Source organism: Marinomonas sp. TI.3.20, assembly GCF_038155025.1.
In the GTDB taxonomy this organism is placed as follows: domain Bacteria; phylum Pseudomonadota; class Gammaproteobacteria; order Pseudomonadales; family Marinomonadaceae; genus Marinomonas; species Marinomonas flavescens.
Genome location: NZ_JBAKAS010000005.1, coordinates 1 through 57671 on the forward strand (window position 1 = coordinate 1; position 57671 = coordinate 57671).

Below are 57671 nucleotides of genomic sequence, written 5' to 3' on the forward strand. Positions count from 1 at the left end.
AGGTCATACGCGACAATATTGCATAGCCCATCAATGGCTTTACGCATATCGGTTGGCCCACAAATGAGGGTCACATTAAGTTGATCAGAAGCCGTAAACATGAGTCTTTTATTCCAATTTAAAAAATGAAAGACTTTATGGTTTTTGGAAGAGACTGCTATGTGGGGTTTAGCCGACGCTCACGAGAGTATGATCAAAGAAAAACATGCGAGTCTCTCATGCACTAGTCGAGCGCAAGCCGACTATTGCATGAGAGTACTCAGAGCTTTGTACAACTTTGCTCAATTCGAATATAAAAACGCCCGAGACAAACCAATCTTTCTCTACAACCCAGTCCAAATACTTAGCCATAAAAGGCAATGGAATCACGTACCACGCAAACAAACACGCCTAACAAGGTCTGAAATTCCTAAATTATTGAGCGGCTTGAACACTATTCGTAAAACCGCAGATACATTTTTATTTGCTGTATGTGACTTCGTTGAAGTAGCGTTATTCACAGGATTAAGAAAATCTGAACTACTGAACTTGCAATGGGAACAAGTAAACCTAGAAGAGAGAACTTTTCGAATTTTAGAAACGAAAAATGGTGATGCTTTAGAACTGCCAATGGCAGATCATTTACATTCTATTTTTGAGAGGCGCAAGGAAATGACCAGTAATGGGTATGTTTTTCAAGCTGAAAACGACTATGGATATGTTCGAGAGCCCAAAAAATCAATACAGAAAATTATAGATGAAACAGGAATTAACTTTACACTTCATGACCTTAGAAGAACATTTACAAGCTCGGCTGAACTCTTACGAGTCGGAACCTATACAATTAAACGCTTACTCAACCACAAAACAGGTAGAAATGATGTAACAGCAGGATATACAATTCTTACAGCAGAAGAATTAAGGCCATTTTGCTATGATATCGAGAATAAGCTGCTTACATAAAAGCTCATATAATTTATGTAAAAAGAAACTCTCTGATTTTTCTTTTTAACTCGCCCACACCATCCAGAAAGCTATCATCTAGGTAATTGTATATTTTTTCAGGGCTAATAAGCTGTCGGCCGTTATCATTTTTTGTTAGTTTCCAAAAAAGATTTTTTGCACGTTTCGCTCGCTTTTTACCATCAATGGAGTCCACTTTAGGTAGTCTTTCATCTAGACTTTCGTACCACTCTAGAACTTGAACTTCAATATTCGAAAATGGCAAGAAATTAATATTATCAAAATCAGCATGATATTCTTCATCAACTTGATCTCCATCCAGAACAATAATAACATCACTTCCTTTAGCTAAAAAGCTACTATTTAGATTTCTTCTAGCTAGATCTACAACTTGTGAAGCACCACCTATATAAATAATTTTATACTTATAAAAAACTGAACCAAAGTCACTTATTAAATATTCCAAATAATGAGCAAGCCTTTCATCTTCCGTAAGAATATATTTATCAAACCCATTAAAACCATACATTACGCTTTTTATAAAATTGTATGATCTATTTTCAATAGAAAAACCACTACCATCCTGATAACTTTCAATATAAAAAAGTTCATCTGATTCTAAAGTCTTCATTAAAGCTAAAGAGTGTGTGGTAAAAAATATATTAACCCCATAATGCTTACAATACACTCTTAAAGATCTTATCAAATTAACCTGAGCACTAGCATCTAGAGAAATATCAATCTCATCTATGAATATAACCTTTTTACCACGCTTAATATTTCTGTATAAATTAATTAAGAAATATTCTCCCGAACTAAAATAGTCTTCCCTTATATAATATCGACTCACATCATCCTTTAAAATAAAACAGCAATCTTTTCCTTTTATTTTAACATTCTTCAGGCCATCAAACCTATTATCACAATAAATCTCATTAAGAAACTCTATTAGATCAGCTGCTTCAGAGTATTCCCCTAAAGCAATTTTACTGCGTAATTCCTCATCAAGATTAGAAAGACGTTGAAACTGATCAAACCTTTCACCATGGGGTATAGACAGCTCAACAAGAAATAATCCCTTAAGTTCATCTGATATATCCTGCTTTGTATCAATGGAGCCCAATCTTTTATTGTAGGAGAATTTTATAACATAATCTTCAACTCTATACTCAATATAGCTATCATCTTGAAAAATATATGGCGCGGCAGTTTCAATAAACGTATTATTTAAATATAAATTTCTAACAGATCTAAACAATGTCGTTTTCCCAACACTATTTTTTCCTGATAAGCACATTATTTTATTTTCAGACAAGTCAAATTTCAGCTCTAGAGACTTTATATGCTGAATGTTTTTCAATTTTATTTCAAAATTCAATTTACTTCACCGACTTTCTTAAGAACATATCAACTAGTGTTGTCCCATATTTTCTTCTAAGTTTTGATAAATATTTTTTATCCATAGAATTTATAGCAATTATTCGACCTGATAAAGATGACATACCTATATCTCTAAAAGTTCTATTTTCAACATCTTTATCTTTCAAATTGACTTTATTTTTCACATAGTCGTCAAATTTAGATAGATCACTCAAATAAAAATTCAACATAACTTCTATTTCATTTTTATCTTTATTTGAGATTGTAATAACGCCATTAGGAAGAATATTAAAGCCAAGAATTTTAACATTTTTATTTTTACTTTGGATTTTTGTTTTCTTTCTATTAAGAATAAAACTATCACCCAAACTCGATGTAAAAATATGCTGAATATCATTTTCTAAAGAAGAAAAACCAATTTTATCATTGGAGGAAATAATTATATCATCTGAATATCTGGAGTAAAAAAAACCATTTCTCTTGCAATAATCATCCAGTAAATTATCAAAATCAAAAAGGCAGGCATTACTTAACATTGGTGATGTAGGAAAACCTTCCGGAATAACACCATCAACAACAAGCAAGTCAAGAAGCAGATCACTATAGTTTTTTATATCCGAAATTGGAACAAAATCAAGATTTTTTTCAAGTAGGGACTTTATTAAAGACACATCAAAACTACTAAAAAAATCTTTTACATCTGTTTGAAAGAAGAATTTGTTTTTAGCATGTTTCTCTACAGCATCTCGGATTGAAACTCCTTTTCTATACGAAAAAACAACTTCTTTATTTAATTCAAAATACGCCAGAATACTAGAGTTTATAAATCTATGGATTTTTTTAAGTTTAACGCTAGGTGAATACCGAACTCTATTACCTTTATTAATTTTAGAATACTCTTGATTAATTTCTATATTCAAAAAATCATCAAAGAGCAATTTACCATGAAAAGTAGATATGAAAACTTCCTCTAATGTTCTTGAATTGATTGCGTGATTCACAATTTAAGCCTTCATCTTATTATCAAACAGCTAACGACCTGTTTCAGGAAAACATTAAGAATAAAATTCTTATATAAAAGATACTACCTTAGCATTATAAATTTTCAATCGAAGTAGTGTAGAAAAGAGAGCGGATCGGACGTGATAAGTGCTACCGATCATGGTGTGAAAACGAAGATAGCTGTTACTATCCTATCACCCTTTCCTTAAAAAAGCAGAAAAGTAATGATAGGGGTAACATAAATCATAGCCGGTAGTGACCTTGCATATTGACTGGAGATACTCCTAGTCGCTAAGGTATACGTAGATAATAGTACTGAGATTAAAAAAAATCAATATTAAAGAACTATTTCTGACTCTGCTTCACCTAATTTTATTGCCCATTTCCTATGCCGCTCGGTTAAAAACTCTAGTGCTAATGACTCACTACTGCTCCTACAAATCTCTCCTGCGAGCATCTTAATTTTCTCACTTCGCTCCATTGAAGGCTTTGTATCCAATAGTCCAGCACATTCAGTTTCATCTATATAAAGATAAGACTCATCCTTATGCCGACTCATGGAAACATAAGCAATCGATCTATCCATTGCCGAAGTGTAATAAACAAATGTATTACCATCTACTGTTGTACCCTGCGAGCTGTATGCTGTCAGCGCATATGCATGACACAAGTTCGTCCCTTTTTCATCCGCATATTCTGAAGATAAAAAGCTCACTGTACGGCCATCATCCGCTCTTATTGAAAACTCTACATCTGCGCTTTCAACAATTCGAATAGACTCTATAGTTCCTAACGTACCATTAGATACACCAAGTTTTCTATAATCATTACGACAAAATTTAATTCGGTCGCCCTTAGAAAATTCCGTTTTAAACGACTTATCAGCCACACTACACGAAAGTGGAATATTTTCTTGTCCTACGCGCCCCTCTGATATGTGAATATCTCTAATTGCTTTACTGATCTCTTGAACATCTGTCCACCGCTGCGCAATGACAAGAGAGGCTTTTTCAGGGTTGGCTTTTTGATACTTATGCCAGCTATCCACTAACGCTTTTTTAGTATTCTCTGCATTTTCATGAAAATGAAGGCACCCTTTCTCATCAAGCGTTTTAAGAGCCTCTTCTGCTTTTCCGTCTCTTAGATCTGCCACAACCCCACGAGCCCATGCTGTTCGTTGCCTGCGTATGTTTTCAATACGCTGAGTACCGATTACTTCTGGATTTGATAGATAGCGCAGTGACCCGCCTCTATTGATCGCATCTAATTGTTTATCTTCACCAGTAAGTATCAATTTACACTGGGCCTGATGAGCACAATGCGTTAGCTTTTGTAGATCAGTACTCGGTAATTGACCAGCTTCATCAACAACTAAAACTCCCGTAGATGATAGAGGGTTAGTGCCATTCGTGATTTTATTAATCAGTGAGGCGACGGTTACTGATTGAATACCTGTTTCTTCTTGAAGGTTATCTGCCGCCTTTTTTGCAATACTGGCACCTAAAACTTTGTAGCCCTTCTGATTATAGGCATGTCTTGCTGCTAACATTAAAGTCGTTTTTCCAGCACCAGCAGAGCCTTGCACAATGGAAATATCAGGCCCGTTTAGAGCACTGTATACAGCTTCTATTTGCTCATCGTCAAAAGGAAAACCAAGCTCCGACTCAGCCTTTTTCAACGCTCTTTGAATTTCAGGCTCAGATAAATTCTTAGTGAAACGACTCGATAAATCACGAGCAGTTTGTACCATCATGCGCTCACAGTTTAAAACTGATTGGGTAGTGTATTGTGGATCAAACGGGTTTTCTGCACTCAACTCTACAACCTCCCGATCTCTGATCAACCGCTTAACGTTTTGCTCACACTCAGCAGCGTTACTTCCGCTCTCAACAGATTGAATAGCTGTTTGATAAAACAGGTCTTGAGGACGAAAAACAGCCTTTTTATCTGTAATTGAATACAGAATTTGATCGTCTTCTGGCAATTCAGCATCGCAAAGAATTTCAGCCTGCATAGACTGTAGAGTCTCAGTATGAAAGCCCATACTATCCATTTCACTTTGCCAACTTTTTAATAATGCTTGATGATCAACTAACCCCTTATCTTTTCGGGTATCCAGTTTTATTAGATCTCCCGCTTTGCTAGCACTACTATCGACTCCCTGTTTTTTTAGCTCCTCACGAATAGATTCTGATCTTTTTGAAAAATGCTCACATAGCTTTTTATCAACACCAGACACATGAAAGGAGTCTTCATCTCGTTCAACCTGAAAACCTAGCTGTTTCATCTGTGCTGCTAATTCAGCTCGATATAACGCACCAGCCGCTTTTTGCCATTGATAAATTTTGCGGGACTCAACACTTCCCCATGAATCATCCTCCCGTGGAGCAACATTACAGATTACAGCATGAGTATGTAATTGAGGGTCTTGTTCCCGCGATGTACAGTGGTTAAAAGTGGCTGCGACTAAACCAGCTGTACGCTCTAACGTTTCACCTGCCTTTCCTCGCCTCGTGAAAGCAGCATAATGCTCTAATGCATCAATACCGCGCTTGGCTGCTATTATTTGGGCTTCCTGTACTTTAGTTCTTAACTCATCATCAGCTCTAGCCCATATGATCGAAACAGATTTAGGAGCGCTAAAAGTACAATCCCAGCCTAAGCGTCTTTTTTCTGAATAAGCATTTTGAACAAGAGAAGCGCCCTCAGGCGCTCCTCCATTTATCAAAGCTTCAATATCAGCTTTTTCAACTGTATTACCATATAACCCTAAATTTCGAGAACCTAGTCCATGCCATTTACCAGGGGGCTCTCCAGCGCCCAGATAATAATCTTCAGCAGCTAAATTAGTGTAATAAGACACTGTTCGTACAGGTGATATCGTTAACACTATGAGCGCCCTCCAAACAGTTTATTTTCAGGCTTGCTCTCTTTTTTTGGACGTTCAGTTAACCATTTTGCAGGAACGTGCTCCTCCGCAATAGTTTTTTTCTTATAAAGCGGCCATTGCAAACGAAATACACCTTCCCAACTAGGCACCATAAGATAGCCTATAACGCCTTTTTTGGTTGGCATTTCAATGTGAGTTAAATCATATTCACTAACAACAGGTTCACTAGACCGCTGCCATGTTTTTTCGGCACCAATCTGTGATGGCCGCTCAACAATGCGATCACCGAACATATTGGAAACATATTCAGATTCTCCTCCTGCACTACCTACGCGCATAGCAAACACAACAGAAAATAAATTTAAAATCGTATCAGCATCATTTTGATAATTTTTCTTGATCTGTGAAATTGATTGAGTTCCAAAAACAGCTCGTCCACCACGTGATCGAGCCAATTCCAGCCACATTTTAATACTCGGGTTTGGTGGAAGGTTTGCCATTTCATCAATGAACAACCAAGTATCCCGAACATTTTTCATTGATTGGGATAGAAAGTGCTTTGTCATCAATGACAGTAACGCGTTGCATAATGGAGCTCCAATTGATTTATACCGAGGATCAGACTGCACAATGAGCGTATTTCGTACTTTTTTATGATTGTTATTCACCCACTCTCGAATAGAAAATTTCGGTTTATCTGAACCCCGCCATGCAACGGCTAAAGTCTCAACCCAACTTAACTCAGAGATCAAATTCACATAGAATCCCTGTGTAGTTTTAGACCCATCTATTACAAATGACGCTGCAATTGGGTAGTAACGCTGTAATAGAGATAACATTTCAGGTTGAGATAGCTGAATACGTTTATTGATACTATCCCACCCCCAAGGCTCTCCTTCTTCCATGAGACTAACTAACATTCCAGTAAAAATAAGCCTAGCTCCTTTTAGCCACATCGGATCATGCGAATTACCATCTGGTATTAGATTACCAGCGACCATTTCAGCATCATGTTCATTTCGAATGTCGTTTGCGATATCCCATATAAATGACCGATCATCCCAAGGCGCGATCAATATCGCTTTTTTATTAAAGAAAAAAGTTGTAAATTCCTTTTTTTCATCATAAATAAAAACCTTATCATTTCTATTTATAGCCTGATCTATCATTGGCAGAATAACTGTAGTTTTACCTCCCCCCGGAGCACCTAAAGTTAAAATATTTGATTGCTCCTCTTTTTTTGTGAGGGCCGTATTTGGATAAATGGTAATCCCCCTACTTTTCTTCCCTGCTTGTTTAAGAGATTTTTTTGCCTTTTTCTTTGCAACAGAGATAGCTCTTTTCCCTATATAAAGCTTAGCACCCTCAATATGTCTACTAAGGTCACGACCACCTTCTTCCCAAGCTACTTTTTTTGTTATCTTCCATGAAATAAAAAAAGAAAATATGAATGGAATAATCAAATGCATATAGAAATGTATTACTAAATTCTCTCTTTCTACCCATCGCCAATAATTACTCCATTCGTAGCCAGAGCCACCTAATGTCATCTTTTTAAATAAGCTAAAAAAGTATTTTGAGTATTCAGAAATCCCTCCCCACCATGTCCCCCAATTCCATGTAAGCCAAATACTGCCACAAAATAAAAATATAAAGACAATTCCAAACAACAGAAAAATCGAGTTCCAATCCTGAATCTTTTCGTGTGGTGTAGTTCTCATCATTGATTGCCTCCTACTACTCGCTGTCTTGCAATCTCACGTTCATGGTCTGATAAGTTTGCTACGGCACAAACAATAGAAAATATTCTGCTCGTTACTTTTCGCTCTAGATCTATGAAGCGTTGATCAAGAGAAATTTGCTCATAATGAGAAGCAACGATGGTTCTAATATGCTCCGCTACAGACTCATTTTTTTGTTCAGCATCGTGTACGATACGGTTATAATCTGACGTTGAAAAACGTACAGTGATTGCTCTGTTTACACTTTTTTTAGACATAAAAATTCCTCAGCTGTGATTTCACTGAAATCCGCTTTGATCAATTGAATTTATTAAACTTTTAATAATGGAATTGAGAAATCAATTCTCTAACTGAAATCAGCTACACCCTAGTAGTCCTAGCCCTCAGCACAGATTTCAAAGAGCCATGCGATGCATCGAAAGGTGCGTTGGGGTCTGATAGAAAACCTGTTAATTTAGTCATTAACCAACTCTCCCGAATTTGATACTGTACGACTCTCAAGAAAAGCCTCTAAATCAGTAATTCGATACATCACACGACTGCCAACTTTAACGTAACGAAGGTTATAACGACCTGTACTCGCCCAAACACTCAAAGTCTGAGAGCTTACCCCCAGCCGCTGTGCGGCTTGTGCGCGATTGATTAATATTGACCCACTTTTATCTTGTTGCATGTAACCTCCTAAACGTTTGTCTTTATTGACGTTTATAGACTAACGATGTTATTTCTACTGCGCTCACGCACTAACTAAAAAGTGGTTACAAAAGGATGAAAATGGAAAATTCACTAATTCCAAATCGAAAGTTTCAAGAACAGTTTCGGAATGACTTAATGTCAATAAAGAATGAGTTTGGGCCTAAATTAACAACACTGGTAAAAAGTCATTTTGAGATTTTAAAAAATGAAATAGATAAAAAAAGCATATCTTTTTCTAACAATCTGTTTGGTAGAAAATCAATACTAAAGATCCTCGAAGAGATTTCAGAAAATATAGCCGAAGAGCTTTTAAAAGAAGAAAAAAATAGCTTACGAAAAATAATTAAGGACAATCTATCGTTGCCAATAAAAACTGATAACAACGGTCGATCCTCTATAGATGGTTATGCAATTGAATTGTATATAACAAAAGCTAGATACCTTTGCTTCCTTATTGATCATTCTCCTTATCTACAACATCTAAGTGCTTTCAAATGGAATCTTTCATTTTCCGCAGAGCTATTTTCAATAATAATTACACGTACAACTAGAAAAGCTAAGGTATGCCCTCTTTGTTTTAGAGATATATCTGAAGGTAACAAAGATGTTAAAGGTAGGTCTCGAGACAGAAAATACTGCCATATACATAAGACGAACGATGAAGATGCGAATGCTAAGAACATCTTAGGAAAAGAAATTTTCAATAATCTCAGTCAAGATAGCAAAAACAGGCACAAGGAGTATTCCTATATAAAGCAAACAAGTGGTGACTACTTGCAGTTGACGCCTAATACCCAAAAAAATCGACTACACGAACAGTTAAAATCAAGCTCATACCATGGAGCAATAGTGAGCTTTGGAGATAGCCCTACATTTGCTGAAGACATGGAATACTTTCGTTCTAAACCAATTAGTATTGATAGCATACCAAATAATCTAGAAGAAATAGAAAGTGCTCTAATTGAAGTTCAGCCTACAATAGGAAAGATCTTTGCAGACCCTGATTATGTAAAGTTTATTGAATCTGCAACAGAGCTGGATTGGAAAAAATTTGGGAGCTTCGTCTGTAAGACGTTAGCCCAAAACTTTCCTAAGACATTTTCAACGTTTAAAGCTCCAATACCTACAACTAATTCACTCACAGAATTTACGCATCTTCTTCAAGGCAAGAACTATCTAGATAACGAAGCAAATTCATGTTCTCACTTTTTTTTATTCATTTCTGCACTCAATATTTCAGAAGATTTACTTATTGAGGGTGAGAAAATCAATATAGCAAAACAGCAACGGGCATCTAAAGTACAAAAAATATTAGAACTCTACGATCAAGGCTTAAACGTTAGTGATATCAAAAAGAACTTAGATAGCTTCGGACAAAATACTGGTAGACCATTTATAACTAAGATCATCAACGCTCACACAAAAAAAGGTTTGTAGCACCTGTGTAGCACGAGCAATAAAAAAGCCCCGATAAGTCAGCTTTCACTAACCTATTGAGGCTTATTTTATATGGTGGGCCTGCCCCGACTTGAACGGGGGACCTGCCGATTATGAGTCGGACGCTCTAACCAACTGAGCTACAGGCCCTAAAAACGATTCGTATTATAGCTATATGCTTAACTAATGCAAAGATAGAGAGGCAATTTTTATGTATTAATTCAATCAAATGCAAAAAATATTGATTCATTACTATGATATCGCCTGTACTTGGCGATTTATCATTCCTGGTGCGATCCCCATTACTTTTTTAAAAGCACGTCGAAACGCCGCTTCACTCTGGTAGCCAAGTTCATGACATAGGATGGCAATATTTTCATCGCCTTGTTTGATACGCTGCGCCGCTAACCGCATTCGCCATGACGTCAAATAGGCCATGGGGGTCATACCCATCGTCGTTTTAAACAAACCACTGAAAGCCGAACGAGACATCCCTGCTTTCTCCGCAAGACTGGCGACTTGCCACGCTTCATGTGGGCGTTCATGAATGGCGACTATCGCTCGCGCTAATTTACTATCACTTAATCCTGCAAATAATCCAAATTGAATTTTTTTGGTTTGCATAAAAAGTCTCAACAATTGCACTAAATAGGCTTCCGCTAACCGCTCTACAACAATCTGCGATCCACAACGAGGTTGCATGACCTCTGTAAGTAATAACGAATTTAATGGCGATAGCTGTTGAGCCGCTTCATCCTCCCATTCTACTTTCACCCATTGCCATTCAACATCAAGTAGTGGGTTTAGTGCTTTCGTACCAAAATCGAATTCGCAGATTAACAGCTTGTTATCCACATTTTTGTTAGCGCTCTCTGTCTTAGATAACTGCACTTCAAGATCTAATCCTGAAGCCAACCAAATACCATCGCCAGTGTTTAATGCTGTCCGGTTGTTGTCTTTTGTTTTTAGGATTAACTCGCCACTTATCACGTACAACCAATAACTAGAATCAACAGAAAGAGACAAGCTACCTCGTGGCTCCAAAAAAAAGCAACTACTGACAGAAGTGGCCTTTGGACGAAAGGCGCTCAGCACAGAAGAAAGTCGATCCATTATTTCTTAACCTTATAAAATACGATCTGCAATAAAATTAGCATTAATAAGCACCTATCGTATCAGGTTTTATCCTATTATGCCTTCATGGTAAAAATAACCAACTATGAGGACGCAGAAATGACCGTATTAAAACCTAGAGTTGCTACGCCTGAATTGGCACTTAACACGCTAACAGGCTCTTGGTCTTTGGCTGAGCAAACACCTGAGAATTTTACAATGGTGGTGGTTTACCGTGGCCTTCACTGCCCTCTTTGCAAAAATTATTTGAGAGAGTTAAGTCGTTTAGCGGATGATTTTGCGGCAAAAGGCGTCAGTGTTATTGCCCTTAGTAGCGACACGCAAGAGCGCGCTCAGCAAGCTTCTACTGAATGGGAAATAGAAAACCTGACTATGGGTTACGGCCTGACCGTTGAGCAATCTCAAGCATGGGGATTACATCGCAGTGCTGGTCGCGGTTTAACCAGTATTGGTGTTGAAGAACCGGCTGAATTTACTGAGCCAGGATTTTTCTTAATTCGTCCAGATGGCACTTTATATTGGAGCAATATCAGCACTATGCCATTTGCTCGACCACACTTTAAAGAAGTGCTTGGCGCTATCGATTTTGCGGTAAGTAAAGACTACCCTGCACGAGGTGAATTAGTTTAATTCAATAATATTGAATTAACTATTCCAGAAAACATAAAGCAAAACTCTATTCGAGTTTTGCTTTTTTTTAATTCGAATAAACCGAACATACTCAGATATTTTAGTAGATTTAAAAGTTATATCTATAATTCATAAAGATCTTAAAACAACTTACAAAAAACTTTATATGAAACAATTCATTAATATGTCTATTTTTAGTACTCATTAAAAATACACATTATTCTTTAAAAGCTAATAGCATAAAAAAAGCACGTCCTCAGAAAGGACGTGCAAAATCATCTACACTCATCTATCTAACACACTAACTTAACGCACTAACTCAAAACACTATTTTCCAATAGAAAACTTATTGTCATACTCACGAAAAAGATACAGCATAAAAATAGCGGCTAGCATTGGCCAAGCAGCAAAGAACAATAAATTGGCACCAGCCCAAGGGTCAAGGTAGCGTCCAAAAGAGACTAGAGTTGAGCTTAAGTGCATGATTAATATAATCAAAGTCACCCATCTTTTTTGAAAACCAATCAAAAAGCTCAAGACCAAAGCCAGCTGCAACGCCCCGATAAGGTAAGTAATACTGTTACCCAAAGCAGGAATGGAGTAAAACACCTTCAGGACAACGGCCGCATGACCTGGGTTGATAAATTTATCTATTGTCCACATGAGTAATACTATAAATACGCCTAAACGCAAACCTAGCAAACTCCACTCTAACTTCTCTCGTGGTAAAGTAATTGTACTCATTCTAAAAACCTTTTTTATGTGAACTTTTATAAAATGTAACTTTGAACACGCTAATTAATGTACATTCCATATCACATTTATTATCTATGTTATTTAAACAAAGCATTTAATTCCAAGGCCACTTTAAAAGAATAATAAAATAAAACAATATTATTTTTTCTTATGATCATTTATTTCTATTTTTTAAAGCTTTTCACCAAATAAAGACAGATTTTTTATTATTATATCCTGAATTTAGTTGGAACTAATTCTGAATTTAGAGATCATCAGATGTTGTTATATAAAAAATATTATGAAAAAACGAATAGAATGATGATCTACCCTCGTAACGGCACACTATAACTCTATATTTAAATGGGATTATTAGCCTACAAAACTCATGTCATCTCACTTACGAGAGCTATTTAAGAGAGGGCTATTGCAGAGTTTTTAAAAAATGGTGCCTGCTAATTTGGCTTGTTTACTCAAAGCTCATCATCGACTCACAGTTTATTTTTAAGTGTTTCTCCACTTTTTATCCACAGCCGCATCGGTATCGTGAAGTAGACCTGAAAAAGCCACGATAACGTGTGCTATCGTGGCTTTTTAGAAACTACTTTTATGCGACTAGATGTTATCTAGGCGCATAACACATCAGAAAATTAGTTTTGATTGATGAAGTAGTTGATCACGTAAGCTGGAAGATCCGCTGCGTTTACTACGATTTGTTCCATCGTATCACGATCACGAACGGTCACTGGTGCGCCTTCTTTTTCGATTGAATCGAAATCGACTGTGACACAGATAGGCGTACCGACTTCGTCATGACGACGGTAGCCTTTACCAACGTTACCGGTGTTTTCATAAAGAATGCGACCCAAGCCCAATTTCTGAAGCTTGTTTTTCAATTCTTTAGCAAGCGCTACGATTTCTGGCTTATTCTTTTTAAGAGGCATAATAGCGACTTTGATCGGCGCTAGATGTGGCTTAAATTTAAGAACCGTACGAGTCGTGCCATTTGGAAGCTCTTCTTCAGTATAAGCTTCTGTCATCACGGCTAATAAACCACGCTCTAGACCAGCAGAAGGTTCGATACAGAAAGGCACTTCCCATTTACCGGCTTCTAGATCTCGAATCGCCAGTTTCGTTGTCGAATGCTCGTTCTTTTTCACTTTCGCATACAGATCAAACTCTTCTTGTGCTTTTGTATGAGAGCCTAGATCGTAATCGGTACGGTTAGCGACACCTTCTAGTTCTTCAAAACCATGTGGGAACTTGTATAAAATATCCACTGTTGATTTTGAATAATGCGCTAGGTCATCACCCGTTACGTATTCGAATTCAATGTTTTCTTCTGTTAAGCCTTGGTCCAACCACCACTGTTTACGTGTTTTGACCCAAAACTCATGCCATTTTTCGTCTTCACCTGGCTTACAGAAAAATTCCAATTCCATTTGTTCAAATTCACGAACACGGAAGATAAAGTTACGTGGTGTAATTTCGTTACGGAATGATTTACCAATCTGTGCAATACCAAATGGCAGCGTACGAGAAGTAGAGTCCACTACGTTTTTGAAGTTTGTAAAAATACCTTGTGCCGTTTCTGGGCGAAGGTAAGTGTAAGACTCTTCGTTAACCATCGGGCCAACGTTCGTTTTAAACATCAAATTAAAATCACGAGGCTCAGTGACATTAGTAGAACCACAGTTGTCACAGACTTTAATGTCTTTCATGTGGTCAGCACGCATGCGTGATTTACATTCGTGGCAATCTACCATTGGATCGGTGAAGGTATCTTCATGTCCTGAGTATTTGTAGACGTTTTTATTTTGGATGATAGCGGCATCTAAGCCTTCTACATCATCACGTTCATAAACCATCGAACGCCACCAAGCCGCTTTTAGGTTGTTTTTTAATTCAATACCTAACGGACCGTAATCGTAAGCACCTTGCATACCACCGTAGATTTCACTGCCTTGGAAAATAAATCCGCGACGTTTACACAGGGAAACGAGTTCATCCATTGTTTTAGCTGGCATTTCTAAACACACCTTAAGCAAATTCGTTAGTAGAAAAGACGCTTCATATACAGGAAGCGAATATCAAATATTATCATAATGACACATTGTACTCTGTGGCCGAATTTCGCTCAATGGCGATTACTCGGGAAAATATCTCGCATTTCTTATCGTCTTCAACAATAGAATTCCCTATCTATATAAACGCAGAGCAGAGAAATCATAAAAGTTCTCTTATTTACACTTAAAAAGCATCAAATATGACCATCATCAGGTGATTTTGTCTTCATTATGTAAGATAATTCGTATTAATTACACATTTGAAACATCACTAGGATTTACCATGCGTTCATCGTCTACTCCCATTTTTCTTTTTGGCCTTTTTGGAGTGCTGCCATTTTTAGTGTGGACAATTCTCGCCATGACAGACACCAGAATGATGGGATACACAGGTGTTCAACTCTTTGCTAGCTATGGCGCCATCATTTTAAGCTTCTTTAATGGTGTTATATTTGGACAGGTCTTAGAAAATTCTCAAGGACCTTATAGCCGTCGCATCATGATGTTTACTCATCTCATCACGATCTTGGCTTGGGGCACTATTTTAATGGGCGTACCCACTCTTGCTATCGTGGTGTTACTGCTCGGCTTTATCTCAACCTTTTGGCTAGAAATTCGCTGCCTCAAATTATTATTTTCTAACAATTCCGGTCATTCTAAGATCCGCTTTGCTCTCATCACCGTAGTATGTGTTTTACACATATTAGTGATTTTTCCTCAATATTAGTGGAGAAAGCATTAACGTTTCGGAGCGATTGGAATGTTGACAGTTTTTTATGATGGTAATTGCCCCCTCTGTCTTAGAGAGATGATAGCGTTAAAGGAATACGATCAAGATAATCTCTTACAACTAGAAAACATTTATGGCGAGTCATTTAATACTCGTTTCCCTCACATCGACCCTATTCGTGCTGATAAAATTTTGCATGGACAATGGGAAGATGGCACCTTGATTTTTGGCTTAGAGGTAACCTGTTCAGCATGGAAACTGGTAGGAAAACATAAATGGATTCAGGTACTACGCTGGCCTTTTATCAAGCCGATTGCTAACGTGGGGTACCGGTTTTTTGCTCATTATCGTCACTCTATTGCAGCGGTAGTATCAGGCAAGCGCGCCTGTGACCGCTGTAAATAAGACACATAAGATGCAAAGTAGACACCAAGCTATACCTGAAAATGTAAACTTTTGAGGATCATGCAATGTCTTTTAACGCCCTTATCATTGGTGCGAGCAGTTCCATTGCCCAAGCGGCTGTCACTCTTTTAGCTGATAATCCAGAGTGCCGACGCATTTTTACCGTCAGCCAGTGTCCGCTTAATTTCTCCACAAACAAAGTAACCCCACTACTGTGCGATTACAGTGATAGTTCAATACATAATATTTGTAAGACGCTAAAACCTTATGCTGGCAGCATCACTCAAGTGCTTATCTGTAACGGTATACTTCATACTAATGGGCTTAATAATCAGCCGATCATGCCAGAAAAAAAACTTGAAGATATTAATACCGAGCAGCTTATTCACTTATATCACTGCAATACTGTTGTCCCCATGCTCTGGATCAGTCGCTTACTTCCTCTTCTGATAAGCGAACAAGCCGTGAAAATGGCGGTATTTAGCGCTCGGATCGGTAGTATTTCAGACAATAAAACGGGGGGATGGTATAGCTATCGCGCTTCTAAAGCGGCCTTAAATATGCTGATACAAACCAGTGCGATTGAATACGCTAGGCGCGCACCAAACGTGAAGCTTGTTGCCTTTCATCCAGGCACCACCGACACACCCTTGTCTAAGCCTTTTCAGAGATTGGTTCCCAAAGAAAAATTATTTACCCCAGAGTTTGTAGCGAAAAGGTTATTATTCGTTCTTGATGAAGCAGAAGTAGACCAAAAAGCTGCCTACCTAGACTGGAATAACATGCCAATAAATTGGTAATACCAAGACATTTTTCTAAAAAATAAGACGAGACCATTTATGGGTGAAATTGATCCAACTGACCGAAAAATTCTAAAATTATTGCAAATGAATGCCAGCTTAACCGCGACCGAGGTCGCAGAACGGGTTGGTTTATCTCAATCACCTTGCTGGCGGCGCATTAACCGACTGCAACAAGAAGGATTTATTCAGTCCACACAGGCAATTGTAAACCGTCATAAAGTCGGATTGGATATCGTTGTTTTAGTTAATATTAAGCTGTCTTCACATGGTCGAAAAATGCTGGATGAATTTGAGCAGGCTATTGTCGATTTTTCAGAAGTAGTGGAATGTTGGACGATTTCAGGCGCCATGGATTACAGCTTACGTGTAGTGGCAAAAAACATTGGTAGTTATGAAACCTTCTTACGCAGCAAGCTATTGCAGCTGCCTCATATCCAAGAAGCACAAAGCCATTTCACCATGCGCGAAGTCAAGAACGTCACCCAGCTTCCTTTAGACTAGAAACGTCGCATTATATCGAGACAGCAAGGTGACGAGAGGCTTTGCTTTATTGTCGGTTATTTAAGCAGTGGATCATCTTTAGGAAGGTGTTTTTGAATCCACAATGCTAATTTATGCTTCATACTTGGCAAATCTTCTTTATCGGCCGGTAATGCCACAATCAACTTATCCAACACTAACAGGCGATAGATGGCTTCGGTTTTTTCATTGGCAGACATAGTCGATGAAAAACCTTCGTAGCCTCGTTTAAGTGCATAATTTTCACCGACTTGTATGGCTTTTTTACTCAGCCCTGCTTCATTTTTAATCTTTTTCATCTTTGTCCTCATCTATTCGTGTATTTGCTCACTAAAGAGTGATTGTCGACTTATTCCATGGAACAAGGGAAATTGTCGACACATTAGCTCAAATCACAGTTTGAAATATTTTCCTGACTCTAGCAGCTTTTTGCATTTTGCCAAATATTTCTACCCAATAAAGCGTAAAAAACGATTATAAACAAAACCTTGAGTACATTTAGTGAAACCTTAAGCGTCTTATATGAGACTAAAGGATAATCTAAAAACACAGAAATTGTCGACAATCTAGCTTGAAAAAGGGGCCAAACAAGATTATAAATAATCATATTGTCGACAATGTGATGTTTTGTTTCCTTATGAGTAGCGCTTTTTATGAATAACCTTGTTTCCATCAAATCTGCCACGCTGTCTGAAGACATTGCGCAGCAACTTAGCAATGCCATCGTGCAAGGCGACATTCCGCAAGGCAGTAAAATTTCTGAACCAGAACTCGCTAAACAATACGGTGTTTCTCGAGGCCCTCTTAGAGAGGCCATCGTTAAATTAGAAGGGCTTGGCTTAGTCACACGCACCGCCAATATAGGCGCCCGCGTTATCCAGTTAAATACGCAAGACATGTTAGACACTTTTAGCATGCGTGAAGCATTAGAGGGCATGGCAGCCAGACTAGCAGCGACGTCGATGCCGCGTAACGAAGTGAATCGTTTGTATGCGCTGCTCGATAAACACCAAGCCTACTTAGATGACAATCAAGACGAACATTATGTCCAGCAAGGTGGCAATGATGACTTTCATTTACGCATCATTCATGCCAGTGGCAACGCCAAAATAATCCGCCTGCTGACCGAAGAATTATACGCGGTGATTCGAATGTATCGCCGCCATACTGCTGACCAACGCAGTGACCCGCGCCAAGCATTACGTGAGCATCGCGCGATCTTAGACGCCATTGCTAATCACGAAGGCGACCTCGCCGAGCTGCTGATGCGTCGCCATATCAGTCGGGCCAGTCATTTATTAAAGCAAGCGATGGAACTCAGTTCCCTCGCTTCTCAATAAGTCGACCCCCGTTTATTCGAATAACAAAAAGAGAGCCAGATCATGACTAATCTATCTGCCGGTGCCCGTTTTAGAAAAGCGGTTCAAACACAATCTCCATTGCAAGTCGTTGGCACTATCAACGCCTATTGCGCCATGATGGCCGAGCAAACCGGACACCATGCTATTTACTTATCCGGTGGCGGTGTCGCCAATGCCTCGTATGGATTACCAGATTTAGGCATGACCGATTTGCACGATGTGCTGGAAGACGTGCGTCGCATTACCTCGGCGTCTAACCTGCCGCTCTTAGTTGATATCGACACTGGTTTTGGTGGCGCATTTAATATCGCCAGAAGCGTTCAACAAATGGAACAAGCCGGTGCCGCAGCGGTTCACATTGAAGACCAAGTGCAACAAAAACGCTGTGGCCACCGCCCGAATAAAGCCATCGTCAGCCAGAATGAAATGGTCGACCGCGTGAAAGCTTGTGTTGATGCTCGCCGTAACGACGACTTTGTCATCATGGCGCGTACCGATGCCTTGGCAGTAGAAGGCATGGAATCCGCTATTGAGCGAGCCATTGCTTGTGTTGAAGCCGGCGCGGATATGATATTCCCTGAAGCCATGATCACATTGGACCAATACAAAGAGTTTGTTGCGGCGGTGAATGTGCCAGTGCTGGCGAATATCACTGAATTTGGCGCGACGCCATTGTTCAGTAAAGAAGAGTTAGCCAGCGCAGGGGTTGACCTCGTGCTTTATCCGCTGAGTGCGTTTAGAGCAATGAACAAAGCGGCACTCAATGTCTACCAGCATTTGTTAAACGACGGTCATCAACGCGCCACCGTAGACACTATGCAGACCCGCAACGAGCTCTACGATTTTCTTAACTACCACGATTACGAAGACAAGCTAGACGCGCTTTTCTCAGAACAGAAAACGCAAAAATAAGGTGTGTTTCACCTTATATAAACCATGAACAATATTGCATAAAAAGATCGTATAAAAAGACATAAAGCACAGTGAATAAATGATTTCTCAGCGAACAATAATAAAGGAGAGACGACATGGCTAAAGTACTTTCTGGTGCCGGTTTACGTGGACAAAGTGCCGGTGAAACCGCCCTTTGTACGGTTGGTAAAGCGGCCGCAGGGTTGACCTATCGCGGTTACGACATTGATGTTCTAGCCGACCACGCAAGCTTTGAAGAAGTAGCGTATTTGTTACTCTACGGAGCCTTGCCTAACCGCACTCAACTGCAAGACTACGAACACAAGTTGATGCAATTACGCAGCCTTCCTGAGCCACTCAAAGCGGCTTTAGAATTGATTCCTAAAGACGCACCCCCAATGGATGTGATGCGCACAGGCTGTTCCTTCTTAGGCAACCTTGAACCAGAGCTAACATCCGAGCAGCAGCCTTTTTCCGGCCAATTGTCCGCCGCGGATCGTCTGGTTGCTACCTTGCCAGCCATCGTGGTTTATTGGTATCGCTTTACCCATGATGGTGTGCGCATCGACACACAAAACCGTCATGTGCCATCACTGGCTGGCCATTTCCTGACCATGCTTCACGATAAAGAACCTAGCGCATTACACACCCAAGTCATGAATGTGTCGCTGATTCTATACGCTGAACATGAATTCAATGCGTCGACCTTTACCGCTCGTGTCTGCGCTTCTACCTTGTCGGACATGTACTCTTGCGTCACCGGCGCCATTGGCAGCTTACGCGGGCCACTGCATGGTGGTGCAAACGAAGCGGCGATGGAGATGATTGAGCCTTGGCAATCGCCTGATGAAGCGGAAGCAGCGCTGATGGAAAAACTCGCCAATAAAGAAAAAGTCATGGGCTTTGGTCATGCGATTTACAGCGAACGCGATCCGCGTAATGACATCATCAAAAAATGGTCTAAAAAACTCAGCGAAGAAACCGGTGATGACCACTTATACGCGGTGTCAGAACGTTGCGAAGCAGTCATGTGGCGCGAGAAAAAACTCTTCTGTAACGCTGATTTTTTCCATGCGAGTGCCTACCGTTTTATGGACATCCCAACCAAGTTGTTTACGCCTATTTTTGTCTGCTCGCGCATCACAGGATGGGCCGCTCACATTATGGAACAAAGAGCCAACAATCGGATTATTCGCCCTAGCGCAGATTATATCGGCCCAGATCACGCTGAGTGGGTGGAGATAGACAAGCGTCCATAAACCGATTTTAGCAGCGTATTTATCACTCTATTGATCACGTTATTGATTACTTTTTAATAACGTTAATATCTTCTTAAAGTTTAAAGGAAAGCACATGAGCGCCAACGTAGACGTAAACAACCGCCCAGATTACGACCAAGTCATCCAAGATATTGCTGACTACGTGATCGATTATAAAGTCAGTAGCCAAGAAGCGATCGATACCGCTCGTAACTGCCTAATGGACACCCTTGGCTGTGGCTTACTCGCCCTACGCTTCCCAGAATGTACAAAACATTTGGGCCCTGTTGTGCAAGGCACAATAGTACCGAATGGCGCACGAGTTCCTGGCACTTCTTTGTCTCTCGACCCAGTCAAAGCGGCTTGGGACATTGGCTGTATTATTCGCTGGCTTGATTACAACGACACTTGGTTGGCGGCAGAATGGGGACACCCTTCGGACAACCTAGGCGGCATTTTGGCAGTAGCCGATCACTTGTCTCAAGTTCGTCTATCGAATGGTGAAGCGCCGCTAACCATGCGTGAAGTACTAGAAGCCATGGTCATGGCCCATGAGATCCAAGGCGTTATCGCGCTTGAAAACTCCTTTAACCGCGTGGGTTTGTGTCACGTGCTGTTAGTAAGAGTCGCTTCGGTAGCCGTTGTCACCAAAATGATGGGCGGCGACCGCGAGCAAATCATGGCCGCCATCTCTCAAGCTTGGGTCGATGGCTCTGCACTACGCACCTACCGCCATGCGCCAAATGCAGGTTCTCGTAAATCTTGGGCGGCCGGCGACGCTACCTCTCGTGCTGTACGCTTAGCAGACATGTCGATGCGTGGCGAAATGGGCATTCCAAGTGTGCTAACCGCGCCACAATGGGGCTTTTATGATGTGTCTTTCTCGAAAACAAACAAAGACCAAGCGCTAAAACCAGAAGCCGAGCGTCAGCTCTCTTTCTCTCAAGATTACGGCACTTATGTAATGGAGAATATCTTATTTAAGATTTCTTTCCCTGCTGAGTTCCACGCTCAAACCGCAGCAGAAGCCGCGGTCACTTTGCACCCTCAAGTCAAAGACCGCTTGGCCGAAATCGATAAAATCGTCATTCGTACTCATGAGTCTGCGATTCGCATCATTTCAAAATCTGGCCCATTAGCCAATGCGGCCGACCGAGACCATTGCTTGCAATACATGGCCGCTGTGCCATTAGCCTTTGGTAACTTAATCGCTGAGCATTACGAAGATGACTTCCATGCCACGCACCCGATCATTGATGAGCTGCGTGAAAAAATGGAAATCGTTGAAGACAAACGTTTCACGGCAGAATATTTAGAAGCCGACAAGCGTTCCATTGCCAATGCGATTCAAGTCTTCTTCAAAGACGGCAGCAGCACGGAAGAAGTGGTTGTGGAATACCCTGTCGGCCATCGCCGTCGTCGTGAAGAAGGCATTCCTTTATTGGAGCAGAAGTTTAAAAACAACTTGGCAACGCGCTTCCCTAGCCGCCAATGCCAAACTATCTTCAGCCTTTGTAAAGATCAAGCGACACTAGAACAAACACCGGTAAACCGCTTTATGGATTTGTTCGTTATCGCCTAACTGACGGCCTTGATGCTTAGGCTCAGGTCTCACCCGTCACCATAAGTGGCTATAGCACAAAATAGCCAAAGCACTTAATGGCCAAAAGCACTTATTCCGATAAGTGCTTTTTTGTTTATTGGCTCTGCCTCATGGTCACAGTATCATACGCTGACCATGAGGAGATTTTATGCATTCATCTGACAACCACCGCCACTGTTTTCTATTAAAAGGATCTGTTCATGAGGTGTTGTCGGATTTTTTACGGCTCTGTGAGCAGCTCACAGAGCCGCTTATTTGTGCTCATGACATTACGCACTATCAGCAACTTGCCTCGTCACAAAACACATCGTTTCGAACCTGCACTTTTAAACAAGCGCGCCAAGAACTTGGCAGCAGCCATGATGCGATTTTGGTGGATTTAACCCATGGTGTGTCGGCAAGCGCCCTTGCTATTTTAGCGGGTACCGTACGTGGCAATGGCGTGTTTGCCATCGCCTTACCTGAGGGCGACTGGCTGTCTATCGTCGATCAAGATTTACCTCGTTACTTGCCTTGGCCTTATGAAAGCAAACAAATCGACTCAAGCTTTAAACGCTTTTTGTTGGCGCGTCTGGAAAGTGGCACGTCGCCTTTTACGGCCATTTCAAGTAAACGTCACTCGCCTCACCAAACACCTTTACCTGCCTTGGATTGTCTTAATGAAAATGCCCCATTAACTCAAGAGCAAACGGCGGCACAAGCTTGTTTACTAGATCTAAAAGCCAAGTCCTATGTACTGATTGCTCCTCGCGGTCGAGGCAAATCAACACTACTCGGTGATAGCCTTGCCAAGCTGCAGCAAGCCGGTAAAAAGGTCGCTTTAACCGCCGCCAATCAAACCGCCATTACGACCTTAAAAAAACGCTATGAAAGCCTTGTTGCAGAATCTGACTTCGAGTTCCCTTTCATTGCCCCTGACGCCTTACTCTCGACGGGCGCTCATTGGGATGTTCTGCTGGTCGATGAAGCCTCAAGTATTCCGCTTCCTATGCTCATAGCGCTCAATGAAAAAGCCGACCATTGCCTTTTTAGCACCACAGATTATGGCTACGAAGGCGCAGGGAAAGGCTTTGGCATCCGCTTTTGTGCCCACTTAGAAAGTCAATCCGATCATCAGCGACGACCACTGGAGCGGCTCATTTTACGCCGTCCTATTCGGTGGGGGGAAAATGACCCACTGGAAAACTGGATCAATGATTGTTTCTTTTTAGCGCCAGAACCCAACACAGAAACCCCATGCTCGGTGCTTAATAACGATCCATTTTATGCTGAATACCGTGCCATCAAGGGAGCCGAATGGCTATCGCAGGCGACTCTCTTATCGCAAACGTTTCAACTCTTGGTCAGCGCGCACTACCAAACCTCTCCTGATAACTTACGTTGGGTACTTGATGATCCATCGGTTTCAACGTATTTATCGATGCAAGACAACCGTCTTCATAGCGTGGCAATTGTCACGGAAGAAGGGTCGCTACCGGATGAGCTCAGTGTTGCCGTGCTGCAAGGCACGCGCCGACCTCGTGGTCATTTGATACCACAATCTTTATTGGCTCATGAAGGCATAGAAGACGCAGGACAATATCGTTATTGGCGCATCAGCCGTATCGCGACGCAAGCCAATGAGCAAAACAAAGGACTGGCCAGTAAACTGCTGAACCACTTAGAAACACGCGCTAAAAGCACCATTGCAAGTGAACGTTGTGACTTTCTTAGCACCAGTTTTGCGGCTTCCCCAGAGGTGGTGACGTTTTGGCTCAAGAATGGGTTTGTCCCAGTACGCCTTGGCACCACTAAAGATCAGGCCAGCGGCAGTTACTCATTGATGATGGTAAAACCGCTGACAGACGAAGCTCGACAACAAGCGTCTCGCTGGCATCGGGGGTATTTGGCCAATCTTGCGATCAATTTGCCCCGAGATTACGCCGATATCGATGCTGAACTCGCCCTTAAACTCACAACCTCATGTCTAAATGAGACTTATCATAATATCGCGGCATGCCCGCAAGACTTGACTGAAAAAGACAATAAAGACCTTAGCCTGTTTGTCTATCACCACCGACCTTATCTCACCATACGCGCACAACTTACGCGGCTGGTGGTCAGCAAAATCAGCCATCATCAACTAACCACAACGCATCCAGATTACCCTCTGCTACACGCTGTTATTAGTCAACCAGCCAACCGAATAGACTTCTCAGCCTTTCATTTAAACACCAAGAAACAAGTTGATAAGCACTTAAAGTCTGTCATTAAAGGCTTGATAGATTAATGCATTAAAGCTTCACCCTTAAAAATGAGCGAAAGCTCACCCACCAGAATATCCAAAATGGGTGAAATACCACCCAAAAAACCCTCTCATTCTTTTCTACAACCAACCAAAAATACAATATATTACTTATAAATCATAACGTTAAGTCTAATATTAAAGAATTGGCACAAAATGTGTAATAAGTAATGCAGCAATGTTACTTATTAACCTTGTTATCCGACTAACAAAGATTAGTCGAGCAACAATAATAATTATTTAGTTTTGGAGTCCAAGAACAATGAAAAAACTCAATTTAGTCCTGACCACTCTCGCCCTTACTTTTTCTGCCGGAACCGCTTTTGCCGCTTCCGCTTGTGATCCAGGTGAACGCGTTGTTAAATTTAGCCACGTGACTGGTGGTACAACTCACCCTAAAGTTGTCGCAGCTAATAACTTCGCAGATCGCATAAACAAAGAAATGAACGGCAAATTGTGTGTCGTTGTTTACCCAAACTCAACTCTATTCGGTGACTCCAAAGAGCTTGAAGCCCTACTATTAGGCGATGTTCAATTACTTGCTCCTTCTTTAGCTAAATTTGGTTCTTACACACCTAAATATGGTGTTTTTGATCTACCGTTTATCTTTAAAGACATGGACCAAGCCATTCGCTTTACCAAAACACCTGAAGGTAAAGACTTGTTGATGGCAATGAAAGACAACGCTGGGTTCGTTGGCTTAGGTTATTGGATGTCTGGCATGAAATACTTCTCTGCCAATAAAAAATTGATTCTACCTAGCGATGCTGAAGGTTTGAAATTCCGCGTACAAACCTCAGATGTTGCAAAAGCAATGATTACAGCAATGGGTGCATCACCACAAGCGATGGCATTTTCTGAAGTATATGGCGCATTGCAAACAGGTGTCGTAGATGGCCAAGAAAATACTTGGTCTAACATTTACACGAAAAAATTCTACGAAGTACAAGACAGCATCACAGAAACGAACCACCAGTTGTTAGCGTACTTGTTCATGACGTCACAGGACTTTTTAGACAGTCTTTCACCAGCAGATCGCGCGCAATTCCTAGCCATTGCTGATGAAGTCACTCAAGAAGCTAACGAATCGGTTAAAGCAAAAGAAGCGGCTAACCGCGCCAATATCCTAAAAGCAGGTGGCAAGATCAATACGTTGACCCCAGAACAGCGTCAAATTTGGGTTGATACGATGAAACCTGTATGGAAGAAATTCCAAGGCGATATCGGTGAAAACATCATTAACGCAGCTGCTGGCGCGTAATTAATAGCTCAAGACTCAGTAAGAACTGGCCTAACTAGGCCAGTTCTTACTAAATTAAGTGACTCGCTTTCTTTATAACCTTTTCGCAAAGAATAAGCCTCTCCCACTTTACTCGTTAGCGCTGCGCTTTATATTTGTTCAGGAGACACCCAATGGCATATTGGCCACATATATATTTACTGATTTTCATCCTCGTGCTTTGGGCATTGGAAAAATGCTTTCCAGCGGTGATGGAACGAGCAGAAGAAAACCTACTTATCCTCGTTATTTCATCGATTATGGTGGTCTCATTTGGTCAAGTTATTGCACGCTACGGTTTTAATACTGGCTGGGACGCGGCATTAGAATTTAATACCATCGCTTTCTCTTGGTTAATCCTTCTTGGTATGAGCTATGGCATCAAAACGGGGATTCATCTTGGGGTCGACATCGTTCTTAATGCCGTGCCTAAACCGATATCGAAAGCGCTATCTTTGTTCGGTGCTTTCGCGGCCATTATGTACGGCCTTATTCTTCTTGATTCCACTTGGTTAGCTTTATTAGGAGTGGACGCTCGCGGTGGTGCTATCGAATATTGGGCGAAAATGTTCAAAATTGGCATTGGCACTGAAGAACTTCGTTATCCTGTTTTTATGCAAGACATGTTTGATTTACGCCCACGCGTTCAACGCTGGTTAGTGTTGGTCATTTTACCTATTAGTTTAGCCATGCTCTCTCTCCGCTCTTTGCAGGCCTTTATCGATATCGCACGTGGTAAACGTGACATGTTGATCAGTGGTCATGAAGCACAAGAACTGGTCAAAGAACACAAAGACGCCTTAAAAGACTAGCCGAGTTAGGAGCTTACTGTGGAAGCGATTATTTTATTTGTTTTAGTACTAGCGATGCTGTTTATCGGTATTCCTGTTGGTATTTCGCTGGGCTTATCGTCCATTCTATTTATTACATTTTTCTCCCATGACTCTTTGTCATCGGTTGCTATTTCCCTGTTTGGGGCGGGTCAACATTATACTTTGTTGGCCATCCCTTTTTTCATTCTCGCCTCGTCTTACATGTCGACAGGCGGTGTTGCAAAGCGCTTGATCAACTTCGCCATTGCCAGTGTCGGACACTTTCGCGGTGGTTTAGCCATGGCTTCTGTGTTGGCTTGTATGATGTTCGCAGCCTTGTCTGGTTCATCACCAGCAACGGTAGTCGCTATTGGTAGTATCGCGATCGTTGGTATGCAGCAGGTCGGTTACTCAAAAGAGTTTGCTTCCGGCATCATCGCGAACGCAGGTACCTTGGGCATTTTGATTCCGCCTTCTATCGTGATGGTGGTTTATTCCGCGGCAACAGATGTGTCTGTTGGTCGTATGTTCTTGGCGGGTGTCATTCCTGGGCTATTAGCTGGCAGCATGCTGATGTTGGCAATCTATGTTGTCGCACGCATTAAGAACCTACCTGCCGAAGAGTGGAAAGGCTTTGGTAATCTCGTGCGTGGCGGTAAAGAAGCGGGCTGGGGCTTGTTCCTTGTCGTCATCATCATGGGAGGAATTTACGGTGGTGTATTTACACCAACGGAAGCCGCGGTTGTGGCCGCCATTTATTCCATTTTTGTCGCTCTATTTATCTACCGTGATATGGGGCCTCTAAAAGGCGAAACTTGGACGAAAGACAGCGACACATCTCATGCTCGTGTTGGCTTTAATGGCACAGTGTACGGTGTGTCTTTTTTCCTTGTTTGGGAAATCATGTCGTTCTTTGCTCTCGCTGGTAGCGAAACAATAACAGGCGGTGACCGTGCTCTTTGGGGAGCGGTTATGTCGGTGGTTTTGGCCGTGTTCTATGTTTATAAACGTTCGTCAAAATTAGAACAATCCATTGGCACATGCTTAATCGCAGGCTTGCCTATTTGGAGCCGTAACCTTTCTCTTATGTTACGTGGTTTCTTCCCTGCCTTATTTGGTGATGAGTCTCGTAAAGTCATGTTGGAAGGGACTAAAACCACCATCATGCTGATGTTTATCATCGCTAACGCTTTGTTGTTTGCCCACACACTGTCGTCTGAACGTATCCCTCAGATGATCACTGAATGGATGTTGGGAGCTGGCTTTAACTGGTTTACTTTCTTAATCGCAGTCAATATCTTGCTGTTGATTGGTGGTCAGTTTATGGAGCCATCAGGTCTGTTAGTCATTGTGGCACCTGTGGTTTTCCCAATCGCGATGAAACTAGGTGTCGATCCTATCCACCTCGGTATCATCATGGTGGTTAACATGGAAATCGGTATGATTACCCCACCAATTGGTTTGAACCTATTCGTGACATCCGGTATCACAGGTATGAGTTTGGCTCGTGTTGTTAAAGCCGCAATGCCATTTGTACTTGTTTTGATGGTGTTCCTAGTATTGGTGACTTACATCCCTGCTCTTTCTACTATGCTGCCATACAGCATTATGGGCCCAGAGATTGTTCACTAAACCATACATGAGTTTCAGAACAGAATAGTATTATTCGATTTTGGCGTCCTTAGGGGCGCTTTTTTTTGGCTATGATAAAGTAGATTCATGCTTCTTTATTTCTGACTAGGTCAATAAGTTTCACATTATTAACTATCATGCTTTTATCTAAAAATACCCCTTCTAGCATTCGCCCCTGATTCAGAGTGGTGGTAATTGTCCTCTTCTTTACAAATTGATAGCAACTACGATTATTAGGTCAAGAGTACACTCTAACTAACCACCCTAAAAAGGAGCCTTTGATGTTTTCAGCCCGATCATTTTGCCATACCGCACTAATCACAGCGGGATTAACCTGTGCGATGAGCGCACTTGCAGCAGACCATATTGTCAGTACGAAATACGGTGATGTAAAAGTAAATAACAATATAAAACGTATTGTTACCTTGTATGAAGGAGCTTTGGACATCAGCTACGCATTAGAGGTTGAACCTGTTGGTGCTATTGCGGCACCCAACAGCGATATGGCGCCCACCTATTTTGGCGATCAAACAAAAGGCATCAATATTGTAGGGACAACTCATAACATAAACCTCAAAGCCGTGGCAGCGGCGCATCCTGATGTCATTTTAGCGCCGACTAGCCTATCGGCTGATGAATATAAGTTGCTGTCAAAAATTGCACCAACCATTGTGCCAAAATTAAATGCCCATGCCTCATCATCCTGGGAGGACGACACTCGACTATTCGGTAAAGTCTTTAACAAATCACAAGAAGCCAAAGCCGTCATTGATAATATTCATGATCGTGAGGCCGACATTAAAAACATCGTTGAAGTGAAAGTGCCGAATACGCAACTTAGCACTTCTGTTATTCACTGGACGCCACAAGGCGCGCTTATTATGTCTTCTAACACCTTCGCTAATAGCGTTTTAGAAAGCACTGGGTTTAAGGCAAATGATGATAATTTGGTAAAAAAAGGTAGCTTGTATAGCGGCCCATTAGATCTTAAAAAACTAGCAAAAATTGATAGTAATTGGTTGTTCCTAGCAACGCCTAATGTAGACAGCAAGAAAGCCTTAAAAACAGTGGAAAAAACGACTGTTTTCACACAAATAAATGCGATAAAAAAAGGCCATGTTATTCCTGTTAGTAGCCAAGTTTGGACTGACAGTTCAGGTCCAATTGCAGCAAATATTGTTCTAGATGATATCCAAAACCTACTGGATAATCATATTTCCTACCCAGAATAATCTCTCCCTATAAGAAGATGCTATCTGTTGATAGATTCAACTTGGCGATCAAATACACAAAAATGCCAGCGATCGTGCTGGCATTTTTGCGCCTGACGGCTATCCAAATAGAGACTAAACAACGACGCTAAAGCCTTCGAACTTTGGTGGCCCAAGGTAGACCCCTTTTGATGAGCCTGCGTTGGCGTGGGCTTTCTTGAAAGCCTCAGATTGGGTCCAGTCTCGAAATGCTTGCTCACTTTCCCAAATAGTATGAGAGGCGAACAGCGAGCACTCTTCATCAGTCGCGCCTTTGAGTAAGTGAAACTCTTTGAAACCAGGCACATCTTTTAAGTGTGTATCACGGTTGCGCCAAATATCGGTAAACTCTTCTTCACGATCTAACGCAATACGAAAACGGTTCATTGCAATGTACATAGTGTCTCCTAAAAATAGTGATTAGCAACGAGATCATCATAGATAACAACTTACTGAACGGGAGTAAAATCGATCTTAGAAAATAGGTTACTTACTCCCAAACTTTACCCTTTATTGACGACTGCCTGTGTTCAGCATAGTTAAGCACGGCTGTACCTTCCCTCGTACCTTTAACATACAACTGTCTATAAAAGTGTAAATGTCGAATAGGGGCTTCTCTAAATCATTTATTTTTGTTTCCATGAAAGAAAACGAGCAAAAAGGATTTTAAACATGATCAAACGAACACATTGGCGACCAATTTTTATTATTGCACCACTTTGCTTAGCCAGCTCCCTGTCTTTGGCAACAGGGCAAGCTGCGGACTCCGTTGCTCCAGAGGCGGCAAGTGCTCTACAAACCAAAAAACTCGCCCATGCCCAACACTTCATGATATCAACCGCTAACCCTGTCGCTTCCAAAATAGGCTATGACATTCTCAAAGCCGGTGGTTCTGCGGCCGATGCTTACGTTGCAGTACAAATGGCATTAGGCTTGGTTGAACCTCAATCTTCTGGTTTAGGTGGCGGTGCCTTCGCCGTATATTACGATGCGAAAAAACATAAGCTCACAACCTTTGATGCACGAGAAACCGCCCCATTAGAAGCCACGCCTGAGCTATTTCAAGACAGTAACGGTAAGCCTCTTAAATTTTATGACGCCGTCGTCGGCGGACGCTCTGTTGGCACACCTGGCACCGTAAAACTGTTGGGCGAGCTCCATGATCGTTACGGGAAAATGCCCTGGAAAGACTTATTAGCACCAGCGACCACATTAGCGCAAGACGGCTTTATTGTGTCGCCACGTTTGGCTGGAGAACTTGCTGATAGCAAAAAAAGCTTGGCTCGTTATCCGCAAACTAAAGCGTACTTTTTTAATCCTGATGGCACCACCAGACAAGCGGGGCAACGCCTTAAAAATATCCCTTACGCGGAAACCTTATTGATGCTATCTACCTATGGCGCCGACTCTTTCTACACCGGACAAATTGGTAAAGATATCGTCTCTAAAGTACGTGGCGCCACCGACAATCCAGGTGTCCTGTCCGACAAAGATATCACTAGCTATAAAGTAAAAGAGCGCACTCCTGTGTGCCTTCCTTACAAAGGTTATGACGTTTGTGGTATGGGGCCACCAAGCTCTGGCGCACTAACGGTAGGGCAAATATTAGGCATAACAAGCCATTTCGATCTGACCAAAATGGGGCCGAAATCACCAGAAGCATGGCAAATCATTGGCGATGCATCACGTCTAGCATTTGCTGATCGTGGACGTTATATGGCTGATACAGATTTTGTTCCTATGCCACAAGGCTTGTTAGATGCTGACTATTTGAAAGCACGCGCCAAACTTATTACACCAGGTAAAGCACTGAAAACAGCTGAGCCCGGCAACCCTGCATGGCGTCATCCCATTGCTGAAGCCGATGACCAATCCATTGAGTTTCCTTGTACTAGTCATATTTCCATCGTTGATAAAGAAGGCAATGCCATTTCTGTGACAACGACCATTGAACATGGTTTTGGCTCAACGCTAATGACACACGGCTTTTTACTCAACAACGAACTCACTGACTTTTCCTTTAAGTCTTATCAAGATGGTCGTCCCATTGCCAATCGTGTAGAGCCGGGTAAACGTCCTCGATCTTCCATGTCGCCTACTATTGTCATGAAAGAAGGTAAACCTTATTTGGTTGTTGGTTCACCTGGTGGATCTCGCATTATTGGTTATGTTGCAAAAACACTGATCGCGACTCTCGATTGGGGAATGAACATTCAACAAGCTATTTCATTACCAAACAGTGTCAACCGCTTTGGTAAGTTTGAATTAGAAAAAGGCACTTCTGCGGTTCAGTTGAAACAACCTTTAGAAAAAATGGGATTCAAAGTCTCCGTGAGTGATATGAATTCAGGCATTCAAGGGATCGAGATTCGTAATGGTCAATTAACCGGCGGCGCAGACCCAAGACGTGAAGGGTTAGTATTAGGCGATTAGAACAAGATTAATCCCTATTCTCTTAGTGGCTTAAACGCTTAACAACATCATGATCACTCATGTAAAAACGCCCTTGTGCTGAAGTATCTAGCAAGGGCGTTTTTGATCAACTTCTGCCAGTAACTTCCTAATACTTGTAGCCCCCAAATTTTAGAGTGAATGATATTTAATATTTTGAAAACTTTACGTTATGTTATAACATATTAAAAAATAACTTTCGTCTTCCGTATTAATGACACTCCAGTCACATTATTGGGCTCCATATGAACGAACACTCTTCTACCCTCCTATCCACAAAAAAACTTCCTGTCACTGTCCTTTCCGGCTTTCTGGGTGCAGGTAAAACCACGTTGTTAAATCATATTCTTAATAATCGTGAAGGCCGACGTGTTGCTGTAATCGTGAATGATATGAGCGAGGTAAATATTGATGCCGCTCTTGTTAGAGAAGGCAGTGCTGAACTATCAAGAACCGATGAAAAGCTGGTTGAAATGAGCAATGGCTGTATTTGCTGTACGTTACGAGAAGATCTTTTACTTGAAGTAGAACGCCTTGCTAAAGAAGGCAAGTTTGATCAACTCGTAATTGAGTCAACAGGGATATCTGAGCCTTTACCTGTCGCTGAAACCTTCACCTTTGAAGGTGAAGACGGACGCTGCCTCAACGAAGTCGCCCAGCTCGATACCATGGTCACTGTGGTTGATGCTCTTAACTTTTTGCGTGATTACAGCAGCCAAGATGACTTACAAGAAAGAGGTGAATCGTTAGGAGAAGAAGACGATAGGACTGTCGTTGACTTATTAATTGAACAAATTGAATTCTGCGATGTGATGGTGATCAACAAAATTGACCTCGTCAGTGAAGAAGATCGTAATCAATTAATCGCCATTCTTCGCAGCTTGAACCCTAGAGCAAAAATAGAAATGGCTAAATTTGGTCAAGTCCCTCTTGATCGATTACTGAATACTGGCTTGTTTGATTTCGAAGAAGCTTCATTAGCGCCCGCATGGTTACAAGAAATTCGTGGTTCACACACACCTGAGACAGAAGAATATGGTATTAGCAGCTTTGTGTATTCTGCTCGCAGACCATTTCATCCTAATCGTTTTTACCAACTAGTAAACCAGGATTGGCCTGGCGTGATCCGTTCCAAAGGGTACTTTTGGCTAGGCTGCGCACCTGCAGAAGCAGGAACTTGGTCACAAGCGGGGGCTGCTGCAAGGCACGGACCGGCTGGACATTGGTGGGCATCTATCCCTAAATCAGACTGGCCGACTGATATCGAATCCCTATCGTTAATTGAAGAAAAGTGGGACGAAAACGTCGGTGATGCTCGACAAGAATTGGTCTTGATCGGCATAAACATGGACGAAAAGACACTGCGCGTTTCGCTCGATTCGTGCTTGTTAACAGATGAAGAGATGGCACAAGGCCCTGCGATATGGGAAACATGGCCGAACCCTTTCCCTGAATGGGGTTAATTTCCATTGCGCTCTTGAAAAGCCCCCATTTCTTTAAAAGTAACAGATAAGGACTCAATACAATGAATGAAGTACTACCGGATGTTTCTATCAGTGACCTTGCTATTCACCAGTTCCCTTTAGAATGGGTTGGGATGCAAGGAATAGATTTACCCATCGTGATATCTGAAGGTCAGTATAAAAAAGAGCTTCATGCTAAAGCAGATATACAGGTCAACCTGCCATCAGCGCATATAAAAGGCATACATATGTCTCGGCTGTATACCTTATTAGGGGAGCTAACAGAAGGCCACGCACTCTCTCCAGATCGTATCGAAGCCGCATTAAAAAGTATGATAGACACACACCAAGACTGCCATACAGACAGCGCTAGATTACACCTTGCCTTTAATTTACTGGCTAAACGACCTGCTTTGCTCACCGAAAAAATGGGTGGTTGGAGATCGTATCCCATCTGTATTGACGCTCATATCACCAAGCAAGGCTTTCACATCCGTACCACAGCCACCGTAGAATACTCCTCAACGTGCCCTTGCTCTGCCGCTCTTACACGGCAATTAGTAGAACAAGGTTTCTTAGAAAGCTTTCCGGAAAATGCTCCAATGTCCCGACAAAGCGTGGCGCAATGGTTGCGAAAGAATGCCACATTGGCCACCCCACATAGCCAGCGTAGTGAGGCGAAAGTCTCCGTCGAAATAACACACGATGCGGCTAATTTATCTCTTCTCGCGTTGATTAATAATGTAGAGCAAGCATTGCAAACACCATTGCAAACCGCAGTAAAAAGAGCCGATGAACAAGCCTTTGCAGCTCTTAACGGTCAAAACTTAATGTTTGTTGAAGACGCAGCACGTCGTATTCAAGCACAACTTCATGGCACTTTTATCAACCCTAGCGTTCATGTTCGGCACTTAGAAAGCTTACATCCTCATGATGCGGTGGCGTGGTCGCATCCAGTAAGTGCGTAAACGGTCACATTGTCTGTCATTATTTAAGCAATTTACATCTAAAAAAAAGGTTATTTATTATGATCCGTAAAAATCCACGTGGTGATCTACCACAGGTTCACCCCAGCGCATTTGTTGATCCTACCGCTATTTTATGTGGTTTGGTCATCGTCGAAGAAAATGTCTTTATTGGCCCTTATGCAGTCATTCGTGCTGATGAAATGGACATAAATGGGCACATTGATCCTATCATTATTGGCGCGCATTCTAATATTCAAGATGGCGTGGTGATTCATTCCAAATCAGGTGAAAAAGTCGTCATTGGACAACGCACTTCTATTGCCCATCGTGCAATTATTCATGGTCCTTGTACCATAGGAAATGGTGTGTTTATTGGTTTTAATAGCGTGCTATTCAACTGCCAAGTAGATGATGGCTGTGTTGTAAGGTACAACGCTGTGGTAGACGGTTGCCATTTACCAGCAGGCTTTTATGTTCGCTCTACTGAACGTATTGGTGCTGATACCGATATCGATTCGATGCCACAGGTGTCTGCTGATGCCAGCGAATTTTCTGAAGATGTAGCGCGTACTAATAATGAATTTGTCAGCGGTTATAAACGTATTCAGAACGAATTTTAGTCAGCCACGTAGAATATAACGCATCAGATACAAGGGTGCCTTTGCTAACTATTAGCTGGGCACTTTTCAATATGATGTGTTTATCACTTGAGCCTATATGCGACTAACGCTGGCGGCAAGAAATTATTCATGTAAGGATGGGGAAGATAAATAATAGGTTTTATAACGCTAATGAATATTAACCATTCGAACACACTTTTATTGTCTGGTTATCATGCATTGAATAGCCATTTCGATCTGATCTTTTAACATCATACAAGGCGGCATCAGCCGTTTTTAGCGCCGTTTCAAGCCCATGAGTATTATATTGCTCAATAAAAGATACACCAATACTGACGGTGAATGAATAATGTTGTCCCTCAATTTCTACCATACTAGAACGCACTCGTTCCAATATCGTGTCTATCATTTTCTGCAGCTCAATTGAGTTAATTTGCTTAAAAAAGACGCCAAATTCATCACCACCTAAACGGCCAACAATACCTAACGGATTAATAACATCGAGTAATATTGAAGAGAATTCAACAAGTACCTTATCGCCACCAGCATGGCCGAATTGATCGTTTACCAATTTTAAATCATCGAGATCTAATACCAAAACAACCGGTTTTAGCTGTTTCTGATCAGTAGATAATATTGATAGTGCCAACTCACTTTCTTTATAAAAATACCCACGGTTGTATGCGCTGGTTAAGCTATCAATGGACGCTAACTTCGCCATTTTCACTTCTAATCGATCTATTTGAAAGAAAAGTCCAACCAAATACCAAGAGAGTAAAGGCGTCACTAAAAAGGTAATAATTGTGATAACAATAATGTCTTGTTCTAGAACATAAACAAAATCGAGTGATTCCACTATGATGTAATTAAGCACATAGGCAAGTAAAGCAGATAAAACAGTCAGTAGCGCAACTAAACCAAATCGGCCTAATTTACGAAGGGCCATTCTAGTTAATGCAGTCATTTGACCTCCAGAAGAGATAAACAATCGCTATTAAAAAGCTAACATCCATTTCCTATAACCTATCATCTACTAATGCATTAAACAGTATCAAGTGTTGCTATCAAGAACAATAGATAACCTTTATGAATACTATAAGAAAGTTTGATCTAGCGCTTATTGTTTGAAGATATCTTTATCTAATCCATATTTTCGCATTTTGTCATAGAGTGTTTTTCGTGGCAGGCCTAACGCATCCATTGTTCCTTTTATTGACCCTTTTTGGCGTAGTAACTCTTGCTCTAATAACGTTTTTTCAAAGCGCTCCATCTGCTCTGGTAACGTCATCACGCCAGGATTATTTTCATTCGTGATAATATCATCAAACTCAAATGACCCAGCCTCTCCCATTAATACATAGCGTTCGGCAAGATTACGTAATTCTCTAACATTACCCGGCCAATCGTAGCTCAGTAAGCTATGCATGCGAGCCGCAGATAAAAGTTCTGATTCACGTTTATATTGTGCTGTTGCAACCAAACAAAAGTGCTGCCATAGCAAAGAAATATCATCCTTACGATCACGCAATGGCGGAATATCTACGCGCACGACATTCAACCGATAATAAAGATCTTCTCGAAAAGCGCCACTCTCACTAAGTTGCTTAAGATCAACCTTAGTGGCGGCCAGTATTCGTAAATCAAGATCAATGCTCACATTAGAACCGAGTCGCTCTACACGACGCTCTTCTAAAACTCGCAATAAACGAATTTGCATAGACATCGGCATACTTTCAATTTCGTCCAGAAATAAGGTGCCACCATTCGCATGTTCTAATTTACCAATACGTCGATTCTTCGCATCGGTAAAAGCACCTTTTTCATGGCCAAATAGTTCTGACTCCATAATAGAATCAGGTACAGCACCACAGTTAATAGCCACAAAAGTATGATTGCGACGAGAGCTATGCTCATGAACAAAACGCGCGACTAACTCTTTACCAGTACCGGTTTCTCCTTGAACAAGGATATCTGCGCCAGTATCCGCCACACGCAATAAGGCTTGCCTCAATCTATGTATACCTGGTGTGTTACCAATAATTCGAGGGCCGGGCGCATTTTGGGCAGCAAGCTCTAAGCGTAAGTTACGATTCTCTAACGTTAACTGTCGTTTTTCACTCGCGCGACGAACTACCTCTAAAAAATCTTCATTGGAAAATGGTTTAGCAATAAAGTCGTAGGCGCCATCTCGAATTGCATTCACTGCCATGCTGATATCGCCATGGCCGGTAATCAAAATAAAAGGGATTTCCGCATCAATTTTTTTTACTTCTTCAAACAGCTCTAAGCCGCTTTTTCCCGGCAAGTTGATATCGCTAATGATAACGCCAGACCAGTCAATGGATAAGCGCTCAACGACTCCCTTCGCACTGGCGCATTCAATGACATCGAAGTCTTCTAATTGCAGTGTTTGAGAAATAGCCATGCGAACGGCTTGCTCATCATCAATCAAAATAATCTGATTGCTGTCTGACATTAGGACTCCCCTTTACGATTCAAAGATGCTTGATAGCGCGGTAGCGTAACACAAAATTCTGCTCCACCTTCAGCTTGGTTTTTAGCGAGTATTTGGCCACCCATTGCCTCAACGATGCGCTGGCTAATGGATAAACCTAACCCCAATCCAGCCCCGGAGGGTTTAGAAGTGAAAAAAGGCTCAAACAAATGCTTAATCGCGTCTTCACTCAAGCCATCGCCTGAATCTTTAATATAAATAGAGACCTCTTTCTCACTCGCCATTTGCTGAATAATCACACGTTTAATGGCTGGATCATTTTCTAAAATAGCGTCTGCTGCATTGGCTAACAAGTTGACTAATACCTGCTCTAAAAACACCATGTCACCATTAACAATCAGCCCTTCATCACCGTCTGGTAACAAGAGTTCAATTCCCACTTCTTTATAGCGCGTTTCCATGATGTGTAACGCGCCTTTAATCGCGGTAAAAACGGCAATGGGTGCGGGCTGAACATCGCCCTTACGAGCAAACACTTTAAAGCGAGCAATAATGTCTCCCATGTGATGACCAAGCTGACTAATATGCTGTAAGTTTGCATAGGCTTGCTGATAATTTTCTCGATCTAAAAATTTTAGACCATTATCAGCAAAGGCTCTAATAGCGGTAAGCGGTTGATTAAGTTCATGATTAATCCCAGCACTAAGCTGTCCTAACACAGCAAGTTTAGCTGTCTGAATAAGCTCTCGTTGCGTGCCTTTGTGCTCTTCTATTTCTTGGCGTAACAAAGTATTGGCATTTTCTAACTCAAATGTTCTTTCACGAACACGCTCTTCCAATGCATTACGTGCCTGTGTAATTTCTTGCTCATAACGCTTACGCTCTGTCATATCGTGAAACGTTACTAAATAGCTGCGACGATTAGGCAATTGCATTTCAGACAAGGTCATCTCGACTGCAATAGGCTGACTCTGTGAGTAGCATAACGCCCCTTCCATAGTGATCACCTTAGCGCCAAGCCCATCGGTATCAAGAGAAACAACTTGTCCTTGTTGTGCCTCTTCTACGGCTTCATCAAGTGGTTTGAAAAGCACGCTTAACGGCTCTCCAACTAAAGGTGATAATGGCTGCCCCATCAAATTTTCAATCGCAGGGTTAAATGATTCTATTCGATGAGCGGCATCCAAGGTCACCAAACCTGCTTGCGTATTTTGGATTACTTCTCGAATGTACGCTTGATTATGACGCGTCATCTCATTCGCATCGAAACGTTCGCGCAACATGCGAGTACGTAACATAGCCAAACCAAACAGCAAGACGGTAATGGTGACGCCACCCGCAAAAATTGCTCGCCATAAGGCGATCTCTTCATTAATGGTTTTTAGTGGGGCTAAAATAGAAACTTGAAAGTTGAGTAACTGAATCGGTCGCGTTACTTGTAAGTAAGTATGGCGATATAGCAACGTTTTATGATTGGGCCTAATGACATTATCTAATATATCAACAATGCGCGTTTTTTCATCCAATGGCTTACTATAAACAATGGCCAGCTTTTGTATTTCTTTGCCGTTATAACGCTGACTTTGTGCAATACGTTGTAGTTCTTGATGAGAAAGCTCACCTAATAAGTGATATAGCCAATCAGAACGCGAGCTACTAAATACGATGCCATCTGGATCGATTAGCAAAAATTCATAACTTTGATTATTAAAACGTTTTTCGAACTGCGTTAAATCAACTTTAACAACGGCTACGCCAATAATTTTTTTGCCATCGTAAACAGGATATGAAAAATAGTAGCCTCGACGTTTAGACGTCGTCCCTAGAGCATAATAACGACCCGCTTTGCCCTGCATCGCATCCTGAAAATAAGGTCTAAAAGAAAAGTTATTACCCACGAAACTGGTGTTCTTTTGGTAATTTGACGCCGCTATGGTTAAACCATCGGCATTAATAATGTAGCTGTCTGATGCTTCTGTAATTCGGTTGATTTGTTCTAATTCACGATCTAACTGTTTTATATCTTCTGGAGTGCCATTACGTAAGGCTTTCTTCACCCGATCATTAGACGCTAATAAAGTTGGCATGTTTTGATACTTAGCAATGGCACCTTCAAGCACATTCGCTAACTGATCTAATTGTTCGTGTGTGCTCATACGCAAATTTTTAACTTGCTGGGCACGAAGCGCATCTCCTCCTTTCCAAATTGCTAACAGAGCAAGCAAAAAAATAAAAAAGAAAAACAAAATCAATCTTTTACGAATGATATTTAAAATTGGCAAAAGAATATTAATATTGATTTTTCCGTTCAAATGAAAATCCAAAAAGCGTGAGTGTATAGTTGTGTTTTTCTTAATACAGGCAAGTGACAGTTGCAGCACCTAAATATCTAATCATACGCTAACTGTATAATCATTAGTTAAATGGAGCGACGCAAAAAGACCTAGTATATTTATCCACAGACAAGGCGTTCAGAATGCTATGTGGATATTAACGTGAATTATCTACAGGATTTGTACTGAATAAAACACATTAAAGCGGTTCAGTGGATAAAAGTCCGACTCAGAAAGGGCAATTAAGCTCTTTGATGGGCAAAAGAAAGCGGCATAGTACTGTCTTTTAACATCCATGATGTTGATCAATATACTGTTATTTAATCGCTATTCCACTCTCTCCATTCACTTTGTGAAACCATGCTTTCTTAAAGGCACAACATGGATCAAATGAATGTTATAGTATAACGTGATAATTCGATTCCTCGGTGAGAGGCATGTCGAATAACACCCCTGCTATCGCTTTTATAGATTTTCTTGGTAGTGGCAATATCATAATAAAACAGAGACTTTTGGCTTTATGAAAGACATCAAAAACGTTTTCCGCAACCTAGAAAAGCTGCTGAGAAACGCAAGCTGGTTTGACGATGGCTGGGAGATATACAACCGTGGCCCTTACCTACAACTTTACAAATCAAGCTGGCATAATCACAACCAAGGCGGCATTCATTTTGAAACCTACATTGAAGCACCTCAAATTAAGCAGAAGTCTTTTCCCATCTGCATGCACGCCGAAGAAGATTGTCCATCTCAGCCAGAGTTTATTGACAAGTTTCTAGCCCTTGAAAGCGGTCGTATAAAAAGTTGGAAAGGCTACCAAACCATTGGTAAGGGTTACCATATTTGTGAACGTACGCTTCCCCTTAACTTCAAGAATTTGGAACAACGCATCTTTGAAGAACTTAACCGACTGCGCCAGCTTGAAAATGGTGTTGAGCAAGCACTAAACGACGTCAACGGAGCGCCTGAATGGTAAAGCGTCAGAAAAGTCCCTGTATTGATCTTTGTGATTTTTCTGGACCAAAAGGATGGTGCTTAGGGTGCGCCCGCACTCGCCCAGAATGCAGTCAATGGAAAAACATGAAACCCTACGATAAAAATATTCTTGAAAAGGCACTGACCAAACGAATGAACCAAATCAAGAACGGTTAATAAACATTGTCATTGTTATCAGCAGGGAGATACGCCCAACTCAGAAAGGGCAATTAAGCCCTTTGGTGGGCAAAAGAAATCACGGCGTCTATGTGCTTCTGCTCACACAGCAACATCAGCAATCGATCAACGCCCAAGGCAACACCAGCACACTCTGGTAAACCCGCATGAAGAGCACTGATCAGGCGTTCATCGAACTGACGATCTACCAAGCCAAGATCTTGCCTAGCGTGCTTATCTTCATCAAAACGTTGTTGCTGTTCTTGTGCATCGGTTAGCTCATGGTAGCCATTGGCTAACTCCATACCTTGCCAATACAATTCAAATCGCGCTGCGACAGACTGGCCTTTTTCATCTTGATAAATCTTTGCCAAGGCGGCTTGTGTCGTCGGGTAGTCGTGGATAAAACAAGGAGACTGTTGACCAATCGCGGGCTCAACCACAGTAGAGAAAATCAACTCTAGTAACGTGTCTCTGTCTTCTTCTTGGCGTCCGTATTCCGTGTGTTTATGAGCACATTCTTGCAACTGGCTAAGCGACGCGGTGAACGGGTCTAATTCGAGATGACGAAGAAAAGCATCTTGGTAACTCAAGCGCTCACATTGCAAATTATCAAGCGGTAAGACACTCGCCAACAGCTGCTCGACTTCGTCCATTAATTGCCAATGATCAAAGCCTACTCGATACCATTCCAACATAGTAAATTCGATACTGTGGCGACGGCCAATTTCTTCCGCTCGAAACACCTTACCTAATTGATAAATCGAGCCAGAGCCCGCGCACAGCAAGCGTTTCATCGCGTATTCTGGAGAGGTTTGCAGGTAATAAGTCAGCGCTTTACCAAGTGAATGAGTATGACTGGTCAAGACTTCGATATGAGGGTCTGTGATGCTGGCTAATGACAAACAAGGGGTATCCACCTCCATCACATTTCTGGCACTAAAAAAATCGCGGATGGTGGAAAATAACTGGGCGCGCTTTTGCAAGGTCACCATATCCGCACTGGGTTGCCACAAGGATGCATCGTACATAAAAAGGCTCTGTTAAATAAAACACATCATAACAAAATCACTTCTTCATAGCGGGGGAAATACTAAAAATAGTGCTTTTAGGCTTCTGCTATTTCGCGTACTTCGGATTCAGTCACGACCTTATCTCGCCCTCTTGCTTTAGCAAAATACATACACCGGTCGGCTCTTCTTATGAGGTCAGAAAAGGAGTCTTGCGCGTTCTGTACAGCAACGCCTGAACTTATCGTAATAGTAAAGTGCTCTGTGTCGGAGTAATGAAAAACATGCTCAGCAGTAGCACGCCTTACTTTCTCTGCAAACATTCGACTCTCTTCTTCAGAGGCATACAGCAAGGCTATAATTTCTTCTCCCCCATAACGAAACACGTCTTTGTGGGGCAGCAGCTCTTTTTGGATAATGCTGCTGATTGCGGACAATACAATATCGCCATAATCATGGCCGTATTGGTCGTTTACTTTTTTGAATAAATCGATATCAAAAAATATGACAGAGAGCGGTTTTGTGTGTTTTTCTTTTAGCATCCGAGGGCCCATTTCATCCAAATAACTGCGTCGATAAAGACGCGTCAATCGATCGAAAATAGCCACATTTCTTAGGTCTGTCATATACCGTCGGGATAGACGTAGACTGACAAAAACACTTAATGAAAACAAACCGATAATGACGAGCAAGCCAATATATATTTGACTCAAAATCTCACGATTCAAATCACTCACATACAGCCCAGTACCCACAATCCATCCCCATGGTTTGAACAACGCAACATAACTGAGTTTTTGGGCTAACACCTCGTCATCAGGATTTGACCAATAATAAGACACAAAACCTGTACCGCTCTGCTGGGTAGTGGATATAAATGACCGCACAAAGAACTTACCGTCTTTGTCTTTAGCGTTGATTAAGGACTTACCCACGCTACTCTTATTGTAGGGGTGCATGACCATTATCCCTTCGGTATTAAGCACCCAAAAATAACCATGACCTGAATACTTAAGCTTCTCTACATACGCTAAAAACTGATGCTGGGCTTCTTCTTTGGTGAGCGTACCGTCGAGGGAGTCTTGATACATTTCTTGCATTAGACTCATGACGGTATCCACTTGGGAGTGAATTAGAATTTTTCGTTCTTTGAGTATTGAACTATAAAGATGCCAAACAATAACCAGCAGCAAGATAAGCATGCTGATAAAACTAACAAGAGAAAGCGTTAGCATGTGCTTTTTAAATTTAGAATAACGCATCAAAAACATACCAGTTCAGCAAACTCTGAGGTCCAAAAACACCTGGTTCATAGTTTGCCCTACTCAATAGGAAAAACTGATTTCGATGGGTAATCCTAGCCCATAAAAAACAGTTTTTAAATAATGGAAGCGTCATTAAAAACACTTCATTCCTATTTTAACATAGCCCTTCTGATGCGCGGGGAGATAACTTCTACTTTTTTGTTATTTAATGGTATTTCTTATCCAAAATGACGTAATAAAAGGTAAAAATCTCGTAACGGTATTACATTTTCATCAAACTTCGAATATGGCTGAACGCACATCGCCCTAATGCATCCAAGTGATAGCCCCCTTCTAACACTGACACAATGCGCCCTTGGCAGTGCCTATCCGCGACATCAATAAGTTGTTCTGTTATCCACTGAAAATCACCGTCTTCTAAACGAAGCTGCCCCATAGGGTCAGACTTATGCGCGTCAAATCCAGCCGAAATCATAATTATCTCAGGTTGAAACAATTCTAATCGAGGTAAAAGCGTATCGCTTATGACAGAACGAAAAACATCACTGCCCGTACCAGCATCAAGCGGCATATGAAGAATGTTGTCATGAGAGGCTCCAGGATCGGCATAAGGATAAAAGGGATGCTGATAACTAGACGCGTAAAGCACGGAGGTATCTGATTTAAAAATGTCTTCTGTTCCATTACCGTGATGTACATCAAAATCGACAATAGCGACACGCTTCAAGCCATAATGTTGTACCGCATGCTTAGCGCCCACGGCAATATTATTGAAAAAGCAAAAGCCCATTGCTCGATCACTTTCAGCATGGTGACCCGGCGGCCTGACGGCACAAAAGGCGTTATCCATTTTACCATTCATCACCAAATCAACCCCTTGAATTACGGCACCAGAGGCATGAGTTGCCGCTTCTAAGGTGTGGGGCATTAGTAACGTTTCTGGTTCAATTTCGACATGTCCTTGTGCTGGATTTTTAGCGAAGATTGACCTTACATAATCTGCATCATGAGCAGCGGATAACTGCTCTAGAGTCGCTGGAACAGCCTCTATATGACGAAGATAATCGAGCAATTGACCAGCAATCAAACGATCATGAATCACACCTAAACGCTTTGGTGATTCTGGATGATCCTCGCCCATATTGTGTTTGTCACAATGATAGTGAGTAATGTACGCTGTTGTCATCTTGATTCCGTCCGTTATTATTTTTAGCTTAACGTATTAACTTATAGCCTAAACATATTGACTTTACGCTGAGCTAAATCAAAACATACTCAATGTAAAATACGCTATCCTACTATGGTCTACTGGTGTGATCTACTTGCCCAAATTGGGCGTGTCTTTTAAAGGAGATTCTCTGTGTCTCAACATGCTTTGCAACCCCTTTTAGCCCCTTCTTCTGTGGTCGTCCTTACCGGTCAAGACCCAGATGACTCCATTCTTATGGCGCTATTGCATTCATTAAGCAAGCTCAAAGATCACCTCACTTTAGTCGGCGTCACCCCAAAATGGAAAGACAGCACCACTTCGATCACGCAATTATCTACACTCAGTGAACTCGATAAAAGCTACGATTTAGCGATTCTTGCAGGCAAAACAACTCAGCCCATGGGTGAAATAATCGCAGCCTGTGGACAAGCGGGTATTCATTCTTTGCTGATGTTGTCTTGGAGCGGCGAGGCGTCAAACGATATTCAGCAACACTTAAGACAACATAATGTTCGCCTTATTGGTCCCAACAGTTTTGGTATTTGTCGACCCAAACAAAGGTTTTCAGCTTGGCTTGGGCTCACTCACCCACTCCCAGGTAGACTGGCATTAATGTCTCAATCTGGCACAGTCGCCAGCGCACTCGTCGATTGGGCAAGCTGGCAAGGTATCGGCTTTTCACAAGTCATTGCTATGGGATCGCCAGTGGATGTGATGCCATCGCAAATACTCGACTTTCTATCCAATGATTTTGAAAGCCAAGCCATCTTGATGTATTTACAAAGCGTTGGGCAACCTACCCGATTCCTTAGCAGCTTGCGCGCTGCCAGTCGCAGTAAACCTGTCGCAGTAGTCACTGAACACAACCTTGGTGCTGATCCTCGAGTCCTTGATGCGGCGTTAAGCCGAACCGGTGCTGTGCGTGGTCGTCGCTTAAACGATTTAATCGGTGCCGCTTCTGTAATGACCAATGCCCGACGCATTAAAGAAGGCGCCTTGATGATCATTGGCAATGGCGCTGGGCCAGGAGAATTAGCCGCACAACGTGCCGCAGAGCTTAATCTGTCGCTGCTGGAGCCTGAAGAAACCTTACGCAAACAACTGGAAGAAATTGTCGATCACCGTGGACACATTGGTCCTGTCAGTACCGTGTGGGCCAGTTGTGCCAGCGATGTGTTCGTGGACCTTGCACAAACGGCACTAAGCAATAAGTCCTGTGGCGCAGTGTTACTCATGTTAAGCCCTACGGCGTTAATTGACCTATCGTCGTTTTATGAACAAGTTATTGAGCTACACCGAAAACAGAAAAAGCTCATCATGGTGTGCTTGCTTGGCGGTGGTGATATTGTCACGATGCGAACGCGTATTAATGAAGCAGGCATCCCCACTTTTCGCACCCCAGAAACCGCCATTGAAGGGTTTCAATTCTTAGAACAATTCCAAAGAAATCAGCGACTTGCAAAACAGTCGCCTGACAGTAACGCCGCCAGCGAACAAGTGAATGTAGAACAGGCAAGAATGCAGCTTCAAGCCTTTTTACGACAAGACAAGAAGCAACTTAATGCTGTCGATTTCGCTCCTATTCTGGCTTTATTTCATCTAAGCCTAGCGAACTTCCATCGATCTCAAAGCGTCATTAACGCCGCATTGCATGTGCGTATCTTTCGCGATCCTGTCTTTGGTACTGCGATTGGTTTGGCATTAGGCGGCTCAGATCAGGGCTCTGCGCAAAAAAGTGAAGTTGTCGGCTTACCACCGCTGAATACGTTACTGGCACGGGATCTTATTTCTCAATTATTACCACTTGGGAATTACCCACAAATAGAAGCCTTACTATTGAATATCTCAAGCTTGGCCTGTGAGTTACCCGAATGCCAAACGCTGCAACTAAGTAAACTCTACATCGACAAATACGACTGTTTGACCGGTGAAGTATCTGCAACTCTTGCTCCTTGCCCAAATGTACGACGCTACGAACATTTAGCGATCCAACCTTATCCTCGTCAATGGGTAAGCACTCTAACGCTTCGAGATGGCAGTAGCATTACCGTTCGTCCAGTGCGTCCTGAAGACTCTTCAATGATTGCGGACTTTGTCCGTGGCATGTCAAAAGAAACGCGTTATTTACGCTTTATTTCAAACATTGAAGAACTGACCCCTCGCATGCTCTCGACCATGTCACATATCGATTACGATCGCGAAATGGCGTTCATGGCGGTACAAGAGATTGATGGCAAAGAACACTTAATAGGCACATCTCGGTACATTGATAATTTTGATGATCAAAGCTGCGAATTTGCCGTCGTATTAGACGATACTTTTCAAGGACAAGGGTTAGCTTCTTATCTAATGAAACAGCTTTTTTTAGCCGCTGCTGATAAAGGCATTCGTGTTATGAAAGGTATTGTACTGGCCGAAAATAAACGCATGATTACTTTCTGCAAACATCTAGGCTTCACTATCACAAGAGACCCAGATGACATTGGCCAAGTCATCGCAACACTCAAATTAACAGATGGTTTTGTCACCGCACTGCATTCAAAAAAATAACAAGAAACACAATACATAAAAAAGCTCGACACGCCTAAATTCAGGCAAAATCGAGCTTTTTAGTTTGTTTGAACTAATGCCTTTTTAGGGCCCGGTACGGACACTATAAATCTGACATTAGCGAGTACAACGGTAGCGACCATTATCATTTGCAGAGTGCACTATTCCTTTTGAGCCAAAACCAATTTTACCTTTACAAGACGCGTATTCATAGGAGCCACCTCTTTCTAACGTTACTCCTTTTTCACCATACGCTTTGATGTTAGCAGACTGTGTGTAATAGGTATTTTTAGGGCCATCACCACATTCTTTTTTGCTGTACTTCAGATCTCCACACCAAACCACAAAGATTTGATAACCACACCGATTTTTAAAGATAAGATTGTGCGAACTTTTTGAATTGGTAGAAGCATCCAAGCAGCTCGCCGCACTTTGCCCTGGATTACTAGCCAGTGCATTAAGACTGGTTAATAATGCGCAGAAAGCCACACTCATTGCTACTAAATATCGTCTCATAGTGATCTCCAAGAAAATGCCCTCTTTAGAAAAATCAGATGCAGAGGGTAAACATCTGTATACTTATTAATCATAAGCATATTTTATGACATTTCCTTACGATTTCAATACAAATGAGCATAATAATTAACAATGCCCTTTAAAGGCCTTTTCTTAATAGCCTGCAGCCCACAAAAACTGTTCGCTTAGATAATGTGACGGCTTGAAAAAAACACTCATGGATGGCATGTATCAGAATACATCCAGCTATTTGATGGCGTGGTTAGCAGTAGTGAGGGATTTTTAAGTTCAATATTTCAGGAAAGAACAGTCTCCTAGGTGTGAACCTATTTCGGGTCTGGACAATAACGAAAAAAAGGCGAGATAAAATTATCTCGCCTTTTTTATTTGTAACATCATCAATAAGAAATTTAAAATCTGCTTAAGTCAGCAATCTTAGAAATCGTATTCGCCACTTAAAGCCACTTCGTTTTTAGCATAGCCAGCTGCACCATCGTAAGTGCCATCAGCATTATTATGGCGATATTCAACCCAAGTTAAGGCGTTAGGTGTAATGTTGTATTCAAGACCAAGTTTGTAAGATTTTACACTATTTTGAGAAGAGGATCCGTCAGCATTCGTTTTCTGCAAACCATAGCCTGTGTATAGACGGTATTGATTAATATTGTAAGCGCCTACTAAATCATAGGAATTCATTGATGTATTACTGTTTACTGCTGCTCCATTATCGGTTTTAGACCCTAGGTAAACAAAAGCAAGGTAAAGATCATTCAGGGTATAGTCAGCACCTAAACCATAAGTATCAATTTTACCGTCCGTACTACCAGTAGTAAGGGTAGTTCCAGATTGAGCTGATGCTCCTAGACCACCAAAATTTTGACGAGCATAAGCAGCTCGTAAATTCAAACCAATACCAGTGTGATATACACCTGCTAGAGAGTAAGCATTATCCTGCTCATTATCAGTAGTTGTGGTTGTACCTGCAGTTGTAGTAGACATTGCTCCAATATCTTTCCCGTCATTATTGCGGAATTGATAGCCGGCTTGAACATCTAAGTTACCAAATGTATTAGAGTAAATGGCTTGGCTAGCTTGACGACTTTCTCCGTAAATACCGGTCTGAGCTTCCATCCCCCATTGGTCAAAAATATCGATGGCTTGCGTAAGGCTGGTATAAAGAGGTGTATTTTGTTGACCAAAAGACACTTTACCGTCTTTACCAAAATCGGCGCCTAGATAAGCTTTACGAGCTTTAAACGTACTGCCATCACTATTTTGGCCTGATACATCCCATTCTCCTTTAGCAAACACGCTGACGTTATCGTTAACACGGGTTTCACCTTTAATACCAAGGCGAGCACTGGTCGTTAAATCACCCTTGGCATCAACTTGTGATTTATTTGAGTTCTTTGTAGAGCCAGCGTGTGTCATATCCGCTTCCACCTTGCCATATACGTCAAGAGAAGAACCGTTTGCATTGTAAACATTGGCTGCGTGTGCTGACGCCATCATGATAGTCGCTGCTGGAATAGCGAGTGCTAGGATTGTTTTTCTCATTTGAGCTGTCCTCGTGTTTGGGTTTGACCATTTGCTTTTAGAATTGCCTTTACTATAAACAGAGAAGTTCACTTTTTATGCACTAAAATAGAGGAAGATCACAGCAAATATATAGCATTAAAAAAATGTGATTTATTTAGTCGTAGAAAGGAAATATATGACTCGAAAACATCAAAAAAGCACGCGAAAAGCTCGTAAAAAACCAAAATGGTAATTTTAACAAAACTTATTTATAATTTTATTCATTAAAAACAAGGATTTATAAATCTTTTTTTTTGAGAATTTTCACGTTTAGAAAATAATTCATTGCAATTTTTACTAATTTTAATAGCTATAAACAATCATAAAATTAAAGATAATAGAAACTTACAAAATTCAAAAAATGACAAATATACATAATTTTAAAAATCACTCCTTTTAATTTGCTCACTAAAATCAAAAAAGCCCTCAGTGCGCAAACACCGAGGGCTTTATAAGGATAGTTTTACGTCTTACGTGTTACTTTCCAGTAGCACGCGATACGTATTCACCGGTTCGAGTATCGACGCGCAATACTTCACCAATGTTGATAAATAGTGGCACACGTACCATGGCGCCAGTCGTCAAAAATGCAGGCTTAGAACCGCCGTTTGCGGTATCTCCTTTAACACCTGGATCTGTATCTTTTACTTCCAGCTCAATGAAGTTTGGCGGCGTAACCGCAAGCGGTGCACCATTGTACAAAGTTACTATGTACTTCTCTTGCTCTTTAAGCCATTTACTCGTATCGCCGACTGCATTTTCATCCGCTGCGTATTGCTCGAATGAACCGTCGGTTACCATAAAGTGCCAAAACTCACCGTCGGTGTATAAATACTCCATATCGGTTTCCATTACGTCTGCCGATTCTAACGTCTCGCCAGATTTGAAGGTACGTTCCCAAACACGCCCTGAACGCAGGTTACGTAGCTTCAAGCGGTTAAACGCTTGGCCTTTACCCGGTTTAACATGTTCATTATCCAATATAGTACATGGATCACCGTCAACCATTAACTTGGTACCATTGCGCATTTCGCTGGTAGAAATATTAGCCATACATCCTCACCGTGTCTTTTTTAGAGAAAAGGCTCTAACTGACGTATCATGTCAGCCTGACGATCTCAGCAAACATCTTTTTATAATAGTAAAAGAACGTTTGCAAAGATCTCAAAGAGCCCAAGGCCTATTCGGCCAGAAATAATTTGGCGCCAATGATAACCCAAATCCATTCGACTTTGCAGATATTTGACGTGATAGAGATTCAAACAGAAAGTACTTTAACTTGGTCGCAACACCTTTCTAAGGCGTTAACGAGCTTACCCGAACTAATACAACATCTCGCTCTACCTACTAACATGGTTAAAGATGGTAACGAGGCGCAAAATACCTTTAAATTATTGGTCCCACGTCCCTACTTGTCGCGCATCGAACCGGGTAATCCACTCGATCCACTCCTATTGCAAATACTGCCTAGTGCGGCTGAAATGCGGCTTGTTCCTGGCTATACAACAGATCCATTAGAAGAAGCAGATCACAGCCCTCAAAAAGCCATCGTTCATAAATACAAGCGTCGCTTATTGGTTATTACCACAGGCACTTGTGCTGTTAACTGCCGCTATTGTTTTAGACGTCACTTTCCTTATGGCGAGAACCAACTCGCGCAAGCAGAATGGCAATCTGTTATTGACTACCTGAAAGCACATCCAGAAGTTAACGAGGTTATTCTCAGTGGTGGCGATCCTCTCATGATGAAGGATGCTCTACTGGCTGACAAAATCCATAAACTTGAAGCACTGCCACAGATTAAACGTTTACGAATTCATTCACGTTTGCCAGTCGTCATTCCGCAGAGAGTGTGTGACGAGATGTTGGCTTGGATAAAAAATAGCCGTTTAGACATTATTATGGTGTGGCATATTAACCACGCTAACGAAGTGGATGAAGATGTCATACACGCAGCTCAACAATTAAAGCACGCAGGCGTTACTTTATTAAATCAGGGCGTACTCTTAAAAGGCATTAATGACAGCGTCAAAGCGCAAGTGGATCTTAGCGAAGCAGTATTTAAAGCAGGTTTGTTGCCTTATTATATGTTCACGTTAGACCCGGTCGAAGGCGCTGCGCATTTCGATATTAGTGTTGAACAAGCACAACGACTAATGGGGAAAGTTGCTGCCGAACTACCTGGCTACTTGGTACCAAGGCTGGCCAAAGAAATACCCGGAAAACAAGCGAAAACCGTGTTTGCTCCCATTGTCGATTAGCGCTTATTTATAAAGCAGATTAGTGATTATTTCTACAGTAGAACAATGCCATAAACTTACCGAGATAAAGCAATACGCGCTGTTTTTACTTGTTGTCGACGAATACTAACCTGTGGGGCGAATTGGTATAGATCACCATTTCGTCCTACTAATTGGCGCGGAACATGGCTTAACTTTGCCACTTGGGCATTGGCGGCCAAATGTTCAGGCTCACCATGACAAGGCACGGCTAGCTCAGGTTGAACCCACGTATACAATTGGCTCAACTCATCTCGACAAGGGTGTCCACTAACGTGGATCGTCAAGCCTGTATCCTGTTGCTGTAACGTTCGAATCTTTCGACCTTTAAATTGCTCAACCAAACGCATAATCGCGGTTTCATTCCCGGGGATCATCATCGCGCTGAAAATCACCAAATCATTGGCATCAAGGCTCAGATCAAAACAATTGTCCGCTGCTAATCTATTGAGTGTCGCTCTAGGCTCTCCTTGACTCCCCGTCACCACCGCCAAAACCTCTTCTCTTGGCAAATAGCCTAAATGAGCAGATTCAATCAAGGACAGATCGTCAGGCCAATAACCCGTCGCTTTCGCGGCACCCACCATATTCGTAAGCGAGCGACCAATGAGCGCTAAATAACGACCAGTTGCTTTAGCCACTCGCCCTAATGCCACCAGCCTTGCTACATTACTGCTAAAGCAGCCCACCACGACACAGCCTTTTTCTGGTGCTATAGCGGCTAACAAGCCTTCATAACAGTCACTTTCTGACGCTGAGTGCCCGTCTCGTAATGCATTGGTAGAATCACACACCATGGCGAGAATATTTTCTTTCGCGAGCGCTTGAAAACGAGCGGGCGAAAAGCCTTCACCGATAATGGGTCGTTTATCAATTTTCCAATCACCGGTGTGAAAAATACGCCCCGCTGGGGTATCGATTGTCATTGCAAAGGGTTCTGGCACCGAATGTGTTAACGCCAACCAAGAAACATTGAAAACACCAATTTTTTGCGTTTCATTTTCTTTCACCACAATCACCGGAACTTCATCAACCAATCCGACTTGCCCTAACTTACGGCGTAATACTTCTGCGGTAAAAGCCGTGGTATAAACTGGGCATTTAAAACGTCGCCATAAAAAAGGCAAAGCACCTACGTGGTCTTCATGGGCGTGAGTAATCACGATCCCCGCAAGGCGCTCTTTTTGTTCAGCAATAAAAGAAGGATCAGCGGATACTACTTCGGCAGTATGAATGTCGTCCGGCTTTAATGGCTCATTAAAAGAAACACCACAATCCACCATTAACCATTGGCCGTCATGACCATATAGGTTCATATTCATGCCAATTTCGCCCGTTCCACCTAGAGGCAAAAACCACAAATCCTGCTGTGAAGGTATCAATGAAGAGATAAAGCGCTCCTGTTAACGATAAGATGTTAGAAATTTTGTCTATCTTACGTGATTTCTTATAAGATCCCACTCTAATAGAGGTCTACGCTATCGATTAAGTTCATCAATGGAGCTGACCTAACTGGCACCGCTTCAACACACTTAGCACCTAGACAAAGAGGGCTACATGCAAAGCACTTTTCAGCCAAGTACCAAAACACAACGAAACAAAATATGCAGAGGTGCTGTTAGCTTCTTGGCTCTGCTCATTTTATTGATTCTATTGTTTTCTGCTGCAAAATATTTTGGTACCCGCTATGCCACTCAAGTGGTCGACAAAAAAATACACGAATCTGGCCTTGCTCCTCTTATTCATTATAAAAGCATAAGCTTTAATCCGCTGACACTCACGCCGGTTATGCACTCCGTTTCGATAGGCAATAAACGTTATCCTTGGCTAAGACTTACGCATATTAGATTCAATTACTTTCCTGTTATTTACCCCAGGCTCAACCTAGCTTTCCAATTTGATGATAACAAGGCCCCATTTATTGCTCGTGACACTCAGCGACTAATGACACTCATGGGAATACAACAACTCACTGGACAAGGACATTTCCTATCAGCGCCTAAAAAGGGAAATATTGACTCCACATTAACGCTTCAGGTTGATCAAGTTGGACATCTTTTTTTCAACAGTAATATAGATATATTGAACCAAGATTTTTCTTTGCAGGAGTTTCGCTCAGATTTACTGGCTTCAATGGCGTTAAGACAACTTGATGCTATGCCTATTTTGTATGGCGACAGTATTGCCTTCCATAAAATAGCTTTCCGCTTTCGAGATGAAGGTCTTATCAAGCGGCAGTGGCCTGAGTTTTCTGCGAAATCTAGTCATGAAGCATTATCTTACTTCAAAACCTTATCCACCTATCTTGGTTTAGCGCCTTATCATTCAATCCAAAACCACCACATCAGCACTCAAGTGATAACATTCCTCACTAAAGCCAATACGCTTTCTTTTTCCATGGCACCTAAGCAACCGATCAAACTTAAAATGTTAATGCAATTTATTCAAAATGAATCACTCTATGAAAAATCCGATATGAGCCTTTCAGCTCGATAATGCCAATAAATAGCTCAAAACATGACCTACATTGGGATAAACTCTGTATTTTCTTGTCCGCTTGTTTAAACTACTTTATCGTAAAAGAACTTTTAACCAATCGAGTGATAAATGACCAACATAACCATATTAGTAGATGTTCAAAATATTTATTACACAACTCGCCAAGCTTACGGCCGTCGATTCGATTACAACGTTTTTTGGAAGCAAATAACTCAAGACAGGAACGTCGTAAAAGCCATTGCGTATGCCGTAGACAGAGGCGATGAAAAACAACGACAATTTCAGAATATTCTCAGAGCGATTGGCTTTGAAGTGAAATTAAAACCTTATATCCAGCGTGCAGATGGTTCAAGTAAAGGAGATTGGGATGTCGGTATTACATTAGACGCTATGGAATACGGACCAGACAGTGACGTTTTAGTATTAGCTTCTGGCGATGGAGACTTTGATTTGTTGGCACAAAAGCTTAACCATAAATACAATACGCAAATCGAGGTTTATGGGGTTCCTATGTTAACTGCCAACTCGCTAGTGAACGCGGCAACAAAGTTTTACCCGATCAAGGACGATCTATTACTCAACTAGATAGGAGATAAAGGCGAGTTTACACTGTCGTAACAACGCGCTTTTAATAGTATCTATCATGGAAAAGAACTTTCTCTTATGCATCTAACTAAAACACAAGTCCAGTTACGTCTCTCTCTTCAAAAAGGCTTAAGCATTCTCGTCGGTATATTAATGGCATTTTTTGGTCCTATTAATATTATGTATTTTAATAATCCGATTCTTGGTTTTATGGATGTCATTGTTTCCATTTTTAGCTTTTATTGTTTTTGGGCCACGATAAACAACAAAGACAAAGTTCACCTGCACTACATTCTTGCGCTTGTCGTAACCGTCTCAATTTACATTACCGCTTATACTGCAGACTTCAGAGCATTCTCTATATTATGGGCACTATCGCTGCCTATGGTTTACTACATAATGTTTGGCACTCGCCAAGGGGCGTTTTTCTCCTTCCTTATTCTTATTACAAGTATTTTTATTATAAATACGCATACAGCAACCGATCAATTTATGGCCTATCGGACCATACTCAACTACGTTTTAGCACATTGCTTCATCTGCTTCTTATGTCATTTGTATGAGCAACAACAGTCAAGAAACTATGAGCAACTCAAAAAAGTCGCACTGAGCGATGCTTTAACTGGCGTACAGAATCGCCATGCCTTAGAAGCGCACTTTTGTGCTCTAGATAAAAGTTCTGATAGAGCCCATATATTATTGATTGATATTGATTTTTTTAAGAAAGTAAACGACCAATTTGGCCATGGGATAGGAGATCATGTGTTAGTAGAAATGGCCGAATGTTTACAGACGTATGTTGACGTCAATAATATCTTTCGATTAGGAGGTGAAGAATTTGTTCTTCTGTTTAAAAACCATACCGACGTAGAAATCAAACCCAAAGCAGAAAACATTCGACGCTCTATTGAACAATACATTTTCCACAGCCATGACTTACGTATCAACATCACCATTAGCATCGGGGTTTCACGCTTTTTACCAGGACAGTCACTCGGTGATTTTCTACGTACGGCGGATAAAAAACTCTATGATGCTAAAAGCGAAGGACGCAACTGCGTCTGTATTTAGCATCATAGATATTGGCACAATGTTAAATTAAGAAAGTACCTCAAGATAAAGCGCCTCAACTTTCTCTCTAGCCCATGGCGTCTTACGCAAAAATTTCAAACTCGACTTCACAGAAGGATCACTCTTAAAACAATTAATATTGATCCGTATTGACAGTTCATCCCAACCAAAATGCTCAACTAGATCCGTGACTATTTTCTCTAATTTTATGCCATGTAATGGATTATTCACTTGTGCTGTCATTGCCAATTCACTCTAAAAAAATCGTTACACTATTATACCTTAACTAATGGTGTATCTTACGTAGATACCCAAATGATTTTAAAGCGGTGAAATACAGAAAAAACCTATTAGAACATTTGACTAATAACCAAAATCCCAGAAAAATAGCATCAATTCATAAAAAATAGATCACAAGATAGGAGAACATAAATGGGCATTTTATCCGGACTGAAAGGTCTATTTTCTAGTGGCGAAAGCGCGCCAGTCGAAGCAGAAAAAGCGGTTGAGTACAAAGGGTTTGAAATCATACCCGCCCCAATGAAAGAAGGTGGTCAGTACCGCGTTGCTGCAACCATCACCAAAGGAGAAGGCGACGAGCAAAAAGTTCATAGATTTATTCGCTCAGACCTTATCCCTAATCGCGACGAATGTATGGAAATTACTCTGCGTAAAAGCAAATTGACGATCGACCAACTAGGCGACAATCTATTTGGCTAAAAAGACGACATAAACAATATAACAACCAAAAGAAGAACAATATGAACGCACCAATAGGACAACACTGGAAACAAACAAACGAACGTGAAGACCTATTGGGAGCGGATTATCGCTCTCGGACCTTTTCTTTCTCCGGCCCAAAAGGCTCAGTCGACACCACCCTAATTGACCATCTTGGTGAACAAAAAGCCAAACAGGGCATTTTGTATATTCACGGTTACACCGACTATTTTTTTCAAACTGGCTTAGCCGATCACTTTATTGCTCAAGGTTATCGCTTCTACGCGGTGGATTTACAAGGCTATGGGCGCTCTATTCGTCCGAATTTACTGCCTAACTGGTGTGACTCAATAGACCAATACGGACAGGACCTCGACATTGCCTTAGCAACCATGAAAGAAGATGGTGTAGACCATGTGATCATGCTCGCGCACTCCACTGGTGGACTGGTAGCGGCGACTTATCTCGCTAAACATCCTTTATTATCTGAACGAGAAAACCATTACAACACGCCCTTTCCTGCAATAACTGGCCTTATTTTAAACAGCCCTTTTTTAGCTTTACCATTTTCACCAAAGGCACTGAAGCGTCTTAATTGCCCTATTTACACGCTTGTTTCATTACTGCCTTTTGTGTCATTTCAAGCAAAAGAAGCGACGCTCTACTCTCAATCATTACATACGACATTTAATGGCGAATGGGACTATCGTTTAGATTGGAAACCGGCGGCTGGCTTCCCATTATCATTTCACTGGCTCAAACAAATTACTTTGGCGCAACGTCGCCTGACTAATAAACACATAGAGACTCCCACTCTCTTATGCCATTCTGAGATCAGTACAATCAATACAAAAAACGTCGCAGACATGCAAATGGGTGACGGTGTTCTTAATATAAACAGCATGCAAGACGCCGCTACTAAAACCTTTACCAACCTCGATATCGCGATTATTCCCAAAGGTTTTCACGACTTATACCTATCACACTTACCAGCCAGAGCAGCCTACTTAGCCAATATCGACTCTTGGCTGATAGAACAAACACATAAAAATGAGATTGAAAAGAAACCAGATGAATAAGCCGTCAATTACTCTGCTTACTCATCACCAAATCAAGCAATCGCGTTGGTAAAATTCGTTTTAAAATACCCGCAATATAAGTCGGTGTTGTCACGTAATATCTAGGCTTAGGACGACGAGACTCTAATGCATGAATCAGTTTGGCGACTACCGCACTGGCTGGTAATGTCTGTGACGAAGTCGGCCCTTCTTTAGACAAACGCCCAATCGCTTCTTCATAGCCTTGTTGATGTCGACTTTGAGAAATATCTACATTATCTCTTAAGGCGGCCAAGGCATTAGCTTTAAAACGGCTTTCAATCGGACCTGGTTCAATTAAGCAAATATGAATCGGAGTATCCGCAAGCTCTAGACGTAAAGTATC

Annotated in this window: 52 protein-coding genes and 1 tRNA gene (1 of these 53 running past the window's edge); 29 read left to right on the forward strand and 24 right to left on the reverse strand. The window is 41.5% G+C overall.

What is annotated here, in order from left to right:
• Window positions 1-159 precede the first annotated feature (159 nt).
• Entirely contained in the window at window positions 160-942 is a 783-nt protein-coding gene (locus V6259_RS06915; protein ID WP_341583922.1) for a tyrosine-type recombinase/integrase, read from the forward strand.
• A gap of 13 nt (window positions 943-955) precedes the next feature.
• On the opposite strand, the gene V6259_RS06920 is transcribed toward V6259_RS06915, so the two are convergent.
• From V6259_RS06920 to V6259_RS06945, 6 genes are all read right to left on the reverse strand, one after another.
• Complete coding sequence (locus tag V6259_RS06920) at window positions 956-2320, reverse strand: AAA family ATPase (protein ID WP_341583923.1); 1365 nt, start codon at window positions 2318-2320, stop codon at window positions 956-958.
• Window position 2321: 1 nt separating this feature from the next.
• A complete protein-coding gene (locus tag V6259_RS06925; protein WP_341583925.1) occupies window positions 2322-3323 on the reverse strand; it encodes a reverse transcriptase family protein in 1002 nt (333 codons plus the stop codon).
• 338 nt (window positions 3324-3661) lie between these two features.
• On the reverse strand, window positions 3662-6214 hold the full coding sequence (mobF, locus tag V6259_RS06930; protein ID WP_341583927.1) for a MobF family relaxase: 2553 nt from the start codon (window positions 6212-6214) through the stop codon (window positions 3662-3664).
• Complete coding sequence (locus V6259_RS06935; RefSeq protein WP_341583928.1) at window positions 6214-7938, reverse strand: type IV secretion system DNA-binding domain-containing protein; 1725 nt, start codon at window positions 7936-7938, stop codon at window positions 6214-6216. The genes mobF and V6259_RS06935 overlap by 1 nt, the downstream gene beginning before the upstream one ends.
• Window positions 7935-8213, reverse strand: coding sequence for a hypothetical protein (locus V6259_RS06940; protein ID WP_341583929.1), 279 nt, complete (start codon window positions 8211-8213; stop codon window positions 7935-7937). The genes V6259_RS06935 and V6259_RS06940 overlap by 4 nt, the downstream gene beginning before the upstream one ends.
• 197 nt (window positions 8214-8410) lie before the next feature.
• Window positions 8411-8629: a helix-turn-helix domain-containing protein gene (locus tag V6259_RS06945; RefSeq protein WP_341583930.1), complete on the reverse strand. Its 219-nt coding sequence runs from the start codon at window positions 8627-8629 to the stop codon at window positions 8411-8413.
• Between the two features lie 101 nt (window positions 8630-8730).
• Here V6259_RS06945 and V6259_RS06950 point away from each other — a divergent pair, with 101 nt between their 5' ends.
• Window positions 8731-10089 carry a hypothetical protein gene (locus V6259_RS06950; RefSeq protein WP_341583932.1) on the forward strand — a complete coding sequence of 453 codons (1359 nt, stop codon included), beginning with the start codon at window positions 8731-8733 and terminating at the stop codon, window positions 10087-10089.
• A gap of 73 nt (window positions 10090-10162) precedes the next feature.
• On the opposite strand, the gene V6259_RS06955 is transcribed toward V6259_RS06950, so the two are convergent.
• Window positions 10163-10239: transfer RNA gene (locus V6259_RS06955), tRNA-Ile, on the reverse strand.
• Window positions 10240-10341: 102 nt separating this feature from the next.
• Window positions 10342-11202, reverse strand: coding sequence for an AraC family transcriptional regulator (locus V6259_RS06960; protein WP_341583934.1), 861 nt, complete (start codon window positions 11200-11202; stop codon window positions 10342-10344).
• 120 nt (window positions 11203-11322) lie between these two features.
• Here V6259_RS06960 and V6259_RS06965 point away from each other — a divergent pair, with 120 nt between their 5' ends.
• The gene (locus V6259_RS06965; protein ID WP_133012621.1) at window positions 11323-11853 is read left to right on the forward strand and encodes a peroxiredoxin-like family protein; all 531 of its coding nucleotides are present in this window, start codon (window positions 11323-11325) and stop codon (window positions 11851-11853) included.
• Between the two features lie 327 nt (window positions 11854-12180).
• Here V6259_RS06965 and V6259_RS06970 read toward each other — a convergent pair whose 3' ends face one another.
• A complete protein-coding gene (locus V6259_RS06970) occupies window positions 12181-12597 on the reverse strand; it encodes a hypothetical protein (RefSeq protein ID WP_341583936.1) in 417 nt (138 codons plus the stop codon).
• A 641-nt stretch (window positions 12598-13238) separates the two neighbouring features.
• Complete coding sequence (locus V6259_RS06975; protein ID WP_133012826.1) at window positions 13239-14615, reverse strand: glycine--tRNA ligase; 1377 nt, start codon at window positions 14613-14615, stop codon at window positions 13239-13241.
• 322 nt (window positions 14616-14937) lie between these two features.
• Between V6259_RS06975 and V6259_RS06980 the strand changes: the two genes are divergently transcribed.
• The 4 genes from V6259_RS06980 (at window position 14938) to V6259_RS06995 (ending at window position 17093) form a co-directional block, all read left to right on the forward strand.
• Entirely contained in the window at window positions 14938-15381 is a 444-nt protein-coding gene (locus V6259_RS06980; RefSeq protein WP_133012827.1) for a DUF3429 domain-containing protein, read from the forward strand.
• Window positions 15382-15414: 33 nt separating this feature from the next.
• Window positions 15415-15789, forward strand: a complete 375-nt coding sequence (locus V6259_RS06985) for a thiol-disulfide oxidoreductase DCC family protein (RefSeq protein ID WP_341583939.1) — start codon at window positions 15415-15417, stop codon at window positions 15787-15789.
• Between the two features lie 65 nt (window positions 15790-15854).
• Window positions 15855-16589, forward strand: a complete 735-nt coding sequence (locus V6259_RS06990) for an SDR family NAD(P)-dependent oxidoreductase (protein WP_341583941.1) — start codon at window positions 15855-15857, stop codon at window positions 16587-16589.
• A gap of 39 nt (window positions 16590-16628) precedes the next feature.
• Window positions 16629-17093 (forward strand): Lrp/AsnC family transcriptional regulator, encoded by a 465-nt coding sequence (locus tag V6259_RS06995; RefSeq protein WP_133012830.1) that lies wholly within the window; start codon window positions 16629-16631, stop codon window positions 17091-17093.
• 56 nt (window positions 17094-17149) lie between these two features.
• Here the strand turns inward: V6259_RS06995 and V6259_RS07000 are convergent, their stop codons facing one another.
• Entirely contained in the window at window positions 17150-17410 is a 261-nt protein-coding gene (locus V6259_RS07000; protein ID WP_133012831.1) for a DUF5062 family protein, read from the reverse strand.
• A 354-nt stretch (window positions 17411-17764) separates the two neighbouring features.
• Here V6259_RS07000 and V6259_RS07005 point away from each other — a divergent pair, with 354 nt between their 5' ends.
• The 9 genes from V6259_RS07005 (at window position 17765) to V6259_RS07045 (ending at window position 29485) form a co-directional block, all read left to right on the forward strand.
• Window positions 17765-18451, forward strand: coding sequence for a GntR family transcriptional regulator (locus tag V6259_RS07005; RefSeq protein WP_341583943.1), 687 nt, complete (start codon window positions 17765-17767; stop codon window positions 18449-18451).
• A 42-nt stretch (window positions 18452-18493) separates the two neighbouring features.
• Window positions 18494-19384, forward strand: a complete 891-nt coding sequence (gene prpB, locus V6259_RS07010; protein WP_133012833.1) for a methylisocitrate lyase — start codon at window positions 18494-18496, stop codon at window positions 19382-19384.
• A gap of 116 nt (window positions 19385-19500) precedes the next feature.
• A complete protein-coding gene (prpC, locus tag V6259_RS07015; RefSeq protein ID WP_341583945.1) occupies window positions 19501-20643 on the forward strand; it encodes a bifunctional 2-methylcitrate synthase/citrate synthase in 1143 nt (380 codons plus the stop codon).
• 94 nt (window positions 20644-20737) lie between these two features.
• Entirely contained in the window at window positions 20738-22225 is a 1488-nt protein-coding gene (prpD, locus tag V6259_RS07020; protein ID WP_341583947.1) for a 2-methylcitrate dehydratase, read from the forward strand.
• Window positions 22226-22394: 169 nt separating this feature from the next.
• Complete coding sequence (locus V6259_RS07025; protein WP_341583948.1) at window positions 22395-24515, forward strand: tRNA(Met) cytidine acetyltransferase TmcA; 2121 nt, start codon at window positions 22395-22397, stop codon at window positions 24513-24515.
• 277 nt (window positions 24516-24792) lie between these two features.
• Window positions 24793-25791 carry a TRAP transporter substrate-binding protein gene (locus V6259_RS07030; RefSeq protein ID WP_341583950.1) on the forward strand — a complete coding sequence of 333 codons (999 nt, stop codon included), beginning with the start codon at window positions 24793-24795 and terminating at the stop codon, window positions 25789-25791.
• 152 nt (window positions 25792-25943) lie between these two features.
• Complete coding sequence (locus V6259_RS07035) at window positions 25944-26621, forward strand: TRAP transporter small permease (RefSeq protein ID WP_133012838.1); 678 nt, start codon at window positions 25944-25946, stop codon at window positions 26619-26621.
• Between the two features lie 18 nt (window positions 26622-26639).
• Window positions 26640-28253, forward strand: a complete 1614-nt coding sequence (locus V6259_RS07040) for a TRAP transporter large permease (protein WP_341583952.1) — start codon at window positions 26640-26642, stop codon at window positions 28251-28253.
• A gap of 281 nt (window positions 28254-28534) precedes the next feature.
• Window positions 28535-29485, forward strand: coding sequence for an iron-siderophore ABC transporter substrate-binding protein (locus tag V6259_RS07045; RefSeq protein WP_341583954.1), 951 nt, complete (start codon window positions 28535-28537; stop codon window positions 29483-29485).
• Window positions 29486-29599: 114 nt separating this feature from the next.
• On the opposite strand, the gene V6259_RS07050 is transcribed toward V6259_RS07045, so the two are convergent.
• Window positions 29600-29902 carry an antibiotic biosynthesis monooxygenase family protein gene (locus V6259_RS07050; protein WP_341583956.1) on the reverse strand — a complete coding sequence of 101 codons (303 nt, stop codon included), beginning with the start codon at window positions 29900-29902 and terminating at the stop codon, window positions 29600-29602.
• A 273-nt stretch (window positions 29903-30175) separates the two neighbouring features.
• On the opposite strand from V6259_RS07050, the gene ggt reads away from it, so the two are divergent.
• The 4 genes from ggt to V6259_RS07070 all read left to right on the forward strand — a co-directional run bounded on the left by ggt (window position 30176) and on the right by V6259_RS07070 (window position 35005).
• On the forward strand, window positions 30176-31936 hold the full coding sequence (gene ggt, locus V6259_RS07055; RefSeq protein WP_341583958.1) for a gamma-glutamyltransferase: 1761 nt from the start codon (window positions 30176-30178) through the stop codon (window positions 31934-31936).
• A 263-nt stretch (window positions 31937-32199) separates the two neighbouring features.
• Window positions 32200-33417 carry a zinc metallochaperone GTPase ZigA gene (gene zigA, locus V6259_RS07060; protein WP_341583960.1) on the forward strand — a complete coding sequence of 406 codons (1218 nt, stop codon included), beginning with the start codon at window positions 32200-32202 and terminating at the stop codon, window positions 33415-33417.
• A gap of 62 nt (window positions 33418-33479) precedes the next feature.
• Window positions 33480-34385 (forward strand): GTP cyclohydrolase FolE2, encoded by a 906-nt coding sequence (folE2, locus tag V6259_RS07065; RefSeq protein WP_341583962.1) that lies wholly within the window; start codon window positions 33480-33482, stop codon window positions 34383-34385.
• A gap of 59 nt (window positions 34386-34444) precedes the next feature.
• A complete protein-coding gene (locus V6259_RS07070) occupies window positions 34445-35005 on the forward strand; it encodes a gamma carbonic anhydrase family protein (RefSeq protein ID WP_341583964.1) in 561 nt (186 codons plus the stop codon).
• Between the two features lie 178 nt (window positions 35006-35183).
• On the opposite strand, the gene V6259_RS07075 is transcribed toward V6259_RS07070, so the two are convergent.
• The 3 genes from V6259_RS07075 to V6259_RS07085 all read right to left on the reverse strand — a co-directional run bounded on the left by V6259_RS07075 (window position 35184) and on the right by V6259_RS07085 (window position 39772).
• Entirely contained in the window at window positions 35184-35969 is a 786-nt protein-coding gene (locus V6259_RS07075) for a GGDEF domain-containing protein (RefSeq protein WP_341583966.1), read from the reverse strand.
• Between the two features lie 153 nt (window positions 35970-36122).
• Window positions 36123-37481, reverse strand: coding sequence for a sigma-54-dependent transcriptional regulator (locus tag V6259_RS07080; RefSeq protein ID WP_133012847.1), 1359 nt, complete (start codon window positions 37479-37481; stop codon window positions 36123-36125).
• Entirely contained in the window at window positions 37481-39772 is a 2292-nt protein-coding gene (locus tag V6259_RS07085) for an ATP-binding protein (protein ID WP_341583968.1), read from the reverse strand. The genes V6259_RS07080 and V6259_RS07085 overlap by 1 nt, the downstream gene beginning before the upstream one ends.
• 541 nt (window positions 39773-40313) lie before the next feature.
• Here V6259_RS07085 and V6259_RS07090 point away from each other — a divergent pair.
• Together V6259_RS07090 and V6259_RS07095 are read left to right on the forward strand one after the other, a co-directional pair.
• Entirely contained in the window at window positions 40314-40769 is a 456-nt protein-coding gene (locus V6259_RS07090) for a hypothetical protein (RefSeq protein ID WP_341583970.1), read from the forward strand.
• Window positions 40763-40945 carry a DUF1289 domain-containing protein gene (locus tag V6259_RS07095; protein ID WP_341583972.1) on the forward strand — a complete coding sequence of 61 codons (183 nt, stop codon included), beginning with the start codon at window positions 40763-40765 and terminating at the stop codon, window positions 40943-40945. The genes V6259_RS07090 and V6259_RS07095 overlap by 7 nt, the downstream gene beginning before the upstream one ends.
• 53 nt (window positions 40946-40998) lie before the next feature.
• Here the strand turns inward: V6259_RS07095 and epmA are convergent, their stop codons facing one another.
• The 3 genes from epmA to V6259_RS07110 all read right to left on the reverse strand — a co-directional run bounded on the left by epmA (window position 40999) and on the right by V6259_RS07110 (window position 44406).
• Entirely contained in the window at window positions 40999-41976 is a 978-nt protein-coding gene (gene epmA, locus V6259_RS07100; RefSeq protein ID WP_341583974.1) for an EF-P lysine aminoacylase EpmA, read from the reverse strand.
• Window positions 41977-42053: 77 nt separating this feature from the next.
• Entirely contained in the window at window positions 42054-43217 is a 1164-nt protein-coding gene (locus tag V6259_RS07105) for a cache domain-containing protein (protein WP_341583975.1), read from the reverse strand.
• 265 nt (window positions 43218-43482) lie between these two features.
• On the reverse strand, window positions 43483-44406 hold the full coding sequence (locus tag V6259_RS07110) for a histone deacetylase family protein (RefSeq protein WP_341583977.1): 924 nt from the start codon (window positions 44404-44406) through the stop codon (window positions 43483-43485).
• 174 nt (window positions 44407-44580) lie between these two features.
• Here V6259_RS07110 and V6259_RS07115 point away from each other — a divergent pair, with 174 nt between their 5' ends.
• Complete coding sequence (locus V6259_RS07115; protein ID WP_341583978.1) at window positions 44581-46980, forward strand: bifunctional acetate--CoA ligase family protein/GNAT family N-acetyltransferase; 2400 nt, start codon at window positions 44581-44583, stop codon at window positions 46978-46980.
• Window positions 46981-47097: 117 nt separating this feature from the next.
• Here V6259_RS07115 and V6259_RS07120 read toward each other — a convergent pair whose 3' ends face one another.
• The 3 genes from V6259_RS07120 to efp all read right to left on the reverse strand — a co-directional run bounded on the left by V6259_RS07120 (window position 47098) and on the right by efp (window position 50127).
• Window positions 47098-47496 carry a hypothetical protein gene (locus tag V6259_RS07120; protein WP_341583980.1) on the reverse strand — a complete coding sequence of 133 codons (399 nt, stop codon included), beginning with the start codon at window positions 47494-47496 and terminating at the stop codon, window positions 47098-47100.
• 435 nt (window positions 47497-47931) lie between these two features.
• The gene (locus V6259_RS07125) at window positions 47932-49053 is read right to left on the reverse strand and encodes a porin (RefSeq protein WP_341583982.1); all 1122 of its coding nucleotides are present in this window, start codon (window positions 49051-49053) and stop codon (window positions 47932-47934) included.
• A gap of 498 nt (window positions 49054-49551) precedes the next feature.
• Window positions 49552-50127 carry an elongation factor P gene (gene efp / locus V6259_RS07130; protein ID WP_341583984.1) on the reverse strand — a complete coding sequence of 192 codons (576 nt, stop codon included), beginning with the start codon at window positions 50125-50127 and terminating at the stop codon, window positions 49552-49554.
• A 194-nt stretch (window positions 50128-50321) separates the two neighbouring features.
• Here efp and epmB point away from each other — a divergent pair, with 194 nt between their 5' ends.
• A complete protein-coding gene (gene epmB / locus V6259_RS07135; protein ID WP_445928505.1) occupies window positions 50322-51335 on the forward strand; it encodes an EF-P beta-lysylation protein EpmB in 1014 nt (337 codons plus the stop codon).
• Between the two features lie 56 nt (window positions 51336-51391).
• On the opposite strand, the gene V6259_RS07140 is transcribed toward epmB, so the two are convergent.
• Entirely contained in the window at window positions 51392-52675 is a 1284-nt protein-coding gene (locus V6259_RS07140) for a ribonuclease J (protein WP_341583986.1), read from the reverse strand.
• Between the two features lie 235 nt (window positions 52676-52910).
• On the opposite strand from V6259_RS07140, the gene V6259_RS07145 reads away from it, so the two are divergent.
• The 3 genes from V6259_RS07145 (at window position 52911) to V6259_RS07155 (ending at window position 55508) form a co-directional block, all read left to right on the forward strand.
• A complete protein-coding gene (locus V6259_RS07145) occupies window positions 52911-53849 on the forward strand; it encodes a hypothetical protein (RefSeq protein WP_341583988.1) in 939 nt (312 codons plus the stop codon).
• A 111-nt stretch (window positions 53850-53960) separates the two neighbouring features.
• Window positions 53961-54437 carry an NYN domain-containing protein gene (locus V6259_RS07150; protein ID WP_341583990.1) on the forward strand — a complete coding sequence of 159 codons (477 nt, stop codon included), beginning with the start codon at window positions 53961-53963 and terminating at the stop codon, window positions 54435-54437.
• Window positions 54438-54515: 78 nt separating this feature from the next.
• Entirely contained in the window at window positions 54516-55508 is a 993-nt protein-coding gene (locus V6259_RS07155; RefSeq protein WP_341583992.1) for a GGDEF domain-containing protein, read from the forward strand.
• Window positions 55509-55535: 27 nt separating this feature from the next.
• Here V6259_RS07155 and V6259_RS07160 read toward each other — a convergent pair whose 3' ends face one another.
• A complete protein-coding gene (locus V6259_RS07160; protein WP_341583994.1) occupies window positions 55536-55751 on the reverse strand; it encodes a VF530 family protein in 216 nt (71 codons plus the stop codon).
• A gap of 189 nt (window positions 55752-55940) precedes the next feature.
• On the opposite strand from V6259_RS07160, the gene V6259_RS07165 reads away from it, so the two are divergent.
• On the forward strand, window positions 55941-56228 hold the full coding sequence (locus V6259_RS07165) for an HlyU family transcriptional regulator (protein ID WP_341583995.1): 288 nt from the start codon (window positions 55941-55943) through the stop codon (window positions 56226-56228).
• A gap of 41 nt (window positions 56229-56269) precedes the next feature.
• Window positions 56270-57307, forward strand: a complete 1038-nt coding sequence (locus V6259_RS07170) for an alpha/beta hydrolase (protein WP_341583997.1) — start codon at window positions 56270-56272, stop codon at window positions 57305-57307.
• 4 nt (window positions 57308-57311) lie between these two features.
• Here the strand turns inward: V6259_RS07170 and V6259_RS07175 are convergent, their stop codons facing one another.
• A protein-coding gene (locus V6259_RS07175; protein ID WP_341583999.1) for an SDR family NAD(P)-dependent oxidoreductase crosses the window boundary here: on the reverse strand, window positions 57312-57671 show its 3' end. It continues 474 nt past the right edge of the window; the window shows 360 of its 834 coding nt (coding positions 475-834); its start codon lies off the right edge, out of view; its stop codon occupies window positions 57312-57314.

Coding starts and splice junctions, on each gene's coding strand:
- V6259_RS06915 (WP_341583922.1), top strand. CDS start 160: ATGTGGGGTTTAGCCGACGCTCACGAGAGTATGATCAAAGAAAAACAT.
- V6259_RS06935 (WP_341583928.1), bottom strand. CDS start 7,938: ATGATGAGAACTACACCACACGAAAAGATTCAGGATTGGAACTCGATT.
- V6259_RS06940 (WP_341583929.1), bottom strand. CDS start 8,213: ATGTCTAAAAAAAGTGTAAACAGAGCAATCACTGTACGTTTTTCAACG.
- V6259_RS06945 (WP_341583930.1), bottom strand. CDS start 8,629: ATGCAACAAGATAAAAGTGGGTCAATATTAATCAATCGCGCACAAGCC.
- V6259_RS06950 (WP_341583932.1), top strand. CDS start 8,731: ATGGAAAATTCACTAATTCCAAATCGAAAGTTTCAAGAACAGTTTCGG.
- V6259_RS06960 (WP_341583934.1), bottom strand. CDS start 11,202: ATGGATCGACTTTCTTCTGTGCTGAGCGCCTTTCGTCCAAAGGCCACT.
- V6259_RS06965 (WP_133012621.1), top strand. CDS start 11,323: ATGACCGTATTAAAACCTAGAGTTGCTACGCCTGAATTGGCACTTAAC.
- V6259_RS06970 (WP_341583936.1), bottom strand. CDS start 12,597: ATGAGTACAATTACTTTACCACGAGAGAAGTTAGAGTGGAGTTTGCTA.
- V6259_RS06975 (WP_133012826.1), bottom strand. CDS start 14,615: ATGCCAGCTAAAACAATGGATGAACTCGTTTCCCTGTGTAAACGTCGC.
- V6259_RS06980 (WP_133012827.1), top strand. CDS start 14,938: ATGCGTTCATCGTCTACTCCCATTTTTCTTTTTGGCCTTTTTGGAGTG.
- V6259_RS06985 (WP_341583939.1), top strand. CDS start 15,415: ATGTTGACAGTTTTTTATGATGGTAATTGCCCCCTCTGTCTTAGAGAG.
- V6259_RS06990 (WP_341583941.1), top strand. CDS start 15,855: ATGTCTTTTAACGCCCTTATCATTGGTGCGAGCAGTTCCATTGCCCAA.
- V6259_RS06995 (WP_133012830.1), top strand. CDS start 16,629: ATGGGTGAAATTGATCCAACTGACCGAAAAATTCTAAAATTATTGCAA.
- V6259_RS07000 (WP_133012831.1), bottom strand. CDS start 17,410: ATGAAAAAGATTAAAAATGAAGCAGGGCTGAGTAAAAAAGCCATACAA.
- V6259_RS07005 (WP_341583943.1), top strand. CDS start 17,765: ATGAATAACCTTGTTTCCATCAAATCTGCCACGCTGTCTGAAGACATT.
- prpB (WP_133012833.1), top strand. CDS start 18,494: ATGACTAATCTATCTGCCGGTGCCCGTTTTAGAAAAGCGGTTCAAACA.
- prpC (WP_341583945.1), top strand. CDS start 19,501: ATGGCTAAAGTACTTTCTGGTGCCGGTTTACGTGGACAAAGTGCCGGT.
- prpD (WP_341583947.1), top strand. CDS start 20,738: ATGAGCGCCAACGTAGACGTAAACAACCGCCCAGATTACGACCAAGTC.
- V6259_RS07025 (WP_341583948.1), top strand. CDS start 22,395: ATGCATTCATCTGACAACCACCGCCACTGTTTTCTATTAAAAGGATCT.
- V6259_RS07030 (WP_341583950.1), top strand. CDS start 24,793: ATGAAAAAACTCAATTTAGTCCTGACCACTCTCGCCCTTACTTTTTCT.
- V6259_RS07035 (WP_133012838.1), top strand. CDS start 25,944: ATGGCATATTGGCCACATATATATTTACTGATTTTCATCCTCGTGCTT.
- V6259_RS07045 (WP_341583954.1), top strand. CDS start 28,535: ATGTTTTCAGCCCGATCATTTTGCCATACCGCACTAATCACAGCGGGA.
- V6259_RS07050 (WP_341583956.1), bottom strand. CDS start 29,902: ATGTACATTGCAATGAACCGTTTTCGTATTGCGTTAGATCGTGAAGAA.
- ggt (WP_341583958.1), top strand. CDS start 30,176: ATGATCAAACGAACACATTGGCGACCAATTTTTATTATTGCACCACTT.
- zigA (WP_341583960.1), top strand. CDS start 32,200: ATGAACGAACACTCTTCTACCCTCCTATCCACAAAAAAACTTCCTGTC.
- folE2 (WP_341583962.1), top strand. CDS start 33,480: ATGAATGAAGTACTACCGGATGTTTCTATCAGTGACCTTGCTATTCAC.
- V6259_RS07070 (WP_341583964.1), top strand. CDS start 34,445: ATGATCCGTAAAAATCCACGTGGTGATCTACCACAGGTTCACCCCAGC.
- V6259_RS07075 (WP_341583966.1), bottom strand. CDS start 35,969: ATGACTGCATTAACTAGAATGGCCCTTCGTAAATTAGGCCGATTTGGT.
- V6259_RS07080 (WP_133012847.1), bottom strand. CDS start 37,481: ATGTCAGACAGCAATCAGATTATTTTGATTGATGATGAGCAAGCCGTT.
- V6259_RS07090 (WP_341583970.1), top strand. CDS start 40,314: ATGAAAGACATCAAAAACGTTTTCCGCAACCTAGAAAAGCTGCTGAGA.
- V6259_RS07095 (WP_341583972.1), top strand. CDS start 40,763: ATGGTAAAGCGTCAGAAAAGTCCCTGTATTGATCTTTGTGATTTTTCT.
- epmA (WP_341583974.1), bottom strand. CDS start 41,976: ATGTACGATGCATCCTTGTGGCAACCCAGTGCGGATATGGTGACCTTG.
- V6259_RS07105 (WP_341583975.1), bottom strand. CDS start 43,217: ATGCGTTATTCTAAATTTAAAAAGCACATGCTAACGCTTTCTCTTGTT.
- V6259_RS07110 (WP_341583977.1), bottom strand. CDS start 44,406: ATGACAACAGCGTACATTACTCACTATCATTGTGACAAACACAATATG.
- V6259_RS07120 (WP_341583980.1), bottom strand. CDS start 47,496: ATGAGACGATATTTAGTAGCAATGAGTGTGGCTTTCTGCGCATTATTA.
- V6259_RS07125 (WP_341583982.1), bottom strand. CDS start 49,053: ATGAGAAAAACAATCCTAGCACTCGCTATTCCAGCAGCGACTATCATG.
- efp (WP_341583984.1), bottom strand. CDS start 50,127: ATGGCTAATATTTCTACCAGCGAAATGCGCAATGGTACCAAGTTAATG.
- V6259_RS07140 (WP_341583986.1), bottom strand. CDS start 52,675: ATGAATATGAACCTATATGGTCATGACGGCCAATGGTTAATGGTGGAT.
- V6259_RS07145 (WP_341583988.1), top strand. CDS start 52,911: ATGCAAAGCACTTTTCAGCCAAGTACCAAAACACAACGAAACAAAATA.
- V6259_RS07150 (WP_341583990.1), top strand. CDS start 53,961: ATGACCAACATAACCATATTAGTAGATGTTCAAAATATTTATTACACA.
- V6259_RS07155 (WP_341583992.1), top strand. CDS start 54,516: ATGCATCTAACTAAAACACAAGTCCAGTTACGTCTCTCTCTTCAAAAA.
- V6259_RS07160 (WP_341583994.1), bottom strand. CDS start 55,751: ATGACAGCACAAGTGAATAATCCATTACATGGCATAAAATTAGAGAAA.
- V6259_RS07165 (WP_341583995.1), top strand. CDS start 55,941: ATGGGCATTTTATCCGGACTGAAAGGTCTATTTTCTAGTGGCGAAAGC.
- V6259_RS07170 (WP_341583997.1), top strand. CDS start 56,270: ATGAACGCACCAATAGGACAACACTGGAAACAAACAAACGAACGTGAA.